48 protein-coding genes and 1 tRNA gene (2 of these 49 cut by a window edge) are annotated in these 57,671 nt (G+C 67.9%); 25 read left to right on the top strand and 24 right to left on the bottom strand.

Annotated features, from left to right (window positions below; genetic code table 11):
• Positions 1-1,516, top strand: the 3' portion of a protein-coding gene (gene gshA, locus ADE01S_RS11215; RefSeq protein WP_062681769.1) for a glutamate--cysteine ligase. It extends 56 nt beyond the left edge of the window; 1,516 of the gene's 1,572 nt are visible here — the last part of the coding sequence; its start codon lies off the left edge, out of view; it ends in the stop codon at positions 1,514-1,516.
• A gap of 90 nt (positions 1,517-1,606) precedes the next feature.
• Complete coding sequence (locus tag ADE01S_RS11210; protein WP_062681768.1) at positions 1,607-2,125, top strand: lipocalin family protein; 519 nt, start codon at positions 1,607-1,609, stop codon at positions 2,123-2,125.
• A gap of 121 nt (positions 2,126-2,246) precedes the next feature.
• Here the strand turns inward: ADE01S_RS11210 and ADE01S_RS11205 are convergent, their stop codons facing one another.
• From ADE01S_RS11205 to ADE01S_RS11180, 6 genes are all read right to left on the bottom strand, one after another.
• Positions 2,247-3,188, bottom strand: a complete 942-nt coding sequence (locus tag ADE01S_RS11205; RefSeq protein WP_062681767.1) for a M14 family metallopeptidase — start codon at positions 3,186-3,188, stop codon at positions 2,247-2,249.
• A 42-nt stretch (positions 3,189-3,230) separates the two neighbouring features.
• On the bottom strand, positions 3,231-4,220 hold the full coding sequence (locus tag ADE01S_RS11200; RefSeq protein ID WP_062681766.1) for a Bug family tripartite tricarboxylate transporter substrate binding protein: 990 nt from the start codon (positions 4,218-4,220) through the stop codon (positions 3,231-3,233).
• 157 nt (positions 4,221-4,377) lie between these two features.
• Positions 4,378-5,292, bottom strand: a complete 915-nt coding sequence (locus ADE01S_RS11195) for a LysR family transcriptional regulator (protein WP_062681765.1) — start codon at positions 5,290-5,292, stop codon at positions 4,378-4,380.
• Positions 5,293-5,309: 17 nt separating this feature from the next.
• Entirely contained in the window at positions 5,310-6,071 is a 762-nt protein-coding gene (locus tag ADE01S_RS11190; protein ID WP_062681764.1) for a GntR family transcriptional regulator, read from the bottom strand.
• 43 nt (positions 6,072-6,114) lie between these two features.
• Entirely contained in the window at positions 6,115-7,026 is a 912-nt protein-coding gene (locus tag ADE01S_RS11185) for a fumarylacetoacetate hydrolase family protein (RefSeq protein ID WP_062681763.1), read from the bottom strand.
• 59 nt (positions 7,027-7,085) lie between these two features.
• Positions 7,086-8,210: a cupin domain-containing protein gene (locus ADE01S_RS11180; RefSeq protein WP_062681762.1), complete on the bottom strand. Its 1,125-nt coding sequence runs from the start codon at positions 8,208-8,210 to the stop codon at positions 7,086-7,088.
• Between the two features lie 208 nt (positions 8,211-8,418).
• Between ADE01S_RS11180 and ADE01S_RS11175 the strand changes: the two genes are divergently transcribed.
• From ADE01S_RS11175 to ADE01S_RS11150, 6 genes are all read left to right on the top strand, one after another.
• A complete protein-coding gene (locus ADE01S_RS11175; RefSeq protein WP_062681761.1) occupies positions 8,419-8,664 on the top strand; it encodes a hypothetical protein in 246 nt (81 codons plus the stop codon).
• A 176-nt stretch (positions 8,665-8,840) separates the two neighbouring features.
• Positions 8,841-9,491 (top strand): response regulator, encoded by a 651-nt coding sequence (locus ADE01S_RS11170; protein ID WP_062681760.1) that lies wholly within the window; start codon positions 8,841-8,843, stop codon positions 9,489-9,491.
• Positions 9,492-9,650: 159 nt separating this feature from the next.
• Positions 9,651-12,422: an ATP-binding protein gene (locus ADE01S_RS11165; protein ID WP_062681759.1), complete on the top strand. Its 2,772-nt coding sequence runs from the start codon at positions 9,651-9,653 to the stop codon at positions 12,420-12,422.
• Between the two features lie 2 nt (positions 12,423-12,424).
• The gene (locus ADE01S_RS11160) at positions 12,425-13,654 is read left to right on the top strand and encodes an EAL domain-containing response regulator (protein WP_062681758.1); all 1,230 of its coding nucleotides are present in this window, start codon (positions 12,425-12,427) and stop codon (positions 13,652-13,654) included.
• A 29-nt stretch (positions 13,655-13,683) separates the two neighbouring features.
• Positions 13,684-16,938 carry a hybrid sensor histidine kinase/response regulator gene (locus ADE01S_RS11155; RefSeq protein ID WP_062681757.1) on the top strand — a complete coding sequence of 1,085 codons (3,255 nt, stop codon included), beginning with the start codon at positions 13,684-13,686 and terminating at the stop codon, positions 16,936-16,938.
• 173 nt (positions 16,939-17,111) lie between these two features.
• Positions 17,112-17,918, top strand: a complete 807-nt coding sequence (locus ADE01S_RS11150; RefSeq protein WP_062681756.1) for a hypothetical protein — start codon at positions 17,112-17,114, stop codon at positions 17,916-17,918.
• Positions 17,919-18,111: 193 nt separating this feature from the next.
• Here the strand turns inward: ADE01S_RS11150 and ADE01S_RS11145 are convergent, their stop codons facing one another.
• The 9 genes from ADE01S_RS11145 to ADE01S_RS11105 form a co-directional block, all read right to left on the bottom strand.
• Positions 18,112-21,483 carry an autotransporter outer membrane beta-barrel domain-containing protein gene (locus ADE01S_RS11145; RefSeq protein WP_062681755.1) on the bottom strand — a complete coding sequence of 1,124 codons (3,372 nt, stop codon included), beginning with the start codon at positions 21,481-21,483 and terminating at the stop codon, positions 18,112-18,114.
• Positions 21,484-21,905: 422 nt separating this feature from the next.
• On the bottom strand, positions 21,906-22,814 hold the full coding sequence (locus ADE01S_RS11140; RefSeq protein ID WP_062681754.1) for an SDR family NAD(P)-dependent oxidoreductase: 909 nt from the start codon (positions 22,812-22,814) through the stop codon (positions 21,906-21,908).
• 27 nt (positions 22,815-22,841) lie between these two features.
• Positions 22,842-23,783: a 3,5-dioxohexanoate:acetyl-CoA acetone transferase gene (gene kce / locus ADE01S_RS11135; RefSeq protein ID WP_062681753.1), complete on the bottom strand. Its 942-nt coding sequence runs from the start codon at positions 23,781-23,783 to the stop codon at positions 22,842-22,844.
• A gap of 46 nt (positions 23,784-23,829) precedes the next feature.
• On the bottom strand, positions 23,830-24,552 hold the full coding sequence (locus ADE01S_RS11130) for an ABC transporter ATP-binding protein (protein WP_062681752.1): 723 nt from the start codon (positions 24,550-24,552) through the stop codon (positions 23,830-23,832).
• Positions 24,549-25,304: an ABC transporter ATP-binding protein gene (locus ADE01S_RS11125; RefSeq protein ID WP_062681751.1), complete on the bottom strand. Its 756-nt coding sequence runs from the start codon at positions 25,302-25,304 to the stop codon at positions 24,549-24,551. Before ADE01S_RS11125 ends, ADE01S_RS11130 begins: the two co-directional genes overlap by 4 nt.
• The gene (locus tag ADE01S_RS11120) at positions 25,301-26,584 is read right to left on the bottom strand and encodes a branched-chain amino acid ABC transporter permease (RefSeq protein WP_062681750.1); all 1,284 of its coding nucleotides are present in this window, start codon (positions 26,582-26,584) and stop codon (positions 25,301-25,303) included. The genes ADE01S_RS11125 and ADE01S_RS11120 overlap by 4 nt, the downstream gene beginning before the upstream one ends.
• Before the next feature lie 4 nt (positions 26,585-26,588).
• A complete protein-coding gene (locus ADE01S_RS11115; protein WP_062681749.1) occupies positions 26,589-27,530 on the bottom strand; it encodes a branched-chain amino acid ABC transporter permease in 942 nt (313 codons plus the stop codon).
• Between the two features lie 7 nt (positions 27,531-27,537).
• Positions 27,538-28,785: a branched-chain amino acid ABC transporter substrate-binding protein gene (locus ADE01S_RS11110; protein ID WP_062681748.1), complete on the bottom strand. Its 1,248-nt coding sequence runs from the start codon at positions 28,783-28,785 to the stop codon at positions 27,538-27,540.
• Between the two features lie 52 nt (positions 28,786-28,837).
• Entirely contained in the window at positions 28,838-29,656 is an 819-nt protein-coding gene (locus ADE01S_RS11105) for an SDR family oxidoreductase (RefSeq protein WP_172600271.1), read from the bottom strand.
• A gap of 188 nt (positions 29,657-29,844) precedes the next feature.
• Here ADE01S_RS11105 and ADE01S_RS11100 point away from each other — a divergent pair, with 188 nt between their 5' ends.
• Positions 29,845-31,791: a helix-turn-helix domain-containing protein gene (locus tag ADE01S_RS11100; RefSeq protein WP_062681786.1), complete on the top strand. Its 1,947-nt coding sequence runs from the start codon at positions 29,845-29,847 to the stop codon at positions 31,789-31,791.
• Positions 31,792-32,004: 213 nt separating this feature from the next.
• On the opposite strand, the gene ADE01S_RS11095 is transcribed toward ADE01S_RS11100, so the two are convergent.
• Positions 32,005-32,079: transfer RNA gene (locus ADE01S_RS11095), tRNA-Arg, on the bottom strand.
• 231 nt (positions 32,080-32,310) lie between these two features.
• Here ADE01S_RS11095 and ADE01S_RS11090 point away from each other — a divergent pair.
• Entirely contained in the window at positions 32,311-33,225 is a 915-nt protein-coding gene (locus tag ADE01S_RS11090) for a c-type cytochrome (protein ID WP_062681746.1), read from the top strand.
• Positions 33,226-33,363: 138 nt separating this feature from the next.
• Here the strand turns inward: ADE01S_RS11090 and ADE01S_RS11085 are convergent, their stop codons facing one another.
• From ADE01S_RS11085 to ADE01S_RS11070, 4 genes are all read right to left on the bottom strand, one after another.
• Positions 33,364-34,884 carry a 3-hydroxyacyl-CoA dehydrogenase gene (locus ADE01S_RS11085; protein ID WP_062681745.1) on the bottom strand — a complete coding sequence of 507 codons (1,521 nt, stop codon included), beginning with the start codon at positions 34,882-34,884 and terminating at the stop codon, positions 33,364-33,366.
• A 37-nt stretch (positions 34,885-34,921) separates the two neighbouring features.
• On the bottom strand, positions 34,922-36,151 hold the full coding sequence (locus ADE01S_RS11080) for a CaiB/BaiF CoA transferase family protein (RefSeq protein WP_062681744.1): 1,230 nt from the start codon (positions 36,149-36,151) through the stop codon (positions 34,922-34,924).
• 108 nt (positions 36,152-36,259) lie between these two features.
• Positions 36,260-37,408, bottom strand: coding sequence for an acyl-CoA dehydrogenase family protein (locus ADE01S_RS11075; protein ID WP_062681743.1), 1,149 nt, complete (start codon positions 37,406-37,408; stop codon positions 36,260-36,262).
• Between the two features lie 43 nt (positions 37,409-37,451).
• Positions 37,452-38,075: a TetR/AcrR family transcriptional regulator gene (locus ADE01S_RS11070; RefSeq protein WP_062681742.1), complete on the bottom strand. Its 624-nt coding sequence runs from the start codon at positions 38,073-38,075 to the stop codon at positions 37,452-37,454.
• 182 nt (positions 38,076-38,257) lie between these two features.
• Between ADE01S_RS11070 and ADE01S_RS11065 the strand changes: the two genes are divergently transcribed.
• Together ADE01S_RS11065 and ADE01S_RS11060 are read left to right on the top strand one after the other, a co-directional pair.
• The gene (locus ADE01S_RS11065; RefSeq protein WP_062681741.1) at positions 38,258-39,229 is read left to right on the top strand and encodes an NAD(P)H-dependent flavin oxidoreductase; all 972 of its coding nucleotides are present in this window, start codon (positions 38,258-38,260) and stop codon (positions 39,227-39,229) included.
• Positions 39,226-39,966 (top strand): enoyl-CoA hydratase-related protein, encoded by a 741-nt coding sequence (locus tag ADE01S_RS11060; RefSeq protein WP_062681740.1) that lies wholly within the window; start codon positions 39,226-39,228, stop codon positions 39,964-39,966. Before ADE01S_RS11065 ends, ADE01S_RS11060 begins: the two co-directional genes overlap by 4 nt.
• A 102-nt stretch (positions 39,967-40,068) precedes the next feature.
• Here the strand turns inward: ADE01S_RS11060 and ADE01S_RS11055 are convergent, their stop codons facing one another.
• Positions 40,069-40,902 carry an enoyl-CoA hydratase/isomerase family protein gene (locus ADE01S_RS11055; protein ID WP_062681739.1) on the bottom strand — a complete coding sequence of 278 codons (834 nt, stop codon included), beginning with the start codon at positions 40,900-40,902 and terminating at the stop codon, positions 40,069-40,071.
• A gap of 155 nt (positions 40,903-41,057) precedes the next feature.
• On the opposite strand from ADE01S_RS11055, the gene ADE01S_RS11050 reads away from it, so the two are divergent.
• From ADE01S_RS11050 to ADE01S_RS11040, 3 genes are all read left to right on the top strand, one after another.
• Positions 41,058-41,918 (top strand): NAD(P)H-hydrate dehydratase, encoded by an 861-nt coding sequence (locus tag ADE01S_RS11050; RefSeq protein ID WP_062681738.1) that lies wholly within the window; start codon positions 41,058-41,060, stop codon positions 41,916-41,918.
• A gap of 163 nt (positions 41,919-42,081) precedes the next feature.
• On the top strand, positions 42,082-42,315 hold the full coding sequence (locus ADE01S_RS11045; protein ID WP_062681737.1) for a hypothetical protein: 234 nt from the start codon (positions 42,082-42,084) through the stop codon (positions 42,313-42,315).
• 385 nt (positions 42,316-42,700) lie between these two features.
• The gene (locus tag ADE01S_RS11040) at positions 42,701-44,314 is read left to right on the top strand and encodes an ABC transporter substrate-binding protein (protein WP_062681736.1); all 1,614 of its coding nucleotides are present in this window, start codon (positions 42,701-42,703) and stop codon (positions 44,312-44,314) included.
• A 64-nt stretch (positions 44,315-44,378) separates the two neighbouring features.
• Here ADE01S_RS11040 and ADE01S_RS11035 read toward each other — a convergent pair whose 3' ends face one another.
• Positions 44,379-45,293: a LysR family transcriptional regulator gene (locus ADE01S_RS11035; RefSeq protein WP_062681735.1), complete on the bottom strand. Its 915-nt coding sequence runs from the start codon at positions 45,291-45,293 to the stop codon at positions 44,379-44,381.
• 265 nt (positions 45,294-45,558) lie between these two features.
• Between ADE01S_RS11035 and ADE01S_RS11030 the strand changes: the two genes are divergently transcribed.
• The 10 genes from ADE01S_RS11030 (at position 45,559) to dapD (ending at position 56,333) form a co-directional block, all read left to right on the top strand.
• Positions 45,559-46,530 carry a M14 family metallopeptidase gene (locus ADE01S_RS11030; RefSeq protein WP_062681734.1) on the top strand — a complete coding sequence of 324 codons (972 nt, stop codon included), beginning with the start codon at positions 45,559-45,561 and terminating at the stop codon, positions 46,528-46,530.
• A gap of 62 nt (positions 46,531-46,592) precedes the next feature.
• Positions 46,593-48,224 (top strand): ABC transporter substrate-binding protein, encoded by a 1,632-nt coding sequence (locus ADE01S_RS11025; RefSeq protein WP_062681733.1) that lies wholly within the window; start codon positions 46,593-46,595, stop codon positions 48,222-48,224.
• A 48-nt stretch (positions 48,225-48,272) separates the two neighbouring features.
• Positions 48,273-49,250 carry an ABC transporter permease gene (locus ADE01S_RS11020; protein ID WP_062681732.1) on the top strand — a complete coding sequence of 326 codons (978 nt, stop codon included), beginning with the start codon at positions 48,273-48,275 and terminating at the stop codon, positions 49,248-49,250.
• 6 nt (positions 49,251-49,256) lie between these two features.
• Positions 49,257-50,177 (top strand): ABC transporter permease, encoded by a 921-nt coding sequence (locus ADE01S_RS11015; RefSeq protein WP_062681731.1) that lies wholly within the window; start codon positions 49,257-49,259, stop codon positions 50,175-50,177.
• Complete coding sequence (locus ADE01S_RS11010) at positions 50,174-51,157, top strand: ABC transporter ATP-binding protein (protein WP_062681730.1); 984 nt, start codon at positions 50,174-50,176, stop codon at positions 51,155-51,157. The genes ADE01S_RS11015 and ADE01S_RS11010 overlap by 4 nt, the downstream gene beginning before the upstream one ends.
• Positions 51,154-52,164 (top strand): ABC transporter ATP-binding protein, encoded by a 1,011-nt coding sequence (locus ADE01S_RS11005; protein ID WP_043543094.1) that lies wholly within the window; start codon positions 51,154-51,156, stop codon positions 52,162-52,164. The genes ADE01S_RS11010 and ADE01S_RS11005 overlap by 4 nt, the downstream gene beginning before the upstream one ends.
• Positions 52,164-53,069 carry a prolyl oligopeptidase family serine peptidase gene (locus tag ADE01S_RS11000; protein WP_062681729.1) on the top strand — a complete coding sequence of 302 codons (906 nt, stop codon included), beginning with the start codon at positions 52,164-52,166 and terminating at the stop codon, positions 53,067-53,069. Before ADE01S_RS11005 ends, ADE01S_RS11000 begins: the two co-directional genes overlap by 1 nt.
• A 39-nt stretch (positions 53,070-53,108) precedes the next feature.
• Positions 53,109-54,239 (top strand): M20 family metallopeptidase, encoded by a 1,131-nt coding sequence (locus tag ADE01S_RS10995; RefSeq protein ID WP_062681728.1) that lies wholly within the window; start codon positions 53,109-53,111, stop codon positions 54,237-54,239.
• 77 nt (positions 54,240-54,316) lie between these two features.
• A complete protein-coding gene (locus tag ADE01S_RS10990; RefSeq protein WP_242663441.1) occupies positions 54,317-55,270 on the top strand; it encodes an autotransporter outer membrane beta-barrel domain-containing protein in 954 nt (317 codons plus the stop codon).
• 79 nt (positions 55,271-55,349) lie between these two features.
• Positions 55,350-56,333 (top strand): 2,3,4,5-tetrahydropyridine-2,6-dicarboxylate N-succinyltransferase, encoded by a 984-nt coding sequence (dapD, locus tag ADE01S_RS10985; RefSeq protein ID WP_062681727.1) that lies wholly within the window; start codon positions 55,350-55,352, stop codon positions 56,331-56,333.
• 25 nt (positions 56,334-56,358) lie between these two features.
• On the opposite strand, the gene ADE01S_RS10980 is transcribed toward dapD, so the two are convergent.
• Positions 56,359-56,979 (bottom strand): hypothetical protein, encoded by a 621-nt coding sequence (locus ADE01S_RS10980; protein ID WP_062681726.1) that lies wholly within the window; start codon positions 56,977-56,979, stop codon positions 56,359-56,361.
• Between the two features lie 135 nt (positions 56,980-57,114).
• A protein-coding gene (locus tag ADE01S_RS10975) for a class II glutamine amidotransferase (RefSeq protein WP_062681725.1) crosses the window boundary here: on the bottom strand, positions 57,115-57,671 show its 3' portion. It continues 298 nt past the right edge of the window; only the last 557 of its 855 coding nucleotides appear in the window; its start codon lies beyond the right edge, outside the window; it ends in the stop codon at positions 57,115-57,117.

The following is a 57,671-nucleotide window of genomic DNA, read 5'->3' as shown; positions in this document are numbered from 1 at the left end:
GACCCAGACCCTGAGGGGCATCGAGAAAGAAGGCCTGCGCGTGGACGAGCAAGGCCTGCTGGCCCGCACGCCGCACCCCGCCGGCCTGGGCTCGGCGCTGACCAACGAGCACGTCACTACCGACTACTCCGAATCCCTGCTCGAACTCATCACGGGCACCCATACGGACGTCGATGCGCTGCTGGCAGAGCTGACCAACACCCACCGCCACGTCTACGGCGTGCTGGACCATGAACTGATCTGGAATCAGTCCATGCCCGCCACCCTGCCGCCCGAGGCCGACATCCCCATCGCCTGGTACGGCAAGTCCAATACCGGCATGCTCAAGCACGTGTACCGCCGCGGCCTGGCCGTGCGCTACGGCAAGACGATGCAGTGCATCGCCGGCGTGCACTACAACTTCTCGCTCGCCGAAGACCTGTGGTCCGTGCTGGATCAACAGCCCGGCTCCGCCCAGGACCGCCGCTCCCGCGGCTATATCGGCTTGATCCGCAATTTCACCCGCTATTCCTGGCTGCTGATGTACCTGTTCGGCGCGGCCCCGGCGCTGTCCAGCGATTTCCTGCGGGGCCGCGAGCATCCGCTGCGCAAACTCGACGACAGCACGCTGTACCTGCCCTACGCCACCAGCCTGCGCATGAGCGACCTGGGCTACCAGAACAAGGCGCAGTCGTCGCTCAAGCTCTGCTACAACGACCTGGACACCTTCCTGGGCCGGCTGTACGACGCCGTGACGCAACCCTGGCCCGATTACCAGAAGATCGGCACCCACCGCGACGGCGAATGGATCCAGCTCAATACCAACGTGCTGCAGATCGAAAACGAGTACTACTCCAGCATCCGCCCCAAGCGCGCCACCGGCCGCTGCGAACGCCCCATCACGGCGCTGACCGAGCGCGGCGTGCAGTACGTCGAGGTACGCTGCCTGGACATCGACCCGAACTCGCCGGTGGGCATCGACGCCACCACCAGCCGCTTCGTCGACGCGTTCCTGCTGTTCTGCACCGCGTCCGACAGCCCCTTCTTCCCCGCCAACGGCTACTGTCAACGCAGCGCCGACAATTTCTCCACCGTCGTCAAGGAAGGCCGCAAGCCCGGCCTCATGCTCGACCGCGAAGGCCAGCCCATCGGCCTGGCCCAGTGGGGCCACGAACTGCTGGACCAGATCGCGCCCTATGCCGCGCTGTTCGACTCGGCCCTGGGCGGCAGCGCCTATGCCGAGGCGCTGGAGGCGCAGCGCGCCAAGCTGGACCAGCCGGACTCCACGCCGTCGGCCCGCCTGCTGGCCGCGCTGAGCGACAGCGGCCTGTCCTTCCACGACTATTCGCTGGAACTGAGCCGCAAGCATGCGGACACGCTGCGCGCGCAGGCCTTGCCGGCGGACCTGGCCTCGGCCTACGAGCAGGCCGCCGCGCAATCGGTGGCGGAGCAACTGCGCCTGGAGCAGGCCGACACGGAAGATTTCGACACTTACGTCGCCCGCTACCACGAGGCCCTGAAGGCCCCGCGCAAGTAAGGCGCGTCGAATAAGGCGTATCGTTAGGGTTTTGGTCCGCGCCGCCTCCGGGCGGCGCGGACGGCTCTGTCACACCAGGAGGTTTTCCCCATGCGCCGCACCGCAACAATCCTGCTGGCCCTGGCCGCCGGCATGGCGGGGATCGCCCATGCCGCGCCGCCCATGCAGACCGTGGAGTCGGTGGACCTGAAACGCTACGCCGGCATGTGGTACGAGATCGCGAATTTCCCCATGTTCTACCAGCGCGATTGCGTGGGGGACACGACCGCCGAGTACACCCTGCACACCGACGGCACCGTCGGCGTGAACAACCGCTGCCGCACCAAGGACGGAGACATCGACGCCGCCTCGGGGTCCGCGACGGTGGTGGACGGCAGCAATAACGCCAAGCTCGAAGTCTCGTTCGCCAAGCCGTTCAAGGGCGATTACTGGGTGATCGGCCTGGACCCCGACTACCGCTGGTCGGTGGTGGGCACGCCCGACCGGAAGTATCTGTGGATCCTGTCGCGCTCGCCGCAGCTGCCCAAGGAAGAACTGGACAAGGCGCTGGCAGCGGCGAAGGCGCAGGGCTACCAGTTGGACGAGTTGCGCTACACACCTCAAAAGTGAGGGCCCCCACGCCGCGCATGCTGCGCATGCTAGCTGCCCCCCGAGGGGGCGTTTTCCCCTTGGGGCGGCCCGGCGGGGAAAAGGGCCCCCACGCCGCGCGCCACGCGCTTGCTGCCCCCGCTCAGCCCGCGTAGTCGCGCGCCAGGCGGACGACGGTTACGCCGGGCTTGAGCTGGCGTAGCGAGGGCATGACCAGGGTGCACCGGTCGTAGGGCGTGACGATGGGCTGGCCGTCGGCCCAGCCCAGCACCGTTCCCGCCCGCTCCAGCGTCTCCAGCCCGGTCCAGTCCTCGGAAAAGCGCAAGTCCATCGACGGCGCGACCACGGCATCGGTGACTTCCAGCACGCGCTGGCCTGCAGGGTCTTCCCGCAGCCAGCCCGCCGGCAGGTCCGCCGCATCGGCAACGCCGGATTCGAGCAGCATGCGCGCCACCATGTCGCGGGCCACGTCGCGCGAAGCCGGGTCGCCATGGAAACCGCATTCGATCAGCAGTGCGCAGGCCTGCCCGGCGGGATCGCCGAACTGCGCGAAATCGCGCATGCGCACGCCGTCCTTGTGGCCCGCATCCACGATCACGTGCCGCGGCGCCTTCAGGCGCTGCGCCAGCGCGATATTGCGGGGCAGGACCCCGGTCAGCAACAGCGGTTCGCCCGGCTCGTGCATGGAATGCAGGTCCAGCAGCCAGTCCGCCCGCTCGACCCAGGGGCGCAGGGCCGCGGCGCGCCGGCGATCGGCGGTGCCGGCATCCTCCAGGCGCTCGGCGCTCCAGACCCGGTTCATGTCCTCCTGCACGAAGCGCGACGCGTCGTGGCTGGCGAGGTCGAAGCGATCGAACGCGTCCAGGTTGCAGAAGGCCAGCGTCAGGCTGCCGCGGCGCGGGCGCAAGCCGGACGCCAGCAGGTCCTTCAGCGCCCAGGCGCCGCACAGTTCGTTGCCGTGCACCAGCGCCGACACCATGAGCGCGCGTCCGGGCACGCCCGAATCGAAGTGCCACACGCCCGGCGTGCCGGTGTTGCCGGCGCGCTCGGCGCCCAGGTCGGGAACGGAAAGCTTGAATTCCATGAAACGTCGTCCGCTGAGGTTGTGCCGCGCGCCTTGCCGCGCTTACTGGGCTTCGATCTTGGCGGCCTTGACCAGGGCGCCGTACTTCTTGGTTTCGTCGGCCTGGTAGGCCACCGGGTCCAGGCCGGGCTGGGCCAGCTGGCCGCCGGCTTCCTGCATCTTGGCGCGGAACTGCTCCGACTTCAGCGTTTCCGCCAGCGCGGCGCGCAGCTTGGACGCCACCGGCTCGGGCAGGCCCGCCGGACCGTACAGCGCGAACCAGACGCTGATGTCGACCGATTCGAATCCCGGCGTCTCGGCCAGCGCCGGCAGGTCCGGCGCCACCGGCGACCGCTTCTTCTCGGTCACGCCCAGCGCCACGATCTTGTCGCCGCGCACCTGGGGCAGGCCCGAGGACAGCACCAGCATGCCGTAGTCCAGCTGCCCGCTCATCAGGTCGGTCACCAGCGGCGCCACGCCGCGGTACGGCACGTGTTCGGCCCGCGTGGCGGTGGACTGGTTGATCATCTCGCCGGCCAGGTGCAGGGTGGTGCCCACGCCCGACGAACCGTAGTTGAAGCTGCCCGGCGCGGCGCCGCGCAGCTTCTGCAGGTATTCGGCCGCCGTCTTCACGCCGGAATTCTTGCTGGCGGCCAGCAGCATGGGCTGCGAGGCGATCACGCCCAGCGCCGAAAAATCCTTCACGCTGTCGTACTTGACCGCGCTGTTGATCATGCTGGCAATCACCATTTCGTTGGTGGAGCCCAGCAGCAGCGTATAGCCGTCGGGCGCGGCGCGCGCCACGCGTTGCGCGCCGATGGTGCCGCCGGCGCCGCCCACGTTCTCGACCACGACACTCTGGCCCAGGCGCTTGGCCAGCTCTTCGCCGAACAGGCGAGCGGTCAGGTCCACGCTGCCGCCGGCGGGATAGCCCACCACCAGCGAAATGGCGCGGTCGGGGTAATCGGCGTGCGCGGACGGCGAAATGGCGAGGGCGGCGGTGGCGCAGAGCGCGGCGAGCGCGCCGCGCAGCGGATGCTGGACGGATTTCATGGTTTTCTCCCTGGGGTGCTGGCTTGGACGGCGTCGCCGTCTCGTTGTGAAGTGTCGGGAGCTATTCTCGGCCTCCCGGCAATGCCGGCCCGTGCCGAATCGGCATATTGCAGTGCCGATTGGGTTCATGCCCCAGGATGGGGCGCGAGGCCGCGCCTCAGGCCTTGCGGTTCGCGGTGGCTTCCCAGACCGCCTCGGCCAGGTCCGCCAGCCGCGCGCGCGACCGGTACAGCCGGACCTCGAAGGCGATTTCGTCGCTGCGTCCGCCCAGGGCGGCCAACGCGCCCCGGCGGCAATCCGCCGCCACCATGGACCAGGGCAGCCAGGCCACGCCCAACCCCTTGGCCACGGCGCCGTGGGCGGCGTCCAGCGAATCGCTGCGCAGGAACGGCGTCAGGGCATAAGGCGTGGTTTCCAGGCGGTCCCCGACGATGCGCTCCATCGCCAGGCCGCCCGCATAGGTGATCAGCGGCGCGGAATGCCCGCCCTCTTGCAGGGCGTAGCGGGCGCGTCCGCGCGAATCCGCCTGGCTCACGGGCACCAGCTTGTCGGTGCCCAGCGTCATGTAGCGGTAGCGGCCGGGGCTGAGCTGCACCGACAGCGCGGGATGCTCGTAACAGCACAGCAGGTCCACCTTGCCCTGTTCCAGCCGGGCGGCCATGTCCTGCATCATGCCGGTGGACAGTTCCACCTGGGTGCCCTCCGACAACACCTTGGGCGCGCGCAGCCGCAAGCGCGCGATCCAGTCCGCCACCAGCGTGCGCGCAAGGCTGCGGCCGGTGGCGATGCGCAACACGGCTTCGCCGCCCGCGCTCGAACTGCGAATGCGATGGCGCACCTGCCCCATCTGCTCCACCACCTGCACCGCCGTTTTCAGCAGGGCCTCGCCCTCGCCGGTCAGGACCACGGGCTGCCGCTGGCGTTCGACCAGGGGCGCGCCGGCCCAGGCCTCCAGCGCGCGGATGCGCCGGCCGAATGCGGGATGCGTGACGTGGCGCAACTCGGCCGCGCGCACGAAACTGCCGGTCCGCGCCAGGGCTATCAGGTCTTCGAGGAGTTTCAGGTCGGCCATGGGCCAAGCTTACGCCATCAGGCGTTGGCGGCCTGCCTGCCGGCCTGGCCGAGGACCTGCTCGATGAATTGCGCGGTCTTGCGGTAGTGCGCGGCCAGCGTGGCGGCCGCCCGGTCCGCATCGCGGGACACGGCCGCTTCCAGCAGCAGGCGATGCTCCTGGTCCACGCTGCGCTGCGGCCCGTAGGCCGTGACGCCGGCGCGCGCCGGACGCCGGTAGCGCTCGGTCTGCGCATACAGTTGCGCCGACAGGTCCAGCAGCCACGGCGAACGGCACGCGCCGATCAGCGCGTGGTGGAAATCCTGGTGCCGCGCTTCCAGCGCGTCTTCCAGCTCCGGGTTGAGCACGATGGACTCGGCCGCGCGTTGCGCGGCCAGCGTCAAAGCGTGGTAGGCGCCCACCAGCCGCGCCTCCCAGGCGTCGCCGGCATTGGCCAGCGAACGCCGCAGCGCGTCGCAGTCGATCAGGATGCGGGTTTCGCAGGCGTCCCACAGTTCCTCGACGGACAGCGGCGCCACGCGGAATCCGCGCGAGGTCGTCGCCACCACCATGCGCTCGCTGCGCAGCCGGTTCAAGGCTTCGCGGATCGGCGAAAAGCTGCTGCCGTAGCGCTGCTTCAGCGACTCCAGCCGCAACGACTGGCCCGGCGCGAACGCGCCGCCCATGATGTCGCGCCGAAGCAGGCGATAGACCTGCTCCGACAGGGTGATTTCCTCGACCGCCGCGATCCCGTCCGCGCCGGGCTCATCGTCTAGCAGGTTTTTGATTCTCGGCTTCAATGCTGGCTCCAGGCGCGGGCGCGCGAACGCGCCCGCGACGATGCTACACCGCCACCACGGGGTGGCGCAGCGTGCCGATGCCTTCCACGCACGCCACCACCACGTCGCCCGGCCACAGCCATTCCTGCGGCTTGCGGCCCGCGCCCACGCCTTCCGGCGTGCCGGTGGCGATGATGTCGCCCGGCTCCAGCGTGATGCCGGCGCTGATGTCGGAAATCAGGAAAGGCACCTTGAACAGCATGTGGCGGGTATTGGAGCCCTGCTTCTTTTCGCCGTTCACCGTGAGCCAGAGGTCCAGCACCTGCGGATCGGGAATCTCGTCGGCCGTCACGATGCAGGGGCCGAACGGCGCATAGGTGTCCTGCCCCTTGGAGTAGATCCACTGGCCCGCGCGGCGGCAGTCGCGCGCGCTCATGTCCAGCATGACGCTATAGCCGAACACGTACGACAGCGCATCCGCTTCCGCCACCCGCGAGGCGCGGCGGCCCATGATGACCGCCAGCTCCACTTCCCAGTCCAGTTGCTGGGTGATCTTCGCGTTGTGCTCGATGGCGTCGCCCGGGCCGATGACGGTGGTGGGCGGCTTGGAGAAGATGACGGGCTGCTTGGGCAGGTCCGCCGAGGTATCCAGCGTGCGGCTGGACTCGGCCACGTGCTCCACATAGTTCAGGCCGATGCCGAAGATGTTCTTGCGGGGACGCGGAATCGGCGCCAGCAGCTTGACGTTCTCCTGGGGCAACGCGGTGCCCACCGGCCACGCGCCGCGGTGCGCCTCCATCAGGCGCGACGCCTGCTCCACGGCAACCGGGCCCAGGTCGATGAAATCCAGCATGTCGGCGGGCAGCTCCACGCCCGCGTTCTGCCCCAGCAGGGCCAGGTCCACCACATAGCCGTCGGCCAGCGCCCCCAGGCGGGCGGCGGCGGCGGGATGAGCGCGAAACGTTACCAAGCGCATAGTTGCTCCAAGAATCCAGTCAGGGTTGCGTCGGGCCCGGCGGCGCCGGGCGGAAGGAATCAGGCCAGCGTCTGCCTGCCGCCGTTCTCCGCGAGCGCTTCCTCGCGGTACAACGCCAGCGACCGGAGCACCGGGAGATCGTTGAAACAGAACAGGCAGGCGTCGTCGCTGGACGACAGGTTGGCATGCTCGTGCATCGCCCAGGACGGCACGCAGAAAATGTCGCGTTCGGTCCAGTCGTAGCGCTTGCCGTCGATGACGGAAAAGCCGCTGCCCTTGGCCACCTGGTAGATGAAGCTGCCGGTGTGGCGGTGCGCCTTGGTGTGCTCGCCCGGGCGCAGCATCTGCATGCTGGCGCCGATGGTGGGCATGACCGGGCCGCCCGTCGCGGGGTTCACGTAATCCAGCAGCACGCCGTCGTAGGGGCTGCCCTCGGTGGTGCGAGCGTAGCGCCGCAGCGCTTCGTAGGTGGGCTCCCATTCATACTTGAACAGCGGCGAATAGGGCTTGGTCCAGCCGGAGACCTGCGGCCGCAGCGCCGCGTTGCCCCAGGCGGCGCTGGTGTCGTCCACCGGATGCGTGACGGCCTGGTTCAGGTCGGGGTGCACCGCGTAGAAGCCCGCCTCCAGCGCATTGACCAGCGGAATGTCCAGGCCGTCCTGCCAGATGCAGGTGGTGCCATCCTCGGCCACGCCATGCTCGTGCCAGGTGCCGTTGGGCGTCAGCACGAAGTCGTTCGCGCCCAGCGTCATCTTGTGGCCGTCCACCACCGTGAACGCGCCTCGGCCTTCCATGATGAAACGCAGCGCGGAATGGGAATGCGCATGCGCCGACGCCAGTTCGCCGGGCTGCATTACCTGCAGGCCGGAATACAGCCAGCCCACCGCCGCGGCCACGTCGCGGCGGCCGGGATTGTTGAGATAGATCACCCGCCTGCCCGCTTCTTCCGGCGACACTAGCTCCGCCGAACGGAGCACGTGGCCGCGCAGGTCGCGGTAGCGCCACACCACCGGCACCGACGCGGACCGCGGCGCCCAGGGCTCGATCTTGTTCGCCACCGTCCACAACGCGCCCGTCTCCAGCCGAGCCAGCGCTTCGTAATAGGCCACCCGCTCCGGAGAGTCGGCCACATTGGCTCGCCCGGCGACGTTTTCGCGGTAGGCGTCGTAGCGGTTCGCTTCCATCCCTTGCCTCTTTTATAAAACAAACAGGATTTTCGAAAATATTAGAGGCAGGCCCGCGATCCGGCAATGCCACGGGCGCTAGGGTTTTCCACAACCGGCCGCGCCTTGAGAAAAAAATTCAGGGACGGCACATCAAAATACTGTACAAATACACAGTGTGCCGTGATACATTTCGCTCGCCCGAAAAACTGTCGTCCAGGAGAACCCTGTGTCAGAAGCCGCTCATCTCGTCCAATACATCGTCGTCCCCTACCGTGCCGCCGCCGAAGGCGTGGCGCCCGGTGAGATCCGTCCCGCCAGCAGCGAATTCGGAGCCATCCGGATCGCGAATTCCATGGCCTCCAAGTTCGCGGGCGTCGCCGCCTACGAAGTCCTGGTCGACAAGGAAACCGGCGACATGCAATCGCCCCGCATCCTTGCCCAGATCGGAACCGTGCCCGCCCTGGACGACTGATCACCGCCAGGGCCGCCCGGCGGGCGGCCCTGGCGCGGGGAGGCCCGGCGCCGGGGGTGCCCTTTTTGCCGGCGCAGGCCCTTTTTCCCTAGCCGCTCCTAGCTTAAGTCCACGTCTTGATGCAGAATTTGTGACGCGCCCCGGGCGTCCTACTCCACACGGTGTCTCTGCTCTCAATGGATAAGCTTCGAATCGTCCTTGCCGACGACCATCCACTCGTCTTGGCGGGCATCCGCGATCTCCTGGACACGGTCCCCAACCTTGAGATAACCGGAGCCGTCTCCAGCTCGACCGAGCTCATTTCGCATCTTGAGCACACCCCGTCCAACGTCGTGGTCACGGACTACTCCATGCCCGGCGACGATGCCTACGGCGACGGCATGCGCCTGGTCCAGTACCTGATCCGGCGCCATCCCGGCCTGCACATCGTGGTGCTGACCATGGTGTCCAATCCCATGATCATCTCGGCGCTCTACGACGCCGGCGTCGCCGCCGTGGTCCTCAAGCGCGACAACCTCGCCGAGATCGTCACGGCGCTGTCCATGTTGCGCATCGGCAGGAAATACTATCCGCCGGGCTTCCGGCGCGATCCCGCCACGAGCCTGCCGCGCAAGCCCATCGGCGAGTGCATCGACAGCCTGTCCCCCAAGGAATTCGAAGTGCTGCGGCATTTCGTGCGCGGAGAAACCGTGACGGTGATCGCCGAGAACCTGAAGCGCAGCGTCAAGACGATCAGCGGCCAGAAGGCCTCCGCCATGCGCAAGCTGAATGTGCAGACGGACCAGGAACTGGTGGCCTTCTGCATGGAGAGCGGCTTGTTCCAATAGGCGGGAGGCCGGCGGAACACCGAAGAAAATCAAGACGGAATTTGGTCCGGTTTTCAGAATTGTCTTGTTCTTCGCGGCGGGCGCGACTTCTATCATCAATGCATGATTGTCGCCCCCCGCCTTCCCCGGAAGCAGGGCCGCGCCGGCCCCGGCCGGCCCATGCTTCTGCTGCACATGTTTGCCGTGGCGCTGCTCGCGTGCATCCTGGTAGGCACGGCACTCTCCTTCTACCTGTCGTTCAGCGACGAAGTCTCCAAGCACCGCCGCCGCATGAACGCGGCCGCCTATAACGCGCAAGTCTACTTCGACCAGCGCGAAGGCCTGCTGCGCTCCGTGGCCGGCTCCTCCGTGCGCAACACCGACCACATGGCGCCCGCGCGCACGCCCAAGACCTTCGGCGAAACCGGGCAGATCAGCGTCATCCCGCTGCTCAAGGAAAACAACACCTACGAATGGGCGCTCGTCATGACGCCCCGCGACCGCGCCGACATCGCCGCGGCCAATGCGCGCATCGTGTACGCGCCGGCGGAAGAGGCCGCCTCGCAGCGCCTGCCCCTCGAAACCCGGCGCCGCGCCGCGCCCATTTCCACGCGCACCGGCCAATGGCTGGCCGAAATCCTCGCCATGCGCGACCCCAGCCCCAGCGCCAACGGGCGCGAGCCCATCGTCTGGCTGCGCCCGCCCATGGACGACGTGGACCGCTTCTTCCTCTACACGCCGCTGGACACCACCGGCCAGGAACGCACCTGGATCGGCCTGGAAGTGGACGGCATCGCCGCGGTCATCGCCGCGGAATGCGCCAGCGACGGCGGCAGCTACGCTCTCTACGACAGCAACAGCCGCGTGGCCCTGCACGGCGGCCCCCTGCCCGTCACGATCAACAGTCCGCTGACCGCCCGCCTCGGCCAGGACTCGTTCGGCTTCCAGGGCGGCACCTGGTTCCCCGAGAATCTGGTGCTGGTCAAGTCGGTGGGCGAAGCCGGCTGGAAGCTCGCCTATTACGTGCCGATGCGCGACGTGCTGCACCACGGCGCGGCCGCGTTCTGGACGGCCGGCGCCATCTGCCTGTTCCTCATGGCCGTGGTGCTGCTCGCCGTCCGGCACATCAAGCGCAAGCTCGTCACGCCGGCCCTGCGCCAATACGAAGCGCTGGCCGACAGCGTGGCGCTCAACGACAAGATCATCGAGGTCGCGCCGGTGGGGCTCAGCCTGGTTCGCCGCGCCGACGGCGAGCTCATCATGTCCAACGACGCCGCCCGGCGCCTGCTCGACGAGCACGACGGCTGGCGCGAAGACATCCGCCATGCCACCGCCGCGGCGGGCGGCCGCGAGTATCCCCTGAAAGACGGCCGCAGCGTCTACCTGACCTTCGCCGCCATGACCTACCAGTCCGAGGACGTGGTGCTGTGCGGCGTCAGCGACATCACCAGCCAGAAGGAAATCGAACGCACCCTGCGCAACGCCAAGCAGGCGGCCGACAAGGCCAGCGAAGCGAAAACCATGTTCTTCGCCACGATCAGCCACGAAATCCGCACCCCGCTGTACGGCATCCTGGGCACGCTGGAACTGCTGGCGCTGACGGGCCTCAGCGGCCAGCAGCAGCAATACCTGAACACCATCCAGCAGTCATCCTCGACTCTGCTGCGCACCATTAACGACACGCTGGACCTGTCGCGCATCGAAGCCGGCCGCCAGGAACTGGACATCGCCGAGTTCTCGCCCTCCGACATCCTCGAACGCGTGGTGGCCAACTACGCCGCGCGCGCGCAGGGCAAGGGGCTGCTGATCTATGCGATCACCGACATCGACGTGCCCGCCACCGTCCTGGGCGACGCCACCCGCATCCTCCAGGTCCTGAACAACCTGGTGAGCAACGCCGTGAAGTTCACCGAGGCCGGCCGCGTGGCGGTCCGCGCCGCGGCGGTGGTGCCGTCCCCCGGCCGCGTTTCGCTGCGGTTCCAGGTCGCGGACACCGGCGTCGGCATCCCCGCGGATTCCCAGGCCCAGCTCTTCGAACCCTACTTCCGCGCCCACGCCGGCCTGGAACGCGACATCTCCGGCACCGGGCTGGGGCTGGCGATCTGCCGCCGCCTGTCCGACCTGATGGGCGGCAGCCTCTCCGTCGTCAGCGAGGAAGGCCTGGGCACCAGCATCGTCTTCACCCTGACGCTGGACGTGCCCCCGACGCCGGCCCCGGCTCCCTTGCGGCGGCGCGCCGTGTACGTCGACGGCGCCGTTCCGGAAGTCGTCGCCAATCTGTGCGCCTGGCTGAATGCGTGGGGCGCGGTGGCCATGCCCTACCGCGGCTACGCGGACGCGGTCGAATTCGAGGACGCCGTGCTGGTGCAGGCCTGGCCTCCCGCGGCGCAGGAGCCCCGCTGGAAGCATGGCCGCGTCCGCGTCATGGCGCCCGGCTCCGGCCACGAAAGCCTGGTATCGGCCGTCTCCAAGGCCGGCATCACCAGCACCGTCAATCCGGCCAGCATCGGCCGCGCCGTGCGCATGGCCCAGGACGGCATCGAACGGCCGGCGCTGGGCCAGGCCCATGCCCAGAGCGTCTCCCTGGGATTGCACGTGATGGTGGTCGAAGACAACGTCATCAGCCAGCTCATCCTGCGCGAACAGCTGGAGCACCTGGGCTGCACGGTCACGATGGTGTCCAACGGCAGCGAGGCCCTGCGCCACTGGAACGCCCTGGACCACGACGTCGTCATCACGGACCTCAACATGCCGATGATGGGCGGCTACGAACTCGCCCGCTCGCTGCGCAAGCTCGGCTATGCGGGAACCATCCTGGGCCTGACCGCCAGCGCCGCGCCCGAGGCTTCGCGCCTGGGCCTGGACGCCGGCATGGACCGGGTGCTCCTGAAGCCCCTGCCCATCCTGGTCCTGGCGCAAACATTGCATGACCTAGCAGAGGATCTGAACTGAATATGCTGTCTGCCTACAAAGTGCTCGTCCTGGATGACCATGCTTTTCAGTGCGCCCACCTGAAGGACATGCTGGAAGATGCGGGCTTCAATCGCGTGGATACGCTGCAAAGCGCGGGCGACGCTCTCCAGGGCATCCGCGACGAGGGCTACAACCTCGTGGTCATGGACGTGAACATGCCCATCATGGACGGCGCCCAGTTCATCCACGAGCTGGCCCGCCAGGACCTGAACCCCATGCTCGCCATCGTGACCGGCTGCTCCCGCCGGATGGCCAACAGCATCAGCCTGATGGCCAAGGAGCGCGGCCTGGCCGTGCTGGGGGCCTTCGTGAAACCCATCTCCCGCGAGCAGATCGACAACCTCGCGGCCGGGTTGCTGCGCAAGCCGCCCGCCGACACCTCTCACGCCCGCCTGGACACCGGCTATGCCAGCACCCTGCTCGACCGGAAAAGCCTGGAGGGCGCGCTGCGCGACGGCAGCATCCGCGCGTGGTTCCAGCCCAAGAAGTCGCTGTCGTCCGGCAACATCGTGGGCGCCGAGGCGCTGGTACGCTGGCAGCACGAAGAACTGGGCCTGATGATGCCCTCGTCGTTCCTCAAGACCCTGCGCGGCTACGGCCTGGACCACGAACTGCTGATCCGCATGCTGGAAGACGGGCTCAAGGCCTACCGCACCTGGCGCGGCCAGGGGCACCGCATCCCCATCTCGGTCAACCTTCCCACCTCGCTGCTGGACCGCCCGCAATTGCCGGACGAGCTCTACTATATGGTCACGAATTCCGGGCTGCCGGCCGAGGACGTCACCTTCGAACTGCTCGAAGACGACATGACGGTGGCCGCCGGCCAGTACTACATGGGCACCAGCCGCCTGCGCCTCAAGGGGTTCGGGCTGTCGCAGGACGATTTTGGCAAGGGGTATAGCAGCATGTACGGATTGATCTCGACGCCGTTCACGGAATTGAAAATCGACCGCGCCTTCGTCTGCGGCGCGGCCAAGGATGAAGTCAGGGCGGCGGCACTGGTATCCTCGGTGCAATTGGGCAGGCAATTGGGCCTGCAAGTGACCGCCGAGGGCGTGGAAACCATGCAGGACTTGCAATTCGTGCGCCAGATCGGCTGCGACTACGCGCAGGGCTACCTGATTTCCGCCGCCGTGGACGTGGCCGCCTTCAGCCAATTGCTGGCCCACGAGCCCAACCCCAGCTTCACCCCTTGCATTCCGCCCCAGTAAACCCTGCGCGAGATCGGCCCGCATCGTCTATGAAACTGGATACGCCGCTACGAAAAGTCACGCGCGCTTCCCGGCGCATGAATACCGCGCTGTTCGGCATCCTGCCGCTCGTGATGGTCCTGGCGGGCGCCCTTTACTGGGGCGGCCAGCGCATCCTGCAGCAGGAAGAAGACAAGTTCCGGATCGATTTCTCCATTCTCGTCGGCTACGTCAACGCCCAGGAGCGCATGCTCCACGCCCTGCGCACGCAGACCCAGCGCCCCGACTCCCGCAACCTGGTGTCCTCCACCAACGTCAGCGAAGCGGCCGGGTTCGATCCCCCGACCTGGCGGTTTTTCGAAGGCCAGCACGGCCTCGCCTCCATGCCCTTCTCGCTGCTCTGCCAGCAGGAGGATGCCTGTCCGGTCAGCCACGGCGTCTTTTCCGGCATCGGCCCCTACCTGTCCGATTTCTATTCCAGCCACTGGGCCGCCTCGTATTTCCCCGCCGCCCCGGTCTTCGTGGTGTCGCCCGGCCGGCAGGTCAGCCTCAGCGTGCCGGCGGTGGCCACCGATTCGGGCTACGAGCCGCTGACGCGCAAAACCTTCATGACGGTGGTCGAGGCGATCACGGAACAGGCAGGCGGCACCGATCCGGTCGGGCCGACGATGGCCGAGCCCGGCCAGGTCGAATGGATCCGAGACTCCCAGCTGCCCGACGCGATGATAGGCATGCTTCCCACCAGCCTGCCCCTGGGCCTGAAGAACGAGCCGCCCGAGCTCCGGCGCAACGTGTACGCCGCGACACTGCTCACCCGGGGCCGCGTCAGCATTTCCGAAAAAATCCTCCACGTGCCGCTGTACGACCAGTTCTGGCTGGCGCGCAAAGGCAGCGGCGTGCTGTTGGGCCAGAACCCGCCGCCGCAAGCCGACACGCCCGGCTTCCACTACAACGCGGACGGCCTGGTCCTGAAGATCGTCGACACGAGCGGCAACTGGACCGGCTATTACAAGCTGAAGTACAGCAGCCTCTTCCAGGACAATATGTGGCTGCCCGTCGGCGTCCTGCTGCTGCTGATCGCGGGGCTGGGCATGAGCGCGGCCTACCTGCGCTGGTACAACCGGCGCGTCATCCAGCCCGCCGAGGCTGCGCATCGCGACATCGTCGAAAGCGAGGAATTCAATCGCACCGTGCTGGGCACCGCGCCCGTCGCGCTGTGCGTGCTGTCCCGTCCCGACGGGAAGGTGGTGTTCAGCAATGCGCTGGCTTCGCAGTGGCTGGGCATCGAGCCCGGCGAGGAACTGCACAACTCGCCCGACGCCAACCAGCTTTTGCGCCGCGCCCTGGGCTCCGGCTCGCCCGGCACCATCGAAACCTTCCTCGCCTATGACGGCCGGCCGCTGTTCGTCACCTTCGCGCCCACCCGCTACAAGAAGCAGGACGTGGTGCTGTGCGCCTTCGCCGACATCAGCGCGCGCGCCGAAATGGAGCGCACTCTGGCCCTGGCCAAGGAGCAGGCCGACAAGGCCAGCGAGGCCAAATCCACCTTTCTGGCCACGATGAGCCATGAAATCCGCACCCCCCTCTACGGCGTCCTGGGCACGCTCGAAGTGCTGGCCATGACCCCGCTGAGCGACGAACAGAAACGCCACGTGGACCGCATCCAGACTTCCTCCGTCATCCTCCAGCAACTGATCAGCGACATCCTGGACATCACCAAGATCGAATCCGGCCAGCTCGCCCTCGAAATCGATACCTTCGACCCCGGCGAACTCTTCCAGGGCACGGTCGCGTCCTATGCCGGCATGGCCGAGCAGAAAGGGCTGATCATCTACAGCTGCGTCGACACCGCCGTGCCGGAATGCGTGAAGGGCGACGGCGGCCGGATCCGTCAGATCCTCAGCAACCTGCTGAGCAATGCCATCAAGTTCACCGATTCGGGCCATGTCATTGCACGGCTGCGGGCCGAGCACCTCCCCGGCGGCAAGACGCGGCTGGGCTTGCAGGTGGTCGACAGCGGCGTGGGCATCGGCCCGGCCGAACAGGTCCGCTTGTTCGAACCCTTCTACCAGATCGACAGCGGCTCGCACACCATTCGGGGGGCCGGCATCGGCCTGTCCATTTGCGCCAAGCTGGCCGAACTCATGGGCAGTTCCATCCACGTCACCAGCGAGCCCGGGCTGGGCAGCAGCTTCTCGGTGGACATCGAACTGGAAAAGGCCGAGGGGCCTCCCGCCAATCCGCCGCGGCTGCAGGGCCAGCACGTCCACGTGCGCAGCCCCCGCAAGGAACTCAGCGAGAACATCTGCCAATGGCTCGCCCACTGGGGCGCCGACGCCACCGTGGTCCCCGCCGACGGCTACCCCGACAGCGGCCTGGACGGCGTGCTCGTCGACGTGCTCCTGACCAGCCACGCCAAGCCGGCGGAATGGGCGGGCCCGCTCATCGTCGCGGGCGGGGACGACGCGCTGGGCCGGAGCCGTCCGCAAGTGGACCGGCATTCGATGCTGGCGATCGGCCAGGCCATCGAGCGGCTGATGTCCGGCGCCACCGAGATTCCCCAGGACGCCGGCCCGGCGACCTACACGCCCTTGAACCTGCGCGTGCTGGTGGCCGAGGACAATCCCATCAACCAGGTCACGATCCGCGACCAGCTCGAACAGCTGGGCTGCCGGGTCGTGATCGCCCCCGACGGGGCCGAGGGGTTGGCCATGTGGAGCATCGAGCCCTTCGACCTGGTGCTGACCGACGTGAACATGCCCCGCATGAACGGCTACGACTTCGCCAGCACGCTGCGCGCGCGGGGCGTCACGGTGCCCATCATCGGCGTCACGGCCAACGCCATGAAGGAAGAGGAAACCCGCTGCATGGCCGCCGGCATGAACAGCTGGCTGGTCAAGCCCATCGATCTGCGCTCCTTGTGGCGGCGCCTGCGCCCGCACGCCGAAGCGCAGGGCCGGGCCGCGGGCGCGGCCGACGCGTCACGCGCGCCCACGGCGGCGCCAGCGGAGGCCCCGGGGGGCAAGGCGCCCTACATTCCGGCCAAGTACCGCGACATCTTCCTGGAAACCATGACGCAGGACCTGGAAAAGCTGGAGAAATCCGCCCGCGACGCCAACGAGCGCGATATGCGCGCCGTGCTGCACCGCATGCGCGGCGGCCTGGCGGCGGTCGAACTCTCCGACTTGCAGAACCAGTCCGAACGCGTGGAGAACCAGCTGCGCAACGATGGGCTGAGCGCCGCGGCCCGGCAGAATGTGGCCGCGCTGATCGCGGAAATGAAGGCCATGCTGGCGGCCATCTGACGCGCCCGGTCAAGCCGCTCCTCAGATTGAGAATATTCTTATAGAAGGGCTTCTACACGCTCACTAGAATTTCCATTTTCGAGTGCTCAGTCTCCTGTGTCGCATGCGCGCCGAGATCACGGCGTCGTCCATAACCGAGCGGTTGCTGGCAGATGCGATAAATGGAATCCCTAGTGAACCAAGATGCCGTCCTGGCATGCGCGCCGGCCTGGCCGGCATCGGACGGGTTGAATTTCCAACCCGTGTTCTCCTCCGACGGCCTGGTGTGCGAATACACCGCGACCCTCGCCAGCCAACGCCACGGCTGGCGCCGCGGCGCCCCCGGAGAATCGACCCGACTGATGCGCGCAGCCCTGGGCTTCTTCCAAGCTTCCGGCGAACGCATCCCGTTTGCGCTGAACTACGGCTCCCCGCCACCCCCCATCGGCTGGTCGGCCAACGAGGTCTGCGAGTTGGGCGGCGTCATCCTCCACCGCAACGAGCTGCGGGCCGCGCCCGACCGCCTGCCGGCTGACCGCGCCGGCCTTGCCTACCCGGCATCCCTGGTCTCCTTCCATGCCCCCCTGGTCGCGCACCTGCTCGCGCGCTCGCAGATGTTCACCGGCTTCGTCGAGTTCAACGTCGGGTTTCGCCTCAGGCTCACGCCCACCATGGGCCGCGGCGGGCCCAGCGCCAACGGCGCCGTGCAGGTCGTCGGCCTGCATATGCAGGTGCCGCCGGGCGTCTCCGAGCACGCCACCCTGCGCACCCGCTTCGTCAAGCTGCTGGAACGCGCCGACCTGCTCCGCCTGCCGGTGCTGGCCACCAACGTCAACCAGGCCCATGATCTCCACTGGATGCGCATATTCCCGGACGTCCTGCTCCAGGGAGACGTGCTGTGCCCGCCCCTGGGCCCCGACAGCCTGAAGGCGCTGCTCGCGCTCAGCGGCGACAACTGGCGCGACTTCCGCGTCGGCGGCCGCTATCCGCAGTACGACTAGCCTCCTCCCCTCCCGCCGGGCAAGGAAGGGTGCCCCCGCCCTGGGGCCTCATGGCGGCCTTCCCGCCCCCCCAAAGGGGCATTTTCATTTTGCGACGGCCCGGCAATAAAAAGCGCGGACGAAAGACATTGCTTTCGTCCGCGCTTTTCTTGCGCCCGGCAGCCCGGCCGAAGCCGGGCCGCCCCGCCTGCCGCTACCAGAGATAGCGCACGTTCAACATGCCGCCGTAGCCGCGCTGGCTGTCGTTGCCGGCCTGGCCGAAGATATGCCCCGACACCTGCACCGCCTTGCCGACCCGGCCCTCGGCGCCCAGCTTGAGCTCCAGCGCGTTGCGCGCGGGCACCGCGTCGAGCGTGCTGGTTCCCATCCGGACGGACGCGTTGCTGCCGCTATGCAGCCAATTGGTTTCGAGGAAGGGGCGCACCGCCGGCACGCCGGCCTCGGGCTTCGCCGCCGGATACACGCGCACCCCCACTCGCGAGGTCCAGGCGTCGTCGTTGCCGCTGCGCATGCGAGTGCCTTGCAGCGTCGCGTCGTTGGCGTCGTAACGGCTGTACACGAGTTGCGCATTGGGTTCCACCACCACCTGGCCCAGGGCGGAATCCGCCGGGAAAGGCATCAACGCATAGCCCGACTCCAGCGAAGCCGACCAGACGTTGGAGTGATAGCGGGTCGAGCCCAGCTCGCTGCTGATCTGGTTGGAATAACGGCCGTATTGCAGCCAGGTGTCCGCGTAGCCGCCCAGGCGGGTCGCGTCGTTCTGGTACACGGTGGCGTACACGCCCACCGAATAGCCCGACACCTTGCCGCGCGCCCGGGCATGCGCCTTCGCGTCCGAACCCGGCAGCATCAGCGTCGAGGTGGATCGCGTGCGCGCCTCGCCGTAGCCGCCCATCAGGCCGGCATACGCCGCCCCGCCCTGCCCGACCGGCGCCCGCAGCAGGTCGCCGCCGAGCTGCAGGATGCCGCTGTCGGTATCGATGTCGACCTTCCCTTCCCGCATGCTCATCCCGCCGTCATGGCGGCCCTCGGCGCGCGCCCACAGGCGGCGGCCGTCGGACGTCGCGTCGGCGGCATCGGGGTAGGCTGCCGCGCGGTCATGCAGGCTGTGCGAGAAAAGCCGCGTGCTGGCGCGCTGGTTGCCCACGTAGGCGCCGCTTTCCGGCGACACGTTCTTGAATCCGGGCGCCACCGGCGGCGGCAGAATCTCCGGCGGCGTGATGGGCGGCTCCGGCGGGGCGACGGGCGGCGTCACAGGCGGCGTCACCGGCGGGGTGACGGGCGGAACCACCGGCGGGGTGTAGTCCGAAGTCAGGTACCAATCGGGCGCCACGCCGCCGTTGCCGCCGCGCACCAGGCTGTAGTCGTAGCCGTTCAGGGCCAGGGTGGACGAACTCGAACGGTAGCCGGTCGAGCCCGAGTCCAGGCGGAAGGCGTCGGCGCCGGTGGTGCCGCCATTGATCGTCTCGACCACGCGGATGCCCTGCTGGGTTTGCCCGCCCGCGCCGCCCGCGTTCACGATACGCAGAGAGGTCGTGCCCGAGGCGGTTCCGCCGTCGATCACGAGCCGGTCCGTGGGAGACGCGTCGTCGCCCAGCCAGGTGTTGAGCACCAGCGTGCCACCACCCACGTAGTTGTTCACGGTCAGCGTCTTGAAGGCGCCGCCCGCGCCCGGCGCGGTGAACGCCACGGTGCCGGCGTTGTTCAGCGTGCCCAGCGACGAATCGTTGCGGACGTTCCAGGCGCTGGAGCCGTCCAGCGACAGGCTGTTGACGCGGCCCGGGCCGCGCTGGATCACGGCGCCGGTCAGCACCGAACCGCTCTTGAGCAGGATGTCCGCGTTGCCGCTATCCATCAGGACGTCGCCCTTCAGCGCCGAGTTGGTGGCGTCCAGGGTGACCTGCTCGCTCTCGATGACGGTCGACACGCCGCCGCTGGTGACGGTGACGGCGCGCGAGTGCAGCAACACGCCGTCGTCCTCCACCCCGCCGGCGCGCGCCGTGATGCCGGAGTTCTCGATCGTGAAGGTATGGCCGCCGCCGCTGGCCAGCAGGCCGGCGCCGTCCTGGGTGCTGATCTGGGTGCCGTTCCTCAGCGTGACCGCGTTGTTGACGCCCGCGGCGGTGGTGTAGCTCCAGATGCCGCGCGCGTCGGCGCCGGATATGAAGAACTGCGTATTGTCCAGGGTAACGGCCGCGCGGTTGCTCATCGACAGCCCCGTCGCCGTGGCGCCCTCGGTCGTCACGGTCGTGTTGAGCGTGGACAGCCTGGCGCCGTTTCCGCTGGCGAACAGGCCGTAGGCGCCATCGCCGTGCGTCGTCACCGACGAGTCGGTCAGGCTGATCTCGGCTCCGGACGCGCGCGCCAGCGCGCCGACCCCGCCGACGCCAAAAGTCTCGATCTTGACCTTCTTGGCCTTGATCGTGGCCGTGCTGCCATATTCGCGAGATACATAGAGCCCGTAGCCGTTGGTGCGCTGCGTGGTCACGGACCCGTCCTCCAGCGTCACCGTTCCCGCGCGGGCGTCGATGCCCAGATTGGAACTCGTGATGTCGAAGCGGCGGGCCGTCAACGACGTGCCGACGGAGGGCAGCCACACGCCCGTAGCGCCCGTGCTGCCCTGAACGTCGATGGAAACGTTTTCAATTACGGCGGATGTATTTTCGGCATTGATGTTGATGCCGTAGACGTAGGTGCCATTGGTGATGAGCGTCGCGTTGCGGATGTCCGCCGAGGATGCCGGCGCGCCGCCAAACGACCCGCTGAGCACGACGGCGGCATAGCCGCCATTGGGAGCCCGCAGCATGCCGCCGTCCATTTCGAGGCGCCCGCCGCCGCCGATGCTGGCGGCCACGCCGCCGCTGCCGACCTCGACGTCGGTATTACGGAGGGAGATGAGCGAGCCCGCGCCGGACGCATTCAAGCCGCCGCCGGATCCAGCGGGGCCCGAACTGATCGTGGAATCCTCGATCGTCACGGTCCCGCCCTTGCCCGCATAGGCGGCATTGGCGTTCCTGGCCGTGGTAATGCTCAGGTTCTTGGCCGTAACGGTGGCGTTCGCGCCCTCGGCGCTAAGCCCGTAGCCGCCGAGGCTGGTCGTGGAGACGCTGCCCCCGTCCAGGACGATCTTTCCGCCGTCCTGCGCATAGGCGCCGTAGGAATAATCGCCCTGCGTCGAAATCAGGGAATCCGTGACCTCGATCAGGCTGCCCGCACCCTTGGCATGCAGCGCATGGGCATACTGGCCCGCGCCCACGCTCTCGACGATGCTGTCGGCCAGCTTGACGTGTCCCCCCGACGTCGCCCGGACGCCGACGGTATTCCTGGCCGATGCGGAGCCGGCCGTGATGGTGACCCTGTCGCCAATCACGGCGTTGCCGGCAACCGATACGTCGATGGCCGCGCCGGTCCCGGCATAAGTGACGGCATCGCCGCTGTTCAACGTGACCCGCGTCGCCCCGGAGGGGTCGGACACGACGACTTGGCCCAGCTCTGCCGCCCACATCGTCGTGGGAAGCGCGGCGGCGAGCAGGCCCATCATGATAGGGCTGAGCTTGATTTGCATGGGGATATTCCTTGGCCCCTATCCGAGCCGTACCCATACAAATCCGAAAAGGCGTGAGATGGACTACGTACGTACCGGATAGCGGCGAGTACGTTGCAGTAGTCATCATGTTGCGGGCCAGGTAGTACAGAAACTATAGGAATAATCTCAAAGCGAATCGAACAGTTCGCCTAGGAATGCAAACAATTGCAAAGACGACATGTTTGGCTTTCTTTCGCAACAAATAGTGCGAAAATTGGAAAAGATGTTTCTATGGCGGCAAGCGCCGTGGCCAGCTCGCCTGGCGCGCTCTCGCGAAAAAAAATGCCGGCCTGATTGGCCGGCACTTTGATCGCGCTCCCCTGCAAATGGTCGCGCCCGTCGGTTCCGGGGCAGATCCGCAACCTCGGTCGGCAAGGCGGGAGGCTCAGCCTCGGCGGCGCTCAGGCCGCGCCGGGCAGCGCCATTTCGAAACCCGCCTTGGCGAGTTCGAACTGGCATTGTTCGAAACCGGTGGAAGGAACGACCTCCCCGTCGCGGTCACGCACCTCGGCCATGCGCGCGTGAATCTGATGGGCGGCATCGTCGGATTCGCCGATGAAGATGCCGCGTGTCATCGTAATGTTGGCCGCCTCCACGCTGCCGCCGCCCGCGAGCAGAATACAGCGATTGGGCGCGTCCTCTCCGACCAGCGAGACCAGCGCCGGGCTCACCGCCGCGGGCGCCAGCCGCGCCATGGCTTCGGGCGCGAGCACGCCTTCGGTCATGCCGGTGGCGGCGGTGGGCGCCAGGCAATTGACGCGGATGTCGTATTTTTCCCCTTCGAGCGCAAGGGTCTGCATCAAGCCGACGAGCGCCATCTTGGCGGCGCTGTAGTTCGCCTGCCCGAAATTGCCGTACAGGCCGGACGACGAGGTCGTCAGGACGATGCGGCCGTAGCGCTGGGCGCGCATGGTTTCCCATGCCGCCTTGATGCAATGGACGCTGCCCATCAGATGCACGTCCATCACGTCGCGGAAATCCTCCAGCGACATTTTGGAAAAGCTCTTGTCGCGCAGGATTCCGGCATTGTTCACCAGGATATCCAGGCGTTCCCAGCGGGCGATCGCGCGGCCGATGAGGGCTTGCATGGCTTCATAGTCCCGCACGTCGCCGCCTGCCGCCAGGGCTTCGCCGCCATGGCGCCGGATTTCCTCGACCACGGCATGTGCCGGCGAGCCATCGTGCGAACCCGCCACGTCGTTGACCACCACGCGCGCGCCTTGGCGCGCCAGCTCCAGCGCATGCGCGCGGCCCAGGCCGCTGCCGGCCCCGGTGACGATGGCGACTCGGCCCTGCAATAACTTCTTCATGAATGCTCCAAGTGAAAACCGGCCGGTTCAGAATCCAACCGCGTCCCTGCCCTTCAGGCCCAGCATGACGCGCGCCTCGGCCGGGGTGGCGACCTCCAGCGACAGCGCTTCCAGGATGAGCCGGATCCTGGATACTTGTTCCGCGCACGACTTGGCCAGTTGGCCCTTGCCGAGGTAGAGGCTGTCCTCCAGCCCCACGCGGACGTTGCCGCCCATGATGGCGCCCATGGTCACCAGCGGCAACTGGTGGCGACCCGCCCCCAGCACCGAAAAGCGGTAGCCGCCTCGGCCGAACAACCGATCGGCGGTGGTCTTCATGGTCGCCAGGTTTTCCGGGTCGGGCCCCATGCCGCCCAGGATTCCGTAGATGCTCTGGATGAACAGCGGCCCCTGCACCAGGCCTTCGTCCACGAAGTGGGCCAGGTTGTACAGGTGCCCCAGGTCGTAGCACTCGAACTCGAAGCGCGTGCCGCATTCCTCGCCCAGCACCTTGAGGATGTGACGGATGTCGCGGAAGGTGTTGCGGAAGATCAGGTCTTCCATGCCCTCCACGTAAGGCTTCTCCCAATCATGCCGCCACTGCGAAATGCGCCGCGCCGCGGGATGGATGGAGAAGTTCATCGATCCCATGTTCAGCGAACACATTTCAGGCTTGGCGCGCAGCGGATAGGCCAGCCGTTCCTCCAGCGTCATGCGCGTGCTGCCGCCGGTCGTGATGTTGATGACCGCGTCGGTGGCGTCGCGGATGCGCGGCACGAACTGGTCGAAAACCGCCGGATCCGCGGTGGGCCGCCCGTCGCGCGGGTCGCGGGCGTGCAGGTGCAGGATGGCCGCGCCCGCCTGGGCCGCCTCCACCGCCTGCTCGGCGATCTGGTCCGGCGTCAGCGGGAGGTACTCGGACATGGTCGGCGTATGGACCGATCCGGTTACCGCGCAGGAGATGATGACCTTGTCTTGGCTGCTTTTCATGTCGATATCGGTACGTTGGAGTTGAAATCCTGGAAATGCGCCGCGGCTACACGGCGAGCCATTGGGAAACCAGCGTATCGTTCGAGCCGAGCGCTTGCGGACTGCCCTCGAAGACGATGCGGCCATGGCCCATGACGCAGACCCGCGTCGACACCTTCAGCGCGATGGTCAGCTTCTGCTCCACCAACACCACCGACACGCCCTTGCGGTGCATGTCCTGGATGCATTCCCCGACCTGGACGACGATCTTCGGCGCCAGGCCCTCGGTGGGCTCGTCGATCAACATGACGAGCGGATTGCCCAGCAGCGAGCGGCAGATCGTCAACATTTGCTGCTCGCCGCCCGACATGCTTCCGGCCTTGGTGTTGCGCCGTTCCTTCAGGCGCGGGAAGTAGTCGAACATCTGCTCCACTGTCCAACGATGAGCGCCGGGCGCTGGCGGCTGCTCGCCCATGCGCAGGTTCTCGTCGACGGTCAGGTTGGCGAACACCTCGCGCTCCTCGGGCACGTAGGCCAGCCCGGCGCGATTGATCGCATAGGGGCGCTGGCCGGCGAGATCGCGGCCCAGCAGGCGCACCCGGCCGGCCGTGGGCGCGACCAGGCCCATAATGGCCTTCATGGCGGTCGAGCGCCCCGAGCCGTTGCGGCCCACAAGGCTGACGACCTCATCGCGCGCCACCTTCAGATCCACGCCATGCAGGACATGGCTTTTTCCGTAGTGCGCATGCAGGTTCTCGACCTCCAGCAGCGCCGTATCCATCTGGCTCATGCGCTCACCTCGTCGCCGAGATAGGCTTCGCGCACGGCGGCGTTCGCGCGGATCTCGTCCGGCGCGCCGGTCGCCACCACCTGCCCGTAGACCAGCACACTGATGCGGTCGCTCAAGGAAAAAACCACGTCCATATCGTGCTCCACGATCATCAGGGTGCGCCCCGCCGTGGCCTCGCGGATCAGCTCCGAGGTGTAGGCGGTTTCTTCGTGCGACATGCCGGCCATGGGCTCGTCCAGCAGAATGATCCGGGGGTCGGAGGCCAGCGTCATGGCGATTTCCAGGGACCGCTGTTCCGAATAGGCCAGCTCTCCGGCGATGGCCCCCGCCTTCGCCGTCAGCCGGACCTGCTCCAGCAGGCGCTCGGTTTCGGCGCGGATGCGCCGGTCCCGGTCGATGAATTTCCAGAACGCGTATTGCAGGCCATGGGCGCGCATCACCGCCAGCCGAAGATTCTCGAACGTGCTCAGCCGAGGAAAGAGGTTGGTGATCTGAAACGAGCGGGCCAGGCCCAGGCGATTGATCGCCTGCGGCGAACTGCCGCCGATTTCGCGGTCTTCGAATCGAATCGACCCGGAGGTGGGCGCAAGCTGGCCGGACACCAGGTGAAACAGCGTGGACTTGCCTGCCCCGTTGGGGCCGATCAGCGCGTGCCGCTCGCCGACTCGCACGTCCAGGTCCACGCCCCGGATGATCTCCGTCGGCCCGAAGGACTTGCGCAAGTCCTGGATGCTGAGGATGGGTGCGCTCATACGGCTTCCTTCGAATCGCGGACTTGCGGCGCCAAGGCCGCGGGAGCGGTGTCGACGGACTCGCAGGCGGCCAGCCGCAGACGGCAACGCCACGCCAGCAGGGCGGCCGCCCCGAACAACAGCGCGGGCAGCCCCCAGGTTGCGACCGAGGACACCTGCCATGCCTGTCCGAACAGCGTCACGCTCGGCCAGGCGCCACCAGGATCGAGTTGCAGCATGGCGCGGTATTCCTGAGAAAACAGGCGCTGCAGCAGCTCGACGAGGAAGACGGCTCCCGCGGTGGCGGCAGCCGCCGCCCCGAGGGCCAATCCGAACACCGGCATCGTCCGCGCCAGCCCGTAACGCTGGCGCAAGCTGGCCGCCAGGCCCGCAAGCCCGCTTAGCCCGGTAGGCATGAACATCATCACCAGCACGAACAGAATGCCCTGGTAGAGCAGCCATGAGCGCGTCAGGTCCGACACGAAGTAGCCGAAGAACGTCATCAGCGCGGCGCCCAGCGCGGGCCCCAGGAAAACCTGCACGCCGCCGATGTAGGTATTCAGCACGGCGGCGGCCGACAACGCCGGATCGAACACCACGTAGTTCGCCGACTCGTTCGATATCACCTGCAGGCTGCCGGCCACGCCGGAGAACATGGCCGACAGCGCGAACACCAGCGTTGCGACTCCGTGCACGTTGTAGCCGAGGAAGCGCAGCCGGTGGCTGTTCTCGCGCAATCCCAGCGTCAGCCTGCCCAGCGGCGTCCGGGTATAGGCATAGAGCAACACCAGCGACACCAGCACCCAGGCGAGCGTCAAGTAATACACCTGGGTCGTGGATCCGAAGTCGAACCCCCAGGCGGGCATGCGCATGGTCGAAAGGCCGGCTTCGCCGCCGAACACCCCCTTTAGGTGAGGCGCCAGGGAATGGACCAGTTCGGCGATGGCCAGCGTGATCATGGCGAAGTAGGTGCCGCTGCGCTGCGTGGCGAACCAGCCCGCGATACCGCCGAAGATCAGGCCGCCCACGGCGCCGGCCAGCGGCATCAACGGCGTGGGCAACAGCCCCGCGCCGCCCACGGCATTCATGGCATGCACCGTGGCAAACGCGCCCACGCCGAAATACGCCGCATGGCCGAACGACAGCATGCCCGCCTGGCCGCACAGCAGGTTGTAGGCGCTGGCGAACAGCGCGGCGATCAGCATCTGGATCGCCGCATTGAGCAGGCCCTGCGACAACAGATAGGGCAACGCGGCCATGAGGACGAGGCCGGCCAGCCCGGCAATCAAGTGGATTCTCATTGGATCAACCCTTCTCGCCCATGAGACCGCCGGGGCGCAACAACAGGATCAGCAACATCAGCGCGAACGGCAGCGTCGCGGCCAGGCTGGAGAGCTTGAGCGTCATCAGCCCGCCCACGCCGCGCGCCCAGTCGCCCGCGCCAATCAGCGCGAGCGCATCGGCCAGGCTGCCGTCTACCGTCACGGCCAGCGAAGTGATGATGCCGATCAGCAGGGAGGCCAGCATCGCGCCGGCCAGCGAACCCAACCCGCCGACCACGACCACCACGAAAACCATCACGCCCAATTCCAGCGCCATGTTCGGATTGGTGGTGTAGAACGCGCCGGCTACCGCCCCCGCCAAACCGGCCAGGGCCGCTCCCGCGCCGAACACGCCCATGAACACCAGCGGCACGTTGTGCCCCAGTGCTTCGGTCATGTGCGGCTTGTAGATGGCCGAGCGCACCACGATGCCGACGCGAGAGCGCGTCAATACCAGGTAGATCGCGATGAACATCGCAATGGCGATGCCGCCCATCAGCAGCCGATAGAACGGATACTGCATCGCCCCGAGGCTGAACGCCGAGAAATCGAGAGACGAGGGAATGCGATAGTCCACCGGATAGTTGCCGTAGAACAGCTTGATCGACTCGGCGATGATGAACGACAGGCCGAAAGTCAGCAGCAACTCGTGCGCATGGCCGTGCCGGTGCACCCGGCGCAGGAAGTAGCGCTCCACCACCACGCCGATCAGCCCCACCAGCAGCGGCGAGACGACCACGGCAGGCCAGAAACCCAGTGTTCCCTGCAGCGTGTAGGCGAAGTAGGCGCCCAGCATGTAGAAGGAAGCATGCGCGAAGTTGAGCACACCCATCATGCCGAAGATGAGCGTGAGGCCGGCGGAGACCATGAACAGCACCAGCCCGTAGACGATGCCGTTCATCAAAGAGAACAAGAGTTGCTCCATGGCTCGGTCAGCCCGGGCGCTTCATCTGGCAACTGGCCTGGGGCGGCGTGGCGGCTTCCTGCGCCGAGAGCAACAGCGCCGGCGCGAAGCCCATGTCCGTCCCGTCCACTTTCAGCTTCGCGTCGCGCGACACGACCGACACCACCATCGGCATCTGCGCCTGATGGTCCTGCTCGCGCATGCTCATCTCGCCCATGGGCGTCTGGATGCGGGCCGACTCCAGCGCCTTGGCGAATGCATTGACGTTCAGCTTGCCGTCCTGGGGCTGAGTGCGCTTGAGCGCGTCGGCCACCATCAGCATGCCGAAGACCGTCTGCGGCTCGATGAATACGGGCGCGCTGCCATTCTTGGCGCGATAGTCCTCGACGAACTGCCGGGCATCGGCCTGGCCCGCCTCGGCGTTGAAGGTATGCACCACGAAGTTGCCTACGGCCAGGTCGCCCGCATTGGCAAGATTGCCCGGCTGATCCAGGTAGACCGTGCCGTAACGCGCCTTCAGCCCGGCCGCCTTGGACGCCTTCATCAGCAAGAGCAGGTCATTGGACCAGTTGCCGGTGATGACGGTGTCCGCGCCCGAGGCCGCGATCCGCGCGACGTAGGGCGCGAAGTCCTGGATGCGGTTCACGTCGTGCAGCGTCTTGGCCACGACCGTGTAGCCGCCGGCCTGCTGATTGTCGACGGTGGCCTGCTCCATGTCCTGGCCCCAGGAGTAGTTCTGGTTGATGGCGTAGACCTTGGTGCCCAGCGCGTTGGCCTTTTTCATGCCCTCGACCAGCGCCTTGGCGCGGACCTGGGCGTTGCTGGCGAAGCGGAAATGGTAGAAGTTGCACTTTTCGCCGGTCAACTCCAGCGCTTCGGCGCCCATGTTGATGTAGACCATCTCCTTGCCGGCGTTGCGCAGGTTGTACTTGCGCACGTCTTCGGTAATCTGCCCGCCGATGGCCGACGAGGCGCCCTGCACGATGAGATGCACCCCATCGGCCGCGGCCGCCTTGAGTTTGTCGGCCGCGCCGGCGGGACCGCCCTGGTTGTCGTATTCCAGCAGTTGCACCGGCTCGCCGTTCCATCCGCCGGCCTGATTGATCCGGTCCACCGCGAAGCGCACCGCCGCGCGATAGGCCTGTCCCGACGAGGCCTGCGGGCCGGACAGCGTTTCGACCAGGCCGATCTTGACCGGGGCCGCCGCAACGGGGAAGGCGCAGGCCGCAGCCACTACGCTGGCGCCGGCGATGGCGGATATATCGAGCTTGCTCATGGTTTGTCTCCTTTTTTGTAATGAAAGTGCCGGTGGCGGGCCCGGCCGCGCCCTAGAGATGCTCCACGTTCCCGTCCACGCTGATCGCCTGGCCCGTGATGTTGCGGGCGGCGGGTGAACACAGGAACAGCGCCGTGGCCGCGACGTCTTCGGCCGTGACCATGCGGCGCAGGGAAATCTTGCGCAGATACTCCTCGCGCATGGCTTGCACCGACACGCCCGCCGCGGCGGCACGCGCCCCGATCACGCCGTCCATGCGCTCGCCCTCGACCGTGCCGGGCAGGATCGCGTTGACGCGCACGCCATGCGGACCGAGTTCGATGGCAAGGGATTTCATGAACCCGATGAGCGCCCACTTCGTCGATGCGTAGGGCGTGCGCAAGGCATAGCCCAACCGGCCCGCCACCGAACTCATCGCGATCAGGCTGGGGTTGTGGCTGGACGCCTTCAGCAACGGCACCGCGCGGCCGGCGAAATAGAAATGGCTGTTCAGGTTGACGTCCACCGTCCGCTCCCAATCGCCCCGGCCGAGCTCCTCTACCGGCCCCGTCGGGCCGGCGATGCCGACGTTGTTGACCAACACGTCCAAGCCGCCCAGCGCATTCTTCACGTCGTCGAACACGGCATCCACGTCCCGCGGCACCGAGGCATCCGCGGTGCTCGTCGTCAGGCCGGGAGCCTCGGCCGCCAGCCGCCCCAGCGCGACGTGGTCGACGTCGCATACGTGCACCCGGGCCCCCATTTCGCGGAACGCCCGGGCCACGACGGCGCCAATGCCGGACGCGCCCGCGGAAACCAGTACGCGCAGGCCGGGCGGCGGCCGAAGCGAATCCATGAAACTTGTGTGCACCAAAGGCTCCTCCTTTCTCATAACGGCAGTGTCTGACAGATATCGTCGTCCAACTATGTGCATTAGCCACATAGATAATGGCTGGTTGATATACTCATCCCACATAAACCCGCCTATTTCTCGTCTGGCGCCGTTCCCACCCCCGTTGGGCGTCGCTCCCGGTCATGCATCCCTCCGAGCACAAACCGCCTCCGAACCCCGTCCCCGACATGTCACCGGACACGGAGACGGGAACGATTGCCGCCGGCTTGATCGGCCTGCTGCACGAAGACGCTCCGGCCGAGGCATTCGCGGCCCGTCTGGCCGCGATCGAAGCGCTGCCGGACGGCCTGCGAAGCAAGGGCAATCTGGTCGAGCTCGCGCGAACGGCCATGGCCCTGCGCAACCGGCTGGAACAGCATGAGGAACGCGAACGCGGGATGCTTGCGGTCATCGAGTCGGCGCAGGACCTGGCCGGCCGTCTCGATCTGCCCGAGCTGCTCAAGGCCATCGTGGTGCGCGCGCGCAGACTCTTGCGGGCGCACCTATGCTGGTTGACCATCTACGATGAGCAGGCCGACGAATTCAAGGTGGTGGTTGCCGACGGGGCGATTTCCGAGCCTATCGGCCGCATGACCGCGCAGCGCAATCGCGGCGTGGCCGGCGTCGTCATGACCACGCGCCTGCCCTTCTCCACGCCGCACTATCTGCAAGATGCGCGCTTCGAGCACGACCCGGTCCTGGACGATATCTTTCGCGCCGAAGGTGTGACGGCAATGGTCGGCGCTCCCTTGATCAGGGACGACCAGGTGATCGGCCTGTTGTTCGTGGCGGACCGCTACCACCGCACGCACACCGCGCTCAATATTTCCATCCTGTGCACGCTGGCCACGCATGCCGCCGTAGCCATCGCCAACGCCAAGGCATTCGCCGATGCCCAGTCCGCGCTGGAGGCCACCGATCAGGCCAGGGCGGAGCTGGAGCGGCATGCCCACGACGTGCAAGGCGCCGTCGAAGCCCACGAACGCCTCACCTCGCTGCTGGCGCGCGGCGCCACGCTGGGCGAACTGTGCCATTCCATCGCGCAATTGCTGCAAGGCACCGTCCTGGTCCTGGACGAAACCCATCATGTGGTCGCGCACGCCGATCCCGAGGGCCGCCCCAGCGCGGCGGCGGGCGCCTACGCCCCGCACGGCGCCCACAGCGCGGCCTTCACGCAGGCGCTGCGGGACAGCCGCCGCGCGGGCCGCTCCACGATTGCCTATGAAAGCCATGGCGAGCTTTGCCGCGCCATCGCGGTGATCGGCGGCGGCGGCGTCCTGGGCTCGGTCCTGCTGTTCCGCCGGGAAGACCTCAGCGACACCTCCGTCCGGACTTTCGAGCGGAGCAGCAGCGTCATCGGCATCGTGTTGCTGTCTCAGGAGCGCATGGAAGAAAGCCGGCACCGCGACGTCTCCGCGCTATTGCAGACGCTGATCTCTCCCCGCCAGGGCGAGCCGGCGCTGACGCGGCAGCGCGCCGAACGCCACGGGCTGGACATCTCGCAACCCATGGTGCTGGTCCTGCTCGATGCGGGACAGCCGGAGGCCGGCTTTCTGGCGCGGCGCGCGCGCGCCGCGCTGGGCGTGTCCGGCATGGCGCTCGACGAGGTCGACGGCGTGCTGGTCGCGGTATGCGCGTCCACGCGGGCGCAAGCGCTGCGGGAGGCCTTCGCCGATTTCGCCCGCCGTGAACTGGGCGGCGCCCACATCGGCGTCCTCTCGCGCCCCGTGTACAGCGCGGCGGAAATGCCGGCCCTCTACACCTCGTTGCGGCGATCCCTTGCAGTGGCGGCGCGGCTGGGCCTGCGCGGACAGCTCATCGAACAAAACGAAATGGCGCTGTATTCCGTGTTGTTCGAAACGCAGGATCGCACCGGCCTGGACCAGTTCCTGGACTCGACCATCGGCGCGCTCATCGCGCAGGACCGCCGGCGCGGATCGGAACTGACGGCGACGCTGCTGACCTACTTCGACCACAAGCAGAATGCCACCGAGACCGCCTCCCGGCTCGGTATACACGTGAACACCGTCAGGCAGCGGCTGGCGAGCATCGAGCGCCTGGTCGGCGGTTGGGAGGACACGGCGCGCGCGCTCGAAATACACATGGCGCTGCGGCTGTGGAAGCTGGGCGGTTGAACCGCTGTCAGCGGCCGCCAGTTGGAGCCGGCGCGCTAAGGGGCGCGCTGACACGGCCGCGAAAATTCTCGGCGCCTATCGCCGCGCATCGGAGGCGTGGGGAATTCGGGAAAGGGGTAGCTTCGAGGTCGGTGCGAAGCGATGCGCGGCGGATCGCCGCGGCGGGTGCAACGTGAACACTGACTGGGTACACGCAACCCATGGGGAATTCTGTGGCGCGCCCGACAGGAATCGAACCTGTATCAAGAGCTTCGGAAACTCTCATTCTATCCATTGAACTACGGGCGCAGTGCAAGGAGGCGGTATTGTACCTAGTTTTCGGGGAACTGCATGCAGCGGAGCGAATCTTCCGTCAAACTCAGCGAAAACCCCGCCGTCGCATTGGCCCCGTGTCTATGACACCGTTATATAATCCAGCGTTTGCTTGCAAGGCGGGCCGTCATCGCCGCCGACTTGTGCAGTACTGATTTTCTGTTGCCGCCGCCAGGCGCCCCCGGTACCCGTTAGCAGGATTTGGTCATGAGCAACGAGCAGGAACACATAGAAGAGCACTCCTCCCCCATCAAGACCCCGAAGCAACTGATCGTCACGGTCGTGCTGGCTTTCGTGGTTCCCATCGCCATCATCATCCTCCTGGTGAACATGGTGACTTCCGGCGCCAAGGTCGGGGCCGGTTCGGATACGCTGTCCACCGAAGCCGTCACCAAGCGCATCGCTCCTGTCGCGGGATTCGCCCTCGTCGACGCCAACGCCCCCAAGGTCTTCAAGACCGGCGAACAGGTTTTCGCCGCGGTCTGTACGGCCTGTCACACGGCTGGCGTGGCCGGTGCCCCCAAGGTGGGCGACAACGGCGCCTGGGCGCCGTTCATCAAAGCCGGCTACGACGCCATGCTGAACGTGGCCCTGCATGGCAAGGGCGGCATGCCCGCCAAGGGCGGCAACCCGGCGCTGTCCGACTACGAAGTCGCGCGCGCGGTGGTCTACATGGCCAACAAGTCGGGCGGCTCGCTGCCTGAACCCGCCGAGCCGGCGGCCGAAGGCGACAAGAAGGAAGCCGCTGCCGCTCCGGCCGCTGCTGCCCCTGCCCCTGCCGCCGCTCCCGCTGCCGCCGCTCCCGCTGCTGCCGCCGCGCCTGCCCCCGCGGCTCCCGCGCCGGCCGCGCAAGCTCCGGCTCCGCAGGCCGCCGCCGTCAACCCGGCCGGCGAGAAGCTGTACAAGAGCGTCTGCTTCGCCTGTCACGCCACGGGCGTGGCCAACGCTCCCAAGTTCGGCGACAAGGCCGCCTGGGACCCCTACATCAAGACCGGCATGGACGCCATGGTGAAGGTCGCCATGCAGGGCAAGCCGCCGATGCCGCCGAAGGGCGGCGCGGCCGACGCCTCCGAAGACGACATCCGCGCCGCCGTGCAATACATGGTCGACGCCGCGAAGTAAGCGCCTCGGCGCCTCGCCCGAAAAAAAGCCCCTTGAGCGATCAAGGGGCTTTTTGCATGGCGCGGATTTGCGCGCCGGGCCTTCGGGCCATCGGGCGGGCCGCCCCGCGGTGGCGGCCCGCCCGGGCGCCGGCGAGGATCAGGCCGTGGCCTTCGTCAGGGACATGCCCAGCTGCACGCGGCGCTGCAGCCACAGGCTGGGGCGGTAGCGGGGGTCGCCCGTCACGCGCTGCATGCTCTTCAGGATTTCCAGGATGCGGTCCGCGCCGAGCTTGTCGCCCAGCGACAGCGGACCCGCCGGGTAGCCCAGGCCCAGCGTCACCGCCAGGTCGATGTCTTCGGGCGTGGCGATCTGCTGCTGCGCGATGTCGCAGGCGATGTTGACGATGGTGGCCACGATGCGCTGCGCGATGAAGCCGGGCGAATCGTCGATCACCGTGACGGGCATGCCGTCGGCGGCCAGCAGCGCATGGGCCGCGTCGCGCCACTTGGCCTCGGTGGCCGGCGACACCATGATGGTGCGGCGCTTGGCGCCGTCAAAGGCATACAGGGTGTCCAGGCCGACCGTGCGGGCCGCGTCCAGGCCCTGGGCGGAAACCGTGGTGGAGACGTCGTCGCCGTACGGCGTGACGAGGATGAGGGCGTCGGCGTCGGGCGAGGAGCCGGTCACCAGCGTGGCGCCCAGCTTCTCCGCCAGGGCGGTGGCGCGCGCGTAGCCTTCAGCATGCTTGGGGCTGACCCAGACCTTCAGGTTGGCGGGCAGCGCCGGCACGGGAGGCTCGGCCGGCACCTGCTTCTGGCCGTCGGCGTAGACGTAGAAGCCCTCGCCGGCCTTGCGGCCGATCAGGCCGCCGGCCAGGCGCACCGTGGTGATGGGCGACGGACGGAAACGCGGTTCGTCGAAGAACTGGCGGTAGATGGATTCCATCACGGGATGGGACACGTCCAGCGCCGTCAGGTCCAGCAGTTCGAACGGCCCCATGCGGAAACCGGCCTGCTCGCGCATGACGGCGTCCACCTGGGCGAAGGTCGCCACGGCCTCCTGCGCCACGCGCAGGCCTTCGGTATTCATGCCGCGGCCGGCGTGGTTGACGATGAAGCCCGGCATGTCCTTGGCGCGCACGGGCGTATGGCCCATGCGGCGGGCCAGCTCGGCCAGAGCGTCGCCCACTTCGGGCGCGCTGCGCAGGCCGTCGATGACTTCCACCACCTTCATCAGCGCGACCGGATTGAAGAAGTGGTAGCCGGCCACGCGCTGCGGATGCTTGCAGGCGGCGGCGATGGCGGTGATGGACAGCGAGGAGGTGTTCGACGCCAGGATGCAATCCTCGGAGACCACGCCTTCCAGCGCGGCGAACAGGTCGCGCTTCACGTCCAGGCGCTCGACGATGGCTTCCACCACCACCTGGCAGTTCGACATGTCCGTCAGGGCCGTGGCCGATTCCACGCGGGCCAGAGCGGCCTGCGCGTCCGCGGCGCTCAGCTTGCCCTTCTGGGCCAGCTTTTCCCAGGTCTGGCGCAGCGACTCGCGCGCGGCCGCCACGGCCTCGGCGCTGGTGTCGTACAGGCGCACGCGCAGGCCGGCTTGCGCCGCGATCTGCGCGATGCCGCGCCCCATGGCCCCGGCGCCCACGACGCCGATGGTTTGAATCTCCGTCATCAACTCTCTCCTGCCTATTGCCTATATGGGATTGGACTCAGGACCGGCTTTGCGCCAGCGCCTGGATTTCTTCGGCCGACAGCCCCAGCCGTTCGGACAGCACCTGCCCGGTGTGCTCGCCCAGCATGGGCGGCGGACGGCGGTACTCGACCGGGCTGCCGGAGAACTTCAGCGGGCTGGCCGCCATCGGCACCTTGCCCGCCGCCGGATGGGGCAGCTCGCGCTTCATGCCGCGCGCGAGGACGTGGGGGTCCTCGTACACCTGGTCCAGCGTGTTGATCGGCCCGGCCGGGACGCCTACGCCTTCCAGCGCGGCCAGCCAGTGGTCGCGCTCGCCCGTGGCCATGCGTTCGGCCAGCAGGGGCACCAGCTCCTCGCGGTTCTTCACGCGCTGCGGATTGGTGGAGAAGCGCGGATCGGCCGACAGTTCCGGCAGGCCGATCGCGCCGCAGTAGTTGCGGAACTGGCTGTCGTTGCCGACGGCCACGATCAGGTGGCCGTCGCTGGCCGCGAAGACCTGGTAGGGCACCAGGTTCTGGTGCGCATTGCCGGCCCGCTTGGGCGCGGAACCGGAGGTCATGAAGTTGAGGTTCTGGTTGGCCAGCATGGCCACCTGGCAGTCCAGCAGCGCCATGTCGATGTGCTGGCCCACGCCGCTGCGGGAACGCTCGTGCAGCGCGGCCAGGATGCCCACCGTGGAATACATGCCGGTCATCAGGTCGGCGACGGCGACGCCGGCCTTCTGCGGACCGCCGCCGGGCAGGTCGTCGCGTTCGCCGGTGATGCTCATCAGCCCGCCCATGCCCTGGATCATGAAGTCGTAGCCCGGACGGCTGGCGTAGGGGCCGGTCTGGCCGAAGCCGGTGATGGAGCAGTAGATCAGGCGCGGATTGATTTCCTTCAGGCTGTCGTAGTCCAGGCCGTACTTGGACAGGCCGCCCACCTTGAAGTTTTCCACCAGGATGTCGCTTTGCAGCGCCAGCTCGCGCACCAGTTCGGCGCCGCGGGGCGAGGCGATGTCCAGCGCCACGGACAACTTGTTGCGGTTGGCCGACAGGTAGTAGGCCGCCTCGCTGGTGTCGTTGCCCGCCTCGTCCTTGAGGTACGGGGGCCCCCAGGCTCGCGTATCGTCGCCCGAGCCGGGGCGTTCGATCTTGATCACCTCGGCGCCGAGATCGGCGAGATTCTGGGTGCACCAGGGGCCGGCCAGGACGCGGGTCAGGTCGAGCACACGTATGCCGGTTAGGGGAGCGGGACGTTGCGACATCTGTAATCTTTTCGCTAGAAGAGAAATGAGAACGTCCGGCCCGCGCGCTCGCGCGCAAGCCGGACCGGATCACCGTAGGTCAAGCTGGATATTAGCCCGGACGCGCGCTCAGGAATGCGCCTTGATCGTTTCGCGGGCGATCACGAGCTGCTGGATCTGGGAGGTGCCTTCGAAAATGCGGAACAGGCGCACGTCGCGGTAGAAGCGCTCGACCGCGTACTCGGACATATAGCCCGAACCGCCGTGGATCTGCACCGCCCGGTCGGCGACGCGGCCCACCATTTCGGTGGCGTACAGCTTGCAGCAGGCCGCCTGCATGGTGGTGTTCTCGCCCCGGTCGCGCATGCGGGCGGCGTCCAGCACCATGCAGCGGGCCGCGTAGAGCTCGGCCTGGCTGTCGGCGATCATGGCCTGCACCAGCTGGAATTCGGCAATGGGCTGGCCGAACTGCTTGCGCTCCAGGGCGTAGCGCACGGCGTCGCGCAGCAGGCGGTCGGCGATGCCCACGCACAAGGCCGAGATGTGCAGGCGGCCCTTGTCCAGCACGCGCATCGACGTGCGGAAGCCGTTGCCCTCTTCCCCGCCCAGCAGGGCGCTGGCCGGCACGCGGCAGTTGTCGAACACCACGTCGCTGGTCAAGGCGCCGGCCTGGCCCATTTTCTTGTCGGGCTTGCCGATGATCAGGCCGGGCGCGCCGGCTTCCACCAGGAAGCACGAAATCGAATTGGCGCGGCGCTCGGGCGCGGTGCGGGCCATGACGGAGAACAGGCCGGCGATGGGCGCGTTGGTGATGAAGCGCTTGGTGCCGTTGAGCACGTATTCGTCGCCGTCGCGCACGGCCGACAGGCGCAGCGCCATCGCGTCCGAGCCGGCATCCGGCTCGGTCAGCGCGAAAGACCCGACGAGCTCGCCGCTGGCGAGCCTGGGCAGGTAGCGGTTGCGCTGCTCGTCCGTGCCGGCCAGCACGATGGCCTGGGAACCGATGCCGATATTGGTGCCGGCCAGCGAGCGGAATGCGGGCGAGGTCTGGCCCAGCTCGAAGACCACCCGCACTTCCTCTTCCATGTTCAGGCCCAGGCCGCCGTAGTCGGGCGAGATCGACAGGCCGAAGAGGCCCAGCTCGCGCATTTCGGCGACGATGTCGGGCGGCACTTCGCCGCTCGCGGCCAGCTCGTCTTCGGCGGGGATCAGGCGCTCGTGCACGAATCGGCGCACGGCGTCCAGCAACAGGGTCAGGGTTTCGGTGTCGAGGGCCATGATGGAAGTCTCACAGGAAGAAGGCGGAGCCGGGGCGGCGCGTTCAGGCGCGCATGCCGCCGACCAGTAAATCGAAATAGCCGGCGGCAATGCGTTCGGCGCTGTCGCCCTGGCCGGGCTTGTACCAGCGCACCATCCAATTCAGCATGGACAGCACGGCGCGTCCGGCGGCCGGCACGTCCAGCGGCCGGAACACGCCGTCGTCCACGCCCTGGGCGATCACCTCGCGCAGGCGTTTCTCGTAGCCGTCGCGCAGCCGGGCGGCGTCCTCGCGCTCGGGCAGCGCCATCCCGGAATAGCCGATCAGCATGGTGACGAACTCGGCGTGGTGCTGCTCGAAGTAGCGGGCGTGGCCCACCATGAAGGCGCGCAGCCGGTCGGCCGCGCCGACGGCCCGCGCCACGTCCTGGCCGACGGTCTGCGTCAGGCCGCTGAGCACGCCGAGGATGATGGCGTCGTAGATGTCCTGCTTGGTGGTGTAGTAGTGGTAGATGGCCGCCTTGGATACGCCCAGGGCCGCGGCCAGGTCCGACACGGAACTGCCGTCGTAGCCGCTGCGGGCGAAAAGCTTGGCGGCTTCTTCCAGGATGCGTTCGCGCGGCGCCGCCAGCGAGGGCGGCCTGCCGGCGCGGGCGCGTTTCTGGGCGGGAGGGGCGGTGGTCGCCATGACAGCCTTCACAAGGGCCGCGCCGGCGCTGCCCCGGGGTTCGAGCGAACCTCCATTGACAGCGCTTCCGGGCATGCCGTTTAATAAGGATTAATTAATTACCGGACGGTCGGTAGGTAATTATAGGCACACCGGCCAACGATGCTCAAGCCCCCTAGGGACCTTTTTTCGCGACGACGCCCATGCCCCACTCTCTCGTGACTGATTTGTACGGCCAGATGTCCCTGCCGGTCATCTGCGCCCCCATGTTCATCGTGTCCAATCCGAAGCTGGTGGTCGCGCAGTGCACCAGCGGTATCGTGGGCTCGTTCCCGGCGCTGAACGCGCGCCCGCAAAGCCTGCTCACCGACTGGCTGGACGAAGTGCAGGCCGGCCTGGCCGCCCACCGCGAGGCCCACCCCGGCGCGACCGTGGCGCCCTACGCGGTCAACCAGATCATCCACCAGTCCAACGACCGCCTGGAACAAGACCTGGCGGTCTGCGCCAGCCATCGCGTGCCGCTGATCATCACCAGCCTGCGCGCGCCCGGCGACCTGGTCAAAGGCGTGCACGACTGGGGCGGCAAGGTGTTCCACGACGTCACCACCCTGCGCCACGCCGAGAAGGCGCTGGAAGCCGGAGTGGACGGCCTGATCCTGGTGTGCGCCGGCGCCGGCGGGCACGCGGGCACGCTCAGCCCCTTCGCCCTGGTGGCCGAGGTGCGCCGCTTCTATGACGGCCCGCTGATCCTGTCGGGCGCGATCACCTCCGGCGCGCACATCCTGGCCGCGCTGGCCATGGGCGCCGACTTCGCCTACATGGGCACGCGCTTCATCGCCAGCGAAGAGGCCAACGCCAGCGAAGGCTACAAATCCGCCATCGTCGACGCGAGCGCGTCGGACATCCTCTACACGCCGTTCTTCACCGGCATCCCCGGCAATTACCTGAAGGCCAGCATCGCGGCCGCCGGCCTGGACCCCGCCAACCTGCCGCAACCCGAGAGCGGCGCGTCGAACTTCGGCAGCACCCGGGTCAAGCCCTGGAAGGACATCTGGGGCGCGGGCCAGGGCGTGGGCGGCATCGCCAGCGTGCTGCCCGCCCGCCAGATCGTCGACACGCTGCGCCGCGAATACGCGGACGCCAAGGCTGCCCTGAACGGCCGGGTCTACGCATGAGCGGCGGGCTGAAAGTCGTCCGCGAGGGCGCGGTCCTGACGCTGACCATCGACCGCCCGGAGCGGCGCAATGCGCTGGACGTCGCGACCTACGCCGCGCTGACCGAGCAGATCACCCTGGCCGGCGCCGACCCGGCGCTGTCCGCGGTGATCCTGACCGGCGCCGGCGAGCACTTCACGGCGGGCAACGACCTGCGCGACTTCCAGGCCGAACGCGGCGCCGGCGACAGCGCCGGCCTGACGTTCCTGCGGGCGCTGACGATGGCGGACGTGCCCGTCATCGCCGCGGTCGAGGGCTACGCCATCGGCATCGGCGTGACCCTGCTGCAGCATTGCGATTTCGTGCACATCGGGGAAGGCGCCACCTTGCGCATGCCGTTCGTGGCGCTGGGGCTGTGCCCGGAAGGCGCCTCCAGCCTGCTGATGCCGCGGCTGGCCGGCGCCCGCCGCGCCGCCGAATGGCTGCTGCAGGGCAAGGCCTTCTCGGCCCAGGCGGCATGCGAGGCCGGGCTGGCCACGTCCGTCACGCCCGCCGGCCAGGCGCTGGCGGCCGCCCGGGCCACCGCCGCCGACCTGGCGGGCCAGCCGCCGGCCGCGTTGCGCCTGACCAAGGCGATGATGCGGCGCCCGGACCGCCAGGCGATCCAGGACACGCTGGACTACGAAGCCCAGCAGTTCCGCGCCCGCCTGCAGACCGAGGAGGCGCAGGCGGCGTTCGCCAGGTTCTTCAAGAAGTAGGATGGGTAAAGCGCGAGGGATTCCAGGCAAGAACCCTGACATCCGGCGCGCGTAACCCATCAAGCAGCCGCCACGGCAACATCAGCCAGAAACCCTTCCCCTTCAGAACGGCGAATCGGGCCGGAAGTTCGGCGCCCGGCGCTCGCGCAGGGACTGGATCCCTTCGCGCACGTCCGGGCCGCCGAAGCCCATGAATTCCAGGGCCAGCGAAGTATCGAAGCTCGGGCCCGCCATGCGCAGCCAGTTGTTCAGCGAATACTTGGTCCAGCGGATGGCGGTCTGGGATCCGGCGGCCAGCTTGTTGGCCACCTCGAAGGCGCGGCCGATCAACTCGGCTTCGTCCACGCACAGCGACACCAGGCCGATGCGCTCGGCTTCCTCGCCCGTGACGGTTTCGCACAGCATCAGGTAATACTTGGCTTTCGCCATGCCGCAAAGCAGCGGCCAGACGATGGCGGCGTGGTCGCCGGCCGCCACGCCCAGGCGGGTGTGGCCGTCGATGATGCGGGCATCGCGCGCCGCGATGGAAATGTCGGCCAGAAGGCCCGCCACCAGGCCCGCGCCCACCGCCGCGCCATGCATGGCGGACACGATGGGCTTGTTGCAATTGATGATGTTGTAGACCAGGTCGCGCGCCTCGCGCCAGACGCGCGCGCGCACGTCGAAGTCGTCCGCCATCTGCTGCACCAGGTCCAGGTCGCCGCCGCCCGAGAAGCCCTTGCCCTCGCCGCGGATCACCACCACGCGGGTGTCGGGGTCGGTGTCGATGTCGCGCCAGATGTCGGCCAGCTCGCGGTGCAGCCGGTCGTCCGCCGTGGACAGCTTGCCCGGCAGCCCGCCCTTCGCGCCCATGATCAGTTCCAGCACGCCGCCCGGATGCCGGCGCAGCTTCAGGGCCTCGTAGGCCGAATAGTGTTCCAGCGTGATGTCGGTCATTGTCTTCTCCGTGTCCCTTGTCGATATGGCTGGCCGGAAACCGGTCGTCTCCGGGGCGGCCCGTTCGGGGCGGTCCATCTGGGCCAGTCCATCTGGGCGCACTATAGTGGATACCGCCCGCGGCGCCATGCCGATTCATCCCGGAGCCTCAGCCCATGAACACCCCCGTCCCGCCCGCCGGCGGCAAGATCGACCGCGCCGCCCTGCCCGCCCTGTTCGCCCCCCGCGGCGCGGACACGCACAAGGGCAGTTTCGGCACCGTCGGGGTGGTGGGCGGCGGCCCGGGCATGACGGGCGCGGCGCTGCTGGCCGCCCGCGCGGCGTTGAAGACCGGGGCCGGCAAGGTTCTGGTCGGCTTCGCCCAGGACGCCGCGCCCCTGGCCTGCGACCCCTTGCAGCTCGAACTGATGCTGCGCGACGCGCGCTCGCTGCTGGAGGAGGACTGGGGCGTCACCGCCTGGGTGGCGGGCTGCGGCATCGGCACCGGCACCCTGGCGGCCAATGTGTTGTCCGAATTGTTCGTCCTGCGGCGCGGGGCGCCGCTGGTGCTGGACGCCGACGGCCTGAACCTGCTGGCGCGCGGCGAGATCCAGCCGGGCTGGGGCGAGGGGCCGGTCGTGCTGACCCCGCACCCGGCCGAAGCCGGGCGCCTGCTGGGCGCCGGCGCCGCCGACGTGCAGGCCGACCGCCCGGGCGCCGCCCGCGAGCTGGCCCGGCGCTATGGCGCCTGGATCGTGCTGAAGGGCGCCGGCACCGTGGTCTGCCCGCCACAGGGCGAACTGCGGACCAACACCAGCGGCAATCCCGGCCTGGCCACCGCTGGCACAGGCGACGTGCTGGCCGGCATGCTCGGATCGCTGATCGCGCAGAAGCTGCCCCTGGACCAGGCCGTGGCCGGCGCCGTCTGGCTGCATGGCGCGGCGGCGGACGCGCTGGTCGCCCGGGGCGTGGGGCCCATCGGCCTGACGGCGGGGGAACTGGCGGACGCCGCCCGAGAACTGCGCAACAGGGGCTGAAACGGCCGCCCAGCCCCCAAAAACGCGGCCGACGGCGCCCTAAGTCCCCGTCAAATAAACATTTTTACAACATCCTAGGGTTTACCCTAGAAAAGCCATTGCTTTTATCCTAGGGTTATCCCTATAATGGTTTACCCCATGACGAAACGGACTGGAGAAAGCCATGAGCGAACTGACCCTGAACCACACTGCCCGCCTGACCGACGCGCTGGAGCGTGACCTGCTCCGCGGCGCCCTCGAAAACCAACCCAATGCCCATCCGCTGACTGGCCTCAAGAAGGCCGGCCAAGCCGTGATCGGAGCCGTTGCTGCCGTGTTTGCCTTCATCGACGAAGTGAATGATTCGATGAACAAGGCCCGCGCCGCCAGCTCGCGCTTCTCCGGCTCGCAGTGGTAAGTCCCGCAGCGCCGGGCTGAATCGCGACCGATCTCCCGCGATTCGCCTGGCGCGCCGCCGCCGCAAGGCCCGCCGGTTTCCGGCGCCCCTTGCGGCGGCGTCCGGCGTCCCGACCCTCACCGGAACGCCATCGCGCCGCGCCGGCCCCCTCACCCGGGGCCCCCGCGACGCCCTCTGCCCCCTCTTCTCGGCGTTTTCCCTAGCGCCCCATTCGCCGTTGCGCATTGACAGCGCGCGAAGCCCCTACCGATAATCGGCCCCTTGCCGTCGTGCCTGGCGCCAAACCTTCCCTGTGCCCCTTCCGAGCGGCCCCGCCCATCCGGCTGGCGCAGGCGGTTCACGCGCAAGCACGATCCGGTTCGTTCCCCATCCGGAGTTGTCACCCATGAAGTTGCGCACCACGCTGGTCCTCGCGGCCGCCGCCATTCCCTTGGCCGCCGCCCAGGCCCAAACGCTGAAGATCGGTCTGTCCGCCGAACCCACCTCGGCCGACCCCCACTATCACAAGATGACGCAGAACGACGCGTTCTCCGCTCATGTCTACAGCTCCCTGGTGGGCCGCAGCGCCGATATGAAGCTGATTCCCGCGCTGGCCACGTCCTGGAAGACGCTGGACGACACGACCTGGGAATTCAAGCTGCGCGACGACGTGAAGTTCTCCAACGGCAAGCCGTTCACGTCGGAAGACGTGCTGTTCACGGTCTGCCGCACGCTGAACAACGAAACCAACGTGTCGCAGTCCTACATGGACATGACCAAGCGCATCACCGACGTGCAGACGCCGGACGCGCACACCGTCATCATCAAGACCGCCGAGCCCTTCCCGCTGATGCCCGCCGAACTGGCGCGCTCGTTGCCCATCGTCTGGAACGGCATCGTCGAGCACGGCAAGCTGACGTTCGACCCCAAGAAGGGTTGCGGCGTCACGGGCGCCTGGCCCACCGTCGCCGACTTCAACAACGGCAAGGACGCCATCGGCACCGGCCCGTACACCCTGAAATCCTACGTCAAGGGCACCGGCATCGAACTCGTGCGCAACGAGAACTACTGGGGTCCCAAGCCGTACTGGAAGGAAGTCAAGTTCGTGCCGGTGCCGTCCGCCGGCCCGCGCCTGACCGGCCTGCTGTCCGGCGACTTCGACATGATCGAAAACCCGGCCGCGCGCGACCTGCCCCGCCTGAAGGACAACCCGAAGTTCGGCTTCGTGGCCACTCCGTCCACCCGCCTGGTGTTCTTCCAGCCTGACGTCGGCCGCAACCCGAGCCCGTTCGTCAAGAGCACCGACGGCAAGAACCCGCTGCAAGACCTCCGCGTGCGCAAGGCGATCTCCATGGCGATCGACCGCAAGGCCATCACCTCGCGCATCATGGACGGCATGGCCACCCCGGCCTACCAGTACATGCCCGACGGCATGTTCGGCGCGCTGCCCACGGCTCCGGAAATCAAGTACGACCCCGAAGGCGCCAAGAAGCTGCTGGCCGAAGCCGGCTACCCGAACGGCTTCGAACTGACGCTGTCGTCCACCAACGACCGCTACGTCAACGACGGCCAGGTGGCCCAGGCCGTGGCCCAGTACCTGGCCCGCGTCGGCATCAAGACCAACGTGGACGCCATGACGGCCTCCATCTACTTCCCCAAGCGCGCCAAGCGCGAGTTCAGCTTCTCGATGGGCGGCTGGCCGGCGGAAACGGGTGAAGCCTCGGCGCTGTTCCAGCTGTGGGTCGCGTCCCTGGATTCGCCCAACAGCCTGGGCACCAGCAACTACGGCGGCTTCAGCAATGCCGATTTCGACAAGGTCTACAAGCAGGCCATCGTGACGGTGGACGCGCCCAAGCGCGAGAAGCTGCTGCAGGAATCCACCCAGATCGCGCTGGACAACGTGCCGCTGATCCCGCTGCACTTCGAAAGCAGCATCTGGGCCTTCCGCAAGGGCATCACGTACGAAGGCCGCCGCGACCAGTACACGCTGGCCACCTCGGTCACGCCCGACGCCAAGTAATCAGGTCCGCCTGAACGAAAAACGGCTGCCTCGCGCAGCCGTTTTTTTTCCCCCAGGCCCCGGCCTACGCCGTCGCCGCGCCCTGCAGCGCGTGGTCCAGCTCGCGCGACAGCATGTCGACGAAGGCTTCCGCCGCCGGCGGCAGCACCCGGCCCGGCATGACCTGGATCTGCAGGGTGCGCGACTGCAGCTCGGCATTGGAGATCGGCACCGCGATCAGCTCGTCGCGCCGCAAGCTCCAGGCCACCGAGATGTAGCCGCTGAGCATGATGGCGTCCGAGCCGAACACGAAACCGTGCAGGGGCGAGGAGTCGTTGCAGGTCAGCGCCGGCTCCAGCTGCACCGATTCCAGGGCGCAGCCCATTTCGAACAGTTGCCGCGTCGTGGTGCCCGGCCCGGTAAGCGCCAGCGGATACTGGCTGAGGTCCTGCAGGCTGACGCTGCTGCGGCCGGCCAGGGGATGGTCGGCCGCCATCACGGCATGCACCGGCGCGCGGCGCGAATAGCGCGCGCTGACGCCGCCGATGCGTTCGGCGATGAAGGCCATGCCCAGCTCCACGCTGCCTTCCGACACCCGGCGGCTCACCTCGGCCGGCGAACCGACGTGCAGGTCGAAACGGATGTTCGGCCAGTCGCGGCGAAAGCGCGCCATCACCGAGGGCAGGAAAATCCGCGCCACGCCTTCGACCGAGGCCACCCGGATCTCGTTGCGCGCCGTGCCCTTGATCGCCGCGATCTCCTGGAGCACCGAGTCGGCTTCCAGCATGGTGCGCCGGGCATGCGCCAGCAGCAGCTGGCCCGCCTCGCTCAGAACCATGCCGCGCGCCGCGCGCTCGAACAGCGGCGCGCCGGCCTCTTCCTCCAGCTTGGCGATCTGCCGGCTGATGGCCGACACCGCGACATGCAGGCGCTCGGAGGCGCCGCTCAGGCTGCCCGCCTGGGCAACTTCCAGAAAATACTTCAAGGCGATGCCGTGCACGTTCGACCCTTGTGGCCCGCAGGGAGCGATGAAACGAGCTTTGCCAAATTTGCAAAGCTCCAGATAAATATTCTAATTGTAGAGAAAGCTGCCAAACTCCTAGAATTCGCCCAATAGTCGAGGGCGGCGACCTCCTGGCGCGCCCCAAAAATAAGGGAAAACCCGTGCCAGCAGCCGTTTCCAGCGCCCTTCGCGCCATGGCGCGCGCCTGAGCGCCACCGCCCCGCCATCGCCTATACAATCCCGTCGCTTCATCGGAGTCCCCATGCCTACGCCCAGCCCAGCGTCCCTTCCACGTCCATTCCTGCTCGCCTGTCCGGACTTGTCGGCGGAACGCGCGGGCAACACGGATACGCCGGGCGTCTGGCATTTCGACTCGGGCGTGCCGGGCAAGCACGTCATGCTGAGCGCCCTGATCCATGGCAACGAACTCTGCGGCGCCTGGGCGCTGAAGGAAGCGCTGGCCGCCGGCCTGCGCCCCCGTCGCGGCTCGCTGACGCTGGCGTTCTGCAACCTGGCGGCCTTCGACCGTTTCGACTCCGCCAACTACGCCCCGGCGCGCTTCGTCGATGAAGACATGAACCGCGTCTGGAGCGACGACAAGCTGAGCGTGCCGATCAGCCAGGAACGCCGCCGCGCGGCCGAACTCCGCCCCTGGGTGGAACAGGCCGACTGGCTGCTGGACTTCCATTCGATGAGCAACTCCGACGTGCCGCTGCAGCTCACCGGCCTGGAGCAGCGCAACATCGACCTGGCCCTGGCGCTGGGCAACCCCGCCACCATCATTGCCGACGCCGGCCACGCCGCGGGCGTGCGCATGCGCGACTACGGCCGTTTCGGCGAAGCCGGCGACAACGGCACCCGCTCGCTGCTGATCGAGTGCGGTTTCCATGGCGCTCCCGAGGCGCGCGGCGTGGCCATCGACCAGATGGCGCGCTTCCTCGCGGCCGCGGACACCGTGGACGGCAGCGACCTGCCCGCGGACTGGTTCACCCCCGCCGCGCCCGCGCAACGCGCCTTGCGCGTCACCCACGCGATCGCGGCCAAGAGCGCCGACTTCCGCTTCGCCGAACCCTGGAAGGGCCTGGAGACGCTGGCCGCGGCCGGCAGCCTGATCGGCTGGTCCGAAGGCGAGCCCGTCGTCACGCCCTACGACGACTGCGTGCTGATCATGCCGTCCACCGCAAACCTGCGGCCCGGCGTGACCGTCGTCCGGCTGGCCCAACCCATCGCCTGACGCCCCGCGGCGCCCGCCCGCCGGGCCGCCGCACAAGAACCGACAAAGCAAGGGAAACAACCATGTCCGCGAAGACCGTCTATCGCAGCCTCCTCGCCGCCTGTACGCTGGCCGCCTGTGCGTCCGCGGCCCAGGCGCAGGACGCCTCCGGCACCCTGAGGATCGGCCTGTCCTCCGAGCCGACCTCGATGGACCCCCACTACCACCAGGCCACGCCGAACGACGCGATGACCTCGCACCTGTTCGAGACCCTGGTGGGGCAGGACGCCGGGATGAACCTGATTCCCCGGCTGGCCACGGCCTGGAAGCCGGTGGACGACACCACCTGGGAATTCACGCTGCGCGAGGGCGTCAAGTTCTCCAACGGCCAGCCCTTCACGCCGCAGGACGTCATCTTCACGTTCTGCCGGGTGATGAACAACGAGCAGTCCATCGGCGGCTCGTATCCCGCCGTGGTCCAGAAGCTGGCCGACGTGCAGGTGCGCGACGGCAACACGCTGGTGATCAAGACCCGCCAGCCCTATCCGCTGCTGCCCAACGACCTGAGCCGCATGTCCATGTTGTGGAACGGCATCGTCGAGCACGGCCCGATCCGCTTCGACCTGAAGAACCAATGCGGCGTGACCGGCCCCTGGCCCACCGTCGCCGACTTCAACAATGGCCGTGACGTGATCGGCACCGGTCCGTACACGCTGAAGTCCTACGTGAAGGGCACGGGCATCGAAATGGCCCGCAACGACGCGTACTGGGGCGACAAACCGGCCTGGCCGAACGTCAGGATGGTTCCCGTGCCCGCGGCCGGCCCGCGCCTGACGGGCCTGCTGGCCGGCGATTTCGACCTGATCGAAAATCCCGCGGCGCGCGACGTGAAGCGTATCTCGGAGACGCCCGGCTTCGGCCACGTGATCACGCCCTCGGTCCGGGTGGTGTATTTCCAGTTCGACGTGGCGCGCAACCCCAGCCCCACGGTCAAGGCCGCCGACGGCAAGAACCCGCTGCAGGACGTGCGCGTGCGTCGCGCCATCTCCCTGGCGATCGACCGCAAGACCATCGCGGCCCGCATCATGGACGGCGCGGCCACGCCCGCCAATCAGTTCCTGCCCGACGGCATGTTCGGCACGCTGCCCAACCCGCCCGAGCTGAAGTACGACCCCGCCGCGGCCAAGAAGCTGCTGGCCGAGGCCGGCTACCCGGACGGTTTCGAACTGACCATCTCGTCCACCAACGACCGCTACATCAACGACGCCCAGATCTCGCAGGCAGTGGCGCAGTACCTGTCGCGCGTGGGCATCAAGACCACCGTGGACGCCATGGCGCGCTCCATCTACTTCCCCAAGCGCGCCAAGCGCGAATTCAGCTTCGCCATGGGCGGCTGGTCGTCCGAAACCGGGGAGGCCTCGTCTTTCCTACAATACTGGGTTACCGCGTTCGACAAGGAGCACGGCCTGGGCACCAGCAACTACGGCGGCTACGACAACCCCGAGTTCGACCGCGTGTTCAAGCGCGCCATCGTCACCGTGGATCCGGCCGAGCGGGCCAGGCTGCTGCAGGAGTCCCTGACCCTTGCGCTGGCCGACCTGCCGAGCATTCCCCTGCATTTCGAAAGCAGCATCTGGGCGTTTCGCAAAGGGCTGACGTACGAAGGCCGGGCAGACCAGTACACCCTGGCCATGTCGGCCAAGCCCGCCAAGTAAGCATCCGGCGCCCGCAACCTCTTCTGAGCCCACCAAGGAAATCATCACGTGGCCTTGTTCATCCTACGCAGACTGATCCAGAGTCTGTTCGTGCTGCTGGCCGTTTCGGTCGTGGTCTTCTTCGCGGTGTATGCCGTGGGCGACCCGATCGAACTGCTGGTCAGCCCCGAAGCCAGCCAGGCCGCCCGCGAGGCGATGATCGCCCGCCTGGGCCTGGACCTGCCGGTATGGCAGCAATACACAGGCTTCCTGTGGCGCGCGCTGCATGGCGACCTGGGCACGTCCTTCGTGCACGGCATCCCCGCCATCGAACTGATCGTGCAGCGCATCCCCGCCACGTTCGAACTGGTCATCGTGGCCATCCTGCTGACCTGTGTCTTCGGCATTCCCCTGGGCCTCGTCGCCGGCCTGTACCGCGACCAGCCCCTGGGCCGCGGCATCATGGCGTCCTCGGTGCTGGGCTTTTCGCTGCCGAACTTCTGGCAGGGCATGATGCTGATCCTGCTGTTCGCGGTCTGGCTGGGCTGGCTGCCCGCCACGGGCCGCGGCGACACGGTCACCGTGCTGGGCGTGCGCCTGTCGATCCTGACCGCCGACGGCTGGTCGCACCTGATCATGCCGGCCATCAACCTGGCGCTGGCCAACATCGCCCTGGTGCTGCGCCTGACGGCCTCCGGCGTGGTCGAGGCCCGCAGCCAGGACTATGTGAAGTTCGCGCGCGCCAAGGGCGTGAAGCCCGGGCGCATCGTGCGCCGCCACATCCTGCGCAACATCCTGATCCCGGTGGTCACCGTGATCGGCATGGAATTCGGCAGCCTCATCGCCTACTCCACCATCACCGAAACCGTGTTCGCATGGCCCGGCATGGGCAAGCTGCTCATCGACAGCGTCTACCAGCTCGACCGCCCCGTCGTGGTCGCCTACGTGATGTTGGTGACCCTGATCTTCGTGATCATCAACCTGATTGTGGACATCCTGTACGCCGCGCTCGACCCGCGCGTCCAGCTCGTGACCCCCGCTCAATAATCCGCCATGGCTCAATCTCCCAATCCCGGCCGCACCCGCACCGTCCAGCCCCTGGCCGAGACGCCCAAGCGCGCCGCCATCCTGAAGAAGCTGCACGCGCGCCCCACGGTGCGCGGCTCCGTCATCGCCCTGGCCATCCTGGTCATCCTGGTGGTGTTCGCCCCCTATTTCGCGCCGCAGAATCCGTACGACCTCGCCAACCTGTCGCTCATGGACGGCCGCCTCGCGCCGCGCCAAGCGCTGATGGACGGCAGCATCGCCTGGCTCGGCACCGACGACCAGGGCCGCGACATGCTCAGCGCCATCCTGTACGGCCTGCGCATCAGCCTGATGGTGGGCCTGTCCGCGGTGGTGCTGGCCACGGCCGTCGGCGGCGCCATCGGCCTGGTGGCCGCCTACGTGGGCGGCCTGGTCGACACCGTGCTGATGCGCATCGTGGACTTCATCCTGGGCTTCCCCACCATTCTGGTGGCGCTGGTGCTGCTGGTGGTGCTGGGGCGCGGGGTCGACAAGGTGATCCTCGCCCTGGTGCTGGTGCAGTGGGGCCACTACGCGCGCATCATGCGCAGCCGCGCCCTGCAGGAACGCCGCAAGGAATACGTGGAAGCCGCCGCCAACCTGGGCTTCCCGGCCTGGCGCATCATGCTGTTCCATCTGCTGCCCAACTGCCTGGGCCCGGTCATGGTGTTCGCCACCATCCAGATCGCCACCGCCATCGCCCTGGAAGCGACGCTGTCGTTCCTGGGCGTGGGCGTGCCCATCACCGAACCCTCGCTGGGCCTGTTGATCTCCAACGGCTTCCAGTACCTGCTGTCGGGCGACTACTGGATCAGCCTGTTCCCGGGCATTGCCCTGCTGGTGCTGATCCTTTCCATCAATATCGTAGGCGACCGCCTGCGCGAAAGCCTGGACCCGCGTCGAACATGAGCGAAATCCTCCTAGACGTGCGCGGCCTGCGCACCGCATTCCATACCGAGGCCGGCGCCTGGCTGGCGGTCGACGGCGTCGACCTGACCGTGCGCCGCGGCGAGATCGTTGGCCTGGTCGGCGAGTCCGGCTCCGGCAAGTCCGTCACCGGCTTCTCACTGCTCGGCCTGATCGACCCGCCCGGGGAAGTCGTGGACGGCGAAGTGAAGTTCAAGGGCACGGACCTGCGCAAGCTGAGCGAAGAGCAGATGCGCCAGCTGCGCGGCAACCGCATCGCCATGATCTTCCAGGATCCCCTGATGACGCTCAATCCGGTGCTGCGCATCGGCGAGCAGATGATGGAAGCCATCCTCACCCACGAAGACGTGCCGCGCGCCGAAGCCGAAGAGCGTTGCCGCGAGGCGCTGGCCATGGTCGGCATTCCTTCGCCGGAAAAGCGGCTGAAGAGCTATCCGCACGAGTTCTCGGGCGGCATGCGCCAGCGCGTGGCGATCGCGATCGCCATGCTGAACAAGCCCGACCTGATCATCTGCGACGAGCCGACGACCGCGCTGGACGTCACCATCCAGGGCCAGATCCTCTACCGCATGCAGGAGATCTGCCGCGAGCACAACACCGCGCTGATCTGGATCACCCACGACCTGGGCGTGGTGGCCGAACTGGCCGACCGCGTGGCCGTGATGTACGCCGGCCGCATCGTCGAAAGCGGCCCGGTCGAACAGGTGCTGGACGCGCCGCGCCACCCCTACACCAAGGGCCTGCTGGATTCGATGCCCGGCGCCACCCAGCCCGGCGCCCGCCTGCACCAGATCAACGGCATGGCGCCCAGCCTGGCCGGCCGTCCCTCGGGCTGTCCGTTCCGCCCGCGCTGCACCAGCGCGGTCACGCGTTGCACCGAACAAGCCCCCACCGTCACCACCGAAGGTCCGCGCAGCTATCGCTGCTACGTGCCGATTACCCGCGAGGCCCAGCCGGTATGAGCCAAGCCGATACCCCCGTCATCGAGCTCAAGAACGTCCACAAGCGCTTCGAGCAGCGGCCCGACCTGGCCCAGCGCATCCTGGCCCTGACGGGCCGTCCCATCGACCGCCGCACCGTGTACGCGGTCAACGGCGTGGACCTGTCCATCAAGCGCGGCGAAGTCGTGGGCCTGGTGGGCGAGTCCGGCTGCGGCAAGTCCACGCTGGGCCGCGTCGTCGCCGGCCTGCACGGCCAGACCGAAGGCCAGCTGCTGTACCAGGGCCAGGAAGCCCGTCGCCTGCGCGGCGCCGACAAGCTGGCCTATACCCTGGGCGTGCAGATGATCTTCCAGGATCCGCAGGCCTCGCTGAACCCGCGCCAGCGCCTGCGCCAGATCCTGGGCGAATCGCTCAAGGTCCACAAGCTGGCGCCTGCCGCCCAGATCCCCGCGCGCATCGACCAGGCGCTGAAGGAAGTGGGCCTGGACCCGGAATACCGCGACCGCTTCCCGCACCAGATCTCGGGCGGCCAGCGCCAGCGCATCGGCATCGCCCGGGCGCTGATGGTGGCGCCGAAGTTCCTGGTCTGCGACGAGCCCGTGGCCGCGCTGGACGTTTCCATCCAGGCGCAGGTGATCAACCTGTTCATGGACCTGCGCGAACAGCACGGCTTCACCTACCTGTTCATCAGCCACGACCTGGGCGTGGTCAAGCACATCTCGGACCGCGTGGCGATCATGTACCTGGGCAAGATCGTGGAGATCTCCACGTCGGCCGAGATCTTCGCCCGCGCCAACCATCCCTACACCCAGGCCCTGATGGCCGAGGTGCCGGACGTGGGCCGCCGCGGCCGCAAGTTCACGCCGATCAAGGGGGAAATCCCGTCGCCGCTGAACCCGCCGCCGGGCTGTACCTTCAACCCGCGCTGCCCGCACGCCATGCCCCGCTGCCGCGAACAGGCGCCGGAACTGAAAGAAATCTCGGCGGGCCACTGGTCGGCCTGCCACCTGAACGAGGCGAACGCCTGATGAAACCCTCCGAAATGTCCAACGTCGACCGCATCGCCATCGAGCTGGGCCATGCCGGCCGCAACGCCATCCAGTATGTGGACGAGGATCGCAATTCCGACCGTCCCTTCAAGCTGCAAACCTACCGCCCCTACGGCTACACGCCGGACCGCCCCGTGGTCATCGTGCAGCACGGCGTGCTGCGCAACGGCGACGAATACCGCGACTTCTGGGTGCCGGCCGCCGACAAGCACAAGCTGCTGATCGTGGCGCTGACCTTCTCCAACGAGATCTGGCCCGGCGTGGAAAGCTACAACAACGGCCGCGTGTTCTCGGCCGGCGGCAACCCGCGCCACGTCGACGGCTGGACCTACGCGCTGGTGGGCAACGTCATCAAGGACCTGATCGCCGCCGAGGTCACCGACGGCGAAAACGTCTACCTGTTCGGCCATTCCGCGGGCGGCCAGTTCGTGCACCGCCTGATGAGCAGCCAGTCGCACGCGCCCTTCAAGGCCGTGGCCGCCGGCAACCCCGGCTGGTACACGCTGCCCACGTTCGACCATCCCTTCCCCGAAGGCATGGACGGAGTCGGCCTGACCGAAGCGCACCTGGAAAAACTGCTGGCCTACCCCATGACCATCCTGGCGGGCGACCAGGACATCGCCACGGACGATCCCAACCTGCCGTCCGAGCCGGCCGCCATGCGCCAGGGCCCGCACCGTTATGCGCGCGCGCAGAACTATTTCGAATTCGGCCGCAAGGAAGCCGAGCGCCGCGGCGTGCCGTTCGGCTGGAAGCTGCAGGTCGTTCCCGGCATCGGCCACGACGGACGCGCCATGTCCGCCGTGTGCGCCAGTCTCTGGTTCGACGGGAAGATGCCTGACGATGCCGAACTGGCCCGCCTGGCCGGCCAGCAGGTCGCCTGATCGATCTCTTTCTTCAATCCGCAGATTTCCGCTACCGCCATGTCCACTACTCCCAGCACTGAACAGATCGTCGCCGGCATACAAAGCTGGCTGCAATGCGAATCGCCCTCGAACTTCCCCGAAGGCATCGCCGCCATGGCGCGCATCATCGCCGACTACGCCGCGGCCGCCGGCCTGACGGTTGAGCTGTCGTCGCTGGGCCCGACCACGGGCCCGCTGCTGTATGCGACCAACCGCGCGCCCGGCGACACCCGCCCCGGCATCCTGATCCTGGCGCACATGGACACGGTCCATCCCGTCGGCACGCTGCTGGAGAACCCGGTGCGCATCGAGGGCGACCGCCTCTACGGCCCCGGCGGCTACGACATGAAGGCCGGCATCTACCTGGCGCTGTCCGCCCTGGCCGGCGTGGCCCGCCCCGGCGCGACCAAGCTGCCGGTGGACCTGCTGGTGGTGCCCGACGAGGAAACCGGCAGCCATGCCTCGCGCGCGCACATCGAACGCTTCGCGGCCAACGCCAAGTACGCCCTGGTCTGCGAGCCGGCGCGTCCCAATGGCGGCAAGTGCGTCACGGCGCGCAAGGGCACCGGCATGCTGAACCTGAACGTCAAGGGCCGCCCGGCGCACGCCGGCATGCAGCACGAGAAAGGCCGCAGCGCGATCCGCGAAATGGCGCACCAGGTGCTGGCGCTGGAGGCCATGACCGACTACGAGCGCGGCATCACCGTCAGCGTCGGCACCATCGCCGGCGGCACCGTGACCAACACCGTACCGGCGCTGTGCCGCTGCGTGGTGGACTTCCGCGTCCCCGACATGGGCGCCGCCGAAGACGTGTTGCGCCGCATGCGCGAACTGTGCGCGGTGGGCCCGGACGTCGAGCTCGACATCGACGTGGAACTGAACCGCCCGCCGATGGTGAAGACCGAAGCGGCCGCGCAGTTGCTGGGGCTGGTCCAGGGTTATGCGGAACGCGCGGGCTTCCTGCTGGAAGACGCCCCGATGACCGGCGGCGGCAGCGATGCCAACTTCACCTCCGCCATGGGCATTCCCACGCTGGACGGCCTGGGCGCCGACGGCGACGGCGCGCATACCTTGAACGAGTACGTGCTGATCTCGACCCTGGAGCAGCGCCAGAAGTTCTGGGAACTGCTACTGAAAGAACTCGCCTAAGCGCCCCCCCCCAGGTGCTCCCTTCCGAACGGCGCCGCGGCATGCCGCGGCGCGCAGGTCCTGTCCGTCGGCTACCCGTGGCGCCGACGGCCGCCGCGCTTGCGCTGATGGTCGCGGGCGCCGCGTCCGCCTGCGCCGGCGAAGCGCCCGCCGCACCCGTTCCGGCGGCAACCGCCGCGCCCGGCCCGCAGGGCTGGATCGTCGCCATCGACAACTGGCAGCTGCTGGAAGGCAGCGGCGCCTTCGCGCGCATCAAGCAGCGCACCACCGGCGCCTACGCCGGCGGCGAAGCCGAGGCCGGCGCCGGCTGGCGCCTGGGCGGCGCGCTCGGCGCCACCCGCAGCCGCGTGCGGCTCGATGCGCTCGACGCCAAGGCGACCGTCGACAGCTACAGCGCCACGCTCTACGGGAAGCGGTCTTTCGTCGTCGGTCCTGGCAAGATGAAGCTGCTGGCGGCGGCATCCTACGTCTGGCACGACATGGATACGACGCGGCATTTCGCGCTCCCGGGTATCGCCTCCCAGACCTTGACGGCCGACGTCAGCGCCAACACGGTGCTGGCCTTCACCGAGCTCGGCTATGAAGTGGCGCTGCCCGAAGGCGCCAGTGTCGAACCGTTCGCCGGCCTGGCCTTCCGCGACGTGCGCACGCGCGGCTTCTCGGAATCCGGCGGCTGGGCCGCGATCGATGCGGAAGCCGGGCGGGTCGTCCAGACCACGACGACGCTCGGCCTGCGCGGACAGGCCGGCCTGTCGCTGGGCCCCGTCGTGGGCCGGCTGCATGCCCTGCTGGGCTGGCGCCGCGCGTTCGGCGACGTCGCGCCCGAGACGACCCTGGCGCTGGATGGCGGCAGCGTGCTGACGGTGGCCGGCGCGCCGATCGCCCGGAGCGCGGCGCTGGCGGGGCTGGGCGCCGAACTGGCCTTGTCGCGCTCGGCGGCGGTAGGGCTGGCCTATGGGGGCCAGTACGGCGGCGGCATGCGCGAGCACACCGCCTCGCTGAGCCTGCGCTGGGCCTTCGGCAGCCTCTGACGGCGGCGGCGCGGCCCCTCGGGAGCGCCCCGTTTTCGCCTAGAATTACCCCCCAGTCCGTGCTTTCGCTTCCGTCATCATGTCCGATTCCCCCACGCCCCTCAGCGCCATCGCCTATGGCCTCGCCACGCTGGCCGCCGACGGCAGCATCCTGGACACCTGGTATCCCCGTCCTTCGCTGGCCGACAATTCCCCCGCCACCGGCACCCGCCACCTGACGCCCGAGGAAGCCCGCGCCGCGCTCGGAGAGCACGTGCCGACCGCCCTGGTCCGGGATACCCGCCGCAAGGTGGACATCGTGGCCGTGCGCACCGCCATCGCCTCGCTGGACGAGCCGCCGGTCGACGCGCACGACGCCTATCTGCGCCTGCACCTGCTCAGCCACCGGCTGATCCGTCCGCACGACGCCAACCTGGACGGCCTGTTCAACGTGCTGGCCAATGTGGCGTGGACCTCGGCCGGCCCCTGCGCGGTCGACCAGGTCGACGCGCTGCGCTGGCAATTGCGCGCGTCCGGGCAGGTGCTGGAGATCCGCGGCGTGGACAAGATTCCCCGCATGACCGATTACGTCATGCCCGCCGGCGTGCGCATCGCCGATACGGCGCGCGTGCGGCTCGGCGCGCACCTGTCGCCCGGCACCACGGTGCTGCATGAAGGCTTCTGCAACTTCAACGCGGGCACGCTGGGCGCCTCCATGGTGGAAGGACGCATCAGCGCGGGGGTCATCGTCGACGACGGCAGCGACATCGGCGGCGGCGCCTCCATCATGGGCACCATGTCCGGCGGCGGCAAGCAGGTCGTGTCCATCGGCAAGCGCTGCCTGCTCGGCGCCAACTCGGGCATCGGGATTTCGCTGGGCGACGATTGCGTGGTGGAGGCCGGCTGCTACATCACGGCGGGAACGCGCGTGCTGACGCCGGAAGGCGCGGTGGTCAAGGCCACCTCGCTGGCGGGCCAGCACGGCCTGCTGTTTCGCCGCAACTCGCAGACCGGCGCCGTGGAGTGTCTGGTGCGCACCGCCGCCTGGGGCACCTTGAATCCCGATCTGCATACGGGGCACTGACCCCGCGGCGCGGGAACCACGCTGCTCAGGCGTATTCCGCCGTCCGTCCCAGCTGGTCGTAGACCAGGTTCACGAACAGGTCCGAGCTGAGCAAGCGCGCGGCCGGGCACGAAAAGACGGTCTTGCCGTCCTCGTCCTGCAGGCTGATCGTCTCGGTCCACTGGTTCAGGTCGATGCGCTTGAGCGATTCGTACGGCCATACGGCGCCGCCCATGTGCAGGCCGTCGGCCGACAGGGCCAGTTCCTGCGTCTCCAGGTCCGGGAAGTCGCCGCTGCGGATAAAGCGGAACGCGACGCGCTCGCCGCTCGCGATCGCCTCTTCCAGCACGGGCAGGCGCTGCGCGACGTAGCGCGAGCGGAACGCGTCCATCAACTTGCTGAATTCGCCGACCTCGGCAGGCACCCGGGTCCAGCCGCGCGCCGCATGGGTGCGGTAGGCAAAACTATCGATCAGGCCGCAGGCCGCATCGGGCCCGGAGGCGAGCAGGCAAAGATCCTGGATGTCCGCAAATGCGGTGTAAGTGCGCGCGTCGCCTTGTCGGCAGACAACGCCATGTTCATGCAACTCAAAGCAATCCGGGGTGCTCCCCGTGTGGTTAAACACCGCCAGCGCGATAGAGGCCTGCGGGGTTTTGCTATCGGTCATGCAACTTCCTTATTGGAATTAGGGTGCTTTCGCGGCCCAGGACGTCGCAAAGTCATGCGATCCGTATTCTCCCCTATATGAGAGATACGTGCTTGATGACCCTATTTTCCCGCGTCTTCCCCTTGCAGGGCGGACTCAGGCCCCCGGCGGCACCGGCGCGAACGGATAGTGCGCGATCTGCCCTTGCCCGGCGATGATGGCGGTGGCTTCGGGCACTTCTTCCCAGGCCCCGGGCATCTCGCTCAAGGGCTCCGACAGCAGCAGGAAAGCATCGTCGTCCAGCGCCGCGATCTGCGGATTGTCAGGATACAGCTGGCGCAGATGGCGCACGCAGGTGTTGTGGAACAGCGTGCGCGAATCGGTCTCGCTGGAATAGCGCACGGCGATCAGGCGCTTGCCGTCCAGCGCGCAGACCGTCATGTTGATAGGCTGCGCCACGCCATGCCGCCTGCCCGTCTCTTCCACCGCGCCCACCATGCGGGCCAGCGCCGCCAGCGGGTCTTCCTCCAGGCCGAAGCTCAACGCCAGCAGGAACATCACCTCGGAATCCGTCGATCCCTCCAGCGAGCCGAAATACGCGGGCGCGATCATCAGCATCAGGTCGCGCCTGAGCAGCGGATAGTCGCGGATGACGCCGTTGTGCACGAACAGCCACTGCCCATGACGGAATGGATGGCAGTTGGTTTCCTGCG

The sequence above is a fragment of the Achromobacter denitrificans NBRC 15125 genome (assembly GCF_001571365.1).
In the GTDB taxonomy this organism is placed as follows: domain Bacteria; phylum Pseudomonadota; class Gammaproteobacteria; order Burkholderiales; family Burkholderiaceae_B; genus Achromobacter; species Achromobacter denitrificans.
The sequence above is the reverse complement of the archived record's forward strand: the minus strand, read 5'-3'. Positions and strand labels throughout refer to the sequence as shown.

Coding starts and splice junctions, on each gene's coding strand:
- ADE01S_RS11210 (WP_062681768.1), top strand. CDS start 1,607: ATGCGCCGCACCGCAACAATCCTGCTGGCCCTGGCCGCCGGCATGGCG.
- ADE01S_RS11205 (WP_062681767.1), bottom strand. CDS start 3,188: ATGGAATTCAAGCTTTCCGTTCCCGACCTGGGCGCCGAGCGCGCCGGC.
- ADE01S_RS11200 (WP_062681766.1), bottom strand. CDS start 4,220: ATGAAATCCGTCCAGCATCCGCTGCGCGGCGCGCTCGCCGCGCTCTGC.
- ADE01S_RS11195 (WP_062681765.1), bottom strand. CDS start 5,292: ATGGCCGACCTGAAACTCCTCGAAGACCTGATAGCCCTGGCGCGGACC.
- ADE01S_RS11185 (WP_062681763.1), bottom strand. CDS start 7,026: ATGCGCTTGGTAACGTTTCGCGCTCATCCCGCCGCCGCCGCCCGCCTG.
- ADE01S_RS11180 (WP_062681762.1), bottom strand. CDS start 8,210: ATGGAAGCGAACCGCTACGACGCCTACCGCGAAAACGTCGCCGGGCGA.
- ADE01S_RS11170 (WP_062681760.1), top strand. CDS start 8,841: ATGGATAAGCTTCGAATCGTCCTTGCCGACGACCATCCACTCGTCTTG.
- ADE01S_RS11165 (WP_062681759.1), top strand. CDS start 9,651: ATGCTTCTGCTGCACATGTTTGCCGTGGCGCTGCTCGCGTGCATCCTG.
- ADE01S_RS11160 (WP_062681758.1), top strand. CDS start 12,425: ATGCTGTCTGCCTACAAAGTGCTCGTCCTGGATGACCATGCTTTTCAG.
- ADE01S_RS11155 (WP_062681757.1), top strand. CDS start 13,684: ATGAAACTGGATACGCCGCTACGAAAAGTCACGCGCGCTTCCCGGCGC.
- ADE01S_RS11145 (WP_062681755.1), bottom strand. CDS start 21,483: ATGCAAATCAAGCTCAGCCCTATCATGATGGGCCTGCTCGCCGCCGCG.
- ADE01S_RS11140 (WP_062681754.1), bottom strand. CDS start 22,814: ATGAAGAAGTTATTGCAGGGCCGAGTCGCCATCGTCACCGGGGCCGGC.
- kce (WP_062681753.1), bottom strand. CDS start 23,783: ATGAAAAGCAGCCAAGACAAGGTCATCATCTCCTGCGCGGTAACCGGA.
- ADE01S_RS11130 (WP_062681752.1), bottom strand. CDS start 24,552: ATGAGCCAGATGGATACGGCGCTGCTGGAGGTCGAGAACCTGCATGCG.
- ADE01S_RS11125 (WP_062681751.1), bottom strand. CDS start 25,304: ATGAGCGCACCCATCCTCAGCATCCAGGACTTGCGCAAGTCCTTCGGG.
- ADE01S_RS11120 (WP_062681750.1), bottom strand. CDS start 26,584: ATGAGAATCCACTTGATTGCCGGGCTGGCCGGCCTCGTCCTCATGGCC.
- ADE01S_RS11115 (WP_062681749.1), bottom strand. CDS start 27,530: ATGGAGCAACTCTTGTTCTCTTTGATGAACGGCATCGTCTACGGGCTG.
- ADE01S_RS11110 (WP_062681748.1), bottom strand. CDS start 28,785: ATGAGCAAGCTCGATATATCCGCCATCGCCGGCGCCAGCGTAGTGGCT.
- ADE01S_RS11105 (WP_172600271.1), bottom strand. CDS start 29,656: ATGAGAAAGGAGGAGCCTTTGGTGCACACAAGTTTCATGGATTCGCTT.
- ADE01S_RS11100 (WP_062681786.1), top strand. CDS start 29,845: ATGTCACCGGACACGGAGACGGGAACGATTGCCGCCGGCTTGATCGGC.
- ADE01S_RS11090 (WP_062681746.1), top strand. CDS start 32,311: ATGAGCAACGAGCAGGAACACATAGAAGAGCACTCCTCCCCCATCAAG.
- ADE01S_RS11085 (WP_062681745.1), bottom strand. CDS start 34,884: ATGACGGAGATTCAAACCATCGGCGTCGTGGGCGCCGGGGCCATGGGG.
- ADE01S_RS11080 (WP_062681744.1), bottom strand. CDS start 36,151: ATGTCGCAACGTCCCGCTCCCCTAACCGGCATACGTGTGCTCGACCTG.
- ADE01S_RS11075 (WP_062681743.1), bottom strand. CDS start 37,408: ATGGCCCTCGACACCGAAACCCTGACCCTGTTGCTGGACGCCGTGCGC.
- ADE01S_RS11070 (WP_062681742.1), bottom strand. CDS start 38,075: ATGGCGACCACCGCCCCTCCCGCCCAGAAACGCGCCCGCGCCGGCAGG.
- ADE01S_RS11065 (WP_062681741.1), top strand. CDS start 38,258: ATGCCCCACTCTCTCGTGACTGATTTGTACGGCCAGATGTCCCTGCCG.
- ADE01S_RS11060 (WP_062681740.1), top strand. CDS start 39,226: ATGAGCGGCGGGCTGAAAGTCGTCCGCGAGGGCGCGGTCCTGACGCTG.
- ADE01S_RS11055 (WP_062681739.1), bottom strand. CDS start 40,902: ATGACCGACATCACGCTGGAACACTATTCGGCCTACGAGGCCCTGAAG.
- ADE01S_RS11050 (WP_062681738.1), top strand. CDS start 41,058: ATGAACACCCCCGTCCCGCCCGCCGGCGGCAAGATCGACCGCGCCGCC.
- ADE01S_RS11045 (WP_062681737.1), top strand. CDS start 42,082: ATGAGCGAACTGACCCTGAACCACACTGCCCGCCTGACCGACGCGCTG.
- ADE01S_RS11040 (WP_062681736.1), top strand. CDS start 42,701: ATGAAGTTGCGCACCACGCTGGTCCTCGCGGCCGCCGCCATTCCCTTG.
- ADE01S_RS11030 (WP_062681734.1), top strand. CDS start 45,559: ATGCCTACGCCCAGCCCAGCGTCCCTTCCACGTCCATTCCTGCTCGCC.
- ADE01S_RS11025 (WP_062681733.1), top strand. CDS start 46,593: ATGTCCGCGAAGACCGTCTATCGCAGCCTCCTCGCCGCCTGTACGCTG.
- ADE01S_RS11015 (WP_062681731.1), top strand. CDS start 49,257: ATGGCTCAATCTCCCAATCCCGGCCGCACCCGCACCGTCCAGCCCCTG.
- ADE01S_RS11010 (WP_062681730.1), top strand. CDS start 50,174: ATGAGCGAAATCCTCCTAGACGTGCGCGGCCTGCGCACCGCATTCCAT.
- ADE01S_RS11005 (WP_043543094.1), top strand. CDS start 51,154: ATGAGCCAAGCCGATACCCCCGTCATCGAGCTCAAGAACGTCCACAAG.
- ADE01S_RS11000 (WP_062681729.1), top strand. CDS start 52,164: ATGAAACCCTCCGAAATGTCCAACGTCGACCGCATCGCCATCGAGCTG.
- ADE01S_RS10995 (WP_062681728.1), top strand. CDS start 53,109: ATGTCCACTACTCCCAGCACTGAACAGATCGTCGCCGGCATACAAAGC.
- dapD (WP_062681727.1), top strand. CDS start 55,350: ATGTCCGATTCCCCCACGCCCCTCAGCGCCATCGCCTATGGCCTCGCC.
- ADE01S_RS10980 (WP_062681726.1), bottom strand. CDS start 56,979: ATGACCGATAGCAAAACCCCGCAGGCCTCTATCGCGCTGGCGGTGTTT.